Annotated in this window: 41 protein-coding genes and 1 pseudogene (1 of these 42 running past the window's edge); 19 read left to right on the top strand and 23 right to left on the bottom strand. The window is 56.7% G+C overall.

Annotated elements, in window-relative coordinates:
* Positions 1–973 carry the 5' portion of a heavy metal sensor histidine kinase gene (locus tag B6S09_RS15915; protein ID WP_094279479.1) on the bottom strand. Its footprint begins 419 nt before the window's first position, so 973 of the gene's 1,392 nt are visible here — the first part of the coding sequence; its start codon is at positions 971–973; its stop codon lies off the left edge, out of view.
* A 222-nt stretch (positions 974–1,195) separates the two neighbouring features.
* Between B6S09_RS15915 and B6S09_RS15910 the strand changes: the two genes are divergently transcribed.
* From B6S09_RS15910 to B6S09_RS15895, 3 genes are all read left to right on the top strand, one after another.
* Positions 1,196–1,540, top strand: a complete 345-nt coding sequence (locus B6S09_RS15910; RefSeq protein WP_208321782.1) for a LysE family translocator — start codon at positions 1,196–1,198, stop codon at positions 1,538–1,540.
* 242 nt (positions 1,541–1,782) lie between these two features.
* Complete coding sequence (locus tag B6S09_RS15900) at positions 1,783–3,270, top strand: sensor histidine kinase (RefSeq protein WP_094279478.1); 1,488 nt, start codon at positions 1,783–1,785, stop codon at positions 3,268–3,270.
* A complete protein-coding gene (locus B6S09_RS15895) occupies positions 3,237–3,884 on the top strand; it encodes a response regulator (protein ID WP_166670342.1) in 648 nt (215 codons plus the stop codon). Before B6S09_RS15900 ends, B6S09_RS15895 begins: the two co-directional genes overlap by 34 nt.
* Here B6S09_RS15895 and B6S09_RS15890 read toward each other — a convergent pair.
* Both B6S09_RS15890 and B6S09_RS15885 read right to left on the bottom strand, forming a co-directional pair.
* Entirely contained in the window at positions 3,881–5,785 is a 1,905-nt protein-coding gene (locus tag B6S09_RS15890; protein WP_094279476.1) for a hybrid sensor histidine kinase/response regulator, read from the bottom strand. The genes B6S09_RS15895 and B6S09_RS15890 overlap by 4 nt on opposite strands.
* Complete coding sequence (locus B6S09_RS15885; RefSeq protein WP_094279475.1) at positions 5,782–6,543, bottom strand: response regulator transcription factor; 762 nt, start codon at positions 6,541–6,543, stop codon at positions 5,782–5,784. Before B6S09_RS15885 ends, B6S09_RS15890 begins: the two co-directional genes overlap by 4 nt.
* A gap of 211 nt (positions 6,544–6,754) precedes the next feature.
* Between B6S09_RS15885 and B6S09_RS15880 the strand changes: the two genes are divergently transcribed.
* The 9 genes from B6S09_RS15880 to B6S09_RS15840 all read left to right on the top strand — a co-directional run bounded on the left by B6S09_RS15880 (position 6,755) and on the right by B6S09_RS15840 (position 29,682).
* The gene (locus B6S09_RS15880) at positions 6,755–7,951 is read left to right on the top strand and encodes an ABC transporter substrate-binding protein (RefSeq protein WP_166670343.1); all 1,197 of its coding nucleotides are present in this window, start codon (positions 6,755–6,757) and stop codon (positions 7,949–7,951) included.
* 217 nt (positions 7,952–8,168) lie between these two features.
* Entirely contained in the window at positions 8,169–9,566 is a 1,398-nt protein-coding gene (locus B6S09_RS15875; protein WP_166670344.1) for a TolC family outer membrane protein, read from the top strand.
* 7 nt (positions 9,567–9,573) lie between these two features.
* Positions 9,574–11,694 (top strand): type I secretion system permease/ATPase, encoded by a 2,121-nt coding sequence (locus tag B6S09_RS15870; protein ID WP_094279472.1) that lies wholly within the window; start codon positions 9,574–9,576, stop codon positions 11,692–11,694.
* The gene (locus tag B6S09_RS15865) at positions 11,691–13,112 is read left to right on the top strand and encodes an HlyD family type I secretion periplasmic adaptor subunit (RefSeq protein ID WP_094279471.1); all 1,422 of its coding nucleotides are present in this window, start codon (positions 11,691–11,693) and stop codon (positions 13,110–13,112) included. Before B6S09_RS15870 ends, B6S09_RS15865 begins: the two co-directional genes overlap by 4 nt.
* A 49-nt stretch (positions 13,113–13,161) precedes the next feature.
* The gene (locus B6S09_RS15860; protein WP_094279470.1) at positions 13,162–26,067 is read left to right on the top strand and encodes a cadherin-like domain-containing protein; all 12,906 of its coding nucleotides are present in this window, start codon (positions 13,162–13,164) and stop codon (positions 26,065–26,067) included.
* 116 nt (positions 26,068–26,183) lie between these two features.
* A complete protein-coding gene (locus tag B6S09_RS18680; protein ID WP_243832870.1) occupies positions 26,184–26,990 on the top strand; it encodes a GNAT family N-acetyltransferase in 807 nt (268 codons plus the stop codon).
* A 20-nt stretch (positions 26,991–27,010) separates the two neighbouring features.
* Positions 27,011–27,664, top strand: a complete 654-nt coding sequence (gene catB, locus B6S09_RS15850) for a type B chloramphenicol O-acetyltransferase (RefSeq protein WP_094279515.1) — start codon at positions 27,011–27,013, stop codon at positions 27,662–27,664.
* 109 nt (positions 27,665–27,773) lie between these two features.
* A complete protein-coding gene (locus B6S09_RS15845) occupies positions 27,774–28,850 on the top strand; it encodes an NAD(P)H-dependent flavin oxidoreductase (RefSeq protein ID WP_094279469.1) in 1,077 nt (358 codons plus the stop codon).
* Positions 28,813–29,682, top strand: a complete 870-nt coding sequence (locus tag B6S09_RS15840; protein ID WP_243832871.1) for an AraC family transcriptional regulator — start codon at positions 28,813–28,815, stop codon at positions 29,680–29,682. Before B6S09_RS15845 ends, B6S09_RS15840 begins: the two co-directional genes overlap by 38 nt.
* Here the strand turns inward: B6S09_RS15840 and B6S09_RS15835 are convergent.
* From B6S09_RS15835 to B6S09_RS15810, 6 genes are all read right to left on the bottom strand, one after another.
* Entirely contained in the window at positions 29,664–30,254 is a 591-nt protein-coding gene (locus B6S09_RS15835) for a LysE family translocator (RefSeq protein WP_094279468.1), read from the bottom strand. The two genes, B6S09_RS15840 and B6S09_RS15835, sit on opposite strands and share 19 nt — an antisense overlap.
* A gap of 99 nt (positions 30,255–30,353) precedes the next feature.
* Positions 30,354–30,833, bottom strand: coding sequence for a DUF3299 domain-containing protein (locus tag B6S09_RS15830; protein ID WP_094279467.1), 480 nt, complete (start codon positions 30,831–30,833; stop codon positions 30,354–30,356).
* Positions 30,830–32,077 carry an ABC transporter permease gene (locus B6S09_RS15825; protein ID WP_094279466.1) on the bottom strand — a complete coding sequence of 416 codons (1,248 nt, stop codon included), beginning with the start codon at positions 32,075–32,077 and terminating at the stop codon, positions 30,830–30,832. The genes B6S09_RS15830 and B6S09_RS15825 overlap by 4 nt, the downstream gene beginning before the upstream one ends.
* The gene (locus tag B6S09_RS15820; protein ID WP_094279513.1) at positions 32,058–32,756 is read right to left on the bottom strand and encodes an ABC transporter ATP-binding protein; all 699 of its coding nucleotides are present in this window, start codon (positions 32,754–32,756) and stop codon (positions 32,058–32,060) included. The genes B6S09_RS15825 and B6S09_RS15820 overlap by 20 nt, the downstream gene beginning before the upstream one ends.
* Positions 32,756–33,322: a DUF2796 domain-containing protein gene (locus B6S09_RS15815; RefSeq protein WP_094279465.1), complete on the bottom strand. Its 567-nt coding sequence runs from the start codon at positions 33,320–33,322 to the stop codon at positions 32,756–32,758. The genes B6S09_RS15820 and B6S09_RS15815 overlap by 1 nt, the downstream gene beginning before the upstream one ends.
* Before the next feature lie 39 nt (positions 33,323–33,361).
* The gene (locus B6S09_RS15810; RefSeq protein ID WP_094279464.1) at positions 33,362–34,258 is read right to left on the bottom strand and encodes a LysR family transcriptional regulator; all 897 of its coding nucleotides are present in this window, start codon (positions 34,256–34,258) and stop codon (positions 33,362–33,364) included.
* Positions 34,259–34,353: 95 nt separating this feature from the next.
* Here B6S09_RS15810 and B6S09_RS15805 point away from each other — a divergent pair, with 95 nt between their 5' ends.
* On the top strand, positions 34,354–35,562 hold the full coding sequence (locus B6S09_RS15805) for an MFS transporter (protein ID WP_094279463.1): 1,209 nt from the start codon (positions 34,354–34,356) through the stop codon (positions 35,560–35,562).
* A 168-nt stretch (positions 35,563–35,730) separates the two neighbouring features.
* Here the strand turns inward: B6S09_RS15805 and B6S09_RS15800 are convergent, their stop codons facing one another.
* Together B6S09_RS15800 and B6S09_RS15795 are read right to left on the bottom strand one after the other, a co-directional pair.
* Positions 35,731–36,258, bottom strand: coding sequence for a VOC family protein (locus B6S09_RS15800; protein ID WP_341802693.1), 528 nt, complete (start codon positions 36,256–36,258; stop codon positions 35,731–35,733).
* A gap of 5 nt (positions 36,259–36,263) precedes the next feature.
* Complete coding sequence (locus B6S09_RS15795) at positions 36,264–37,022, bottom strand: DNA repair ATPase (protein ID WP_094279461.1); 759 nt, start codon at positions 37,020–37,022, stop codon at positions 36,264–36,266.
* A gap of 201 nt (positions 37,023–37,223) precedes the next feature.
* Between B6S09_RS15795 and cysB the strand changes: the two genes are divergently transcribed.
* Positions 37,224–38,198 (top strand): HTH-type transcriptional regulator CysB, encoded by a 975-nt coding sequence (gene cysB / locus B6S09_RS15790; RefSeq protein WP_094279460.1) that lies wholly within the window; start codon positions 37,224–37,226, stop codon positions 38,196–38,198.
* Between the two features lie 205 nt (positions 38,199–38,403).
* Here the strand turns inward: cysB and gloA are convergent, their stop codons facing one another.
* The 12 genes from gloA to elyC form a co-directional block, all read right to left on the bottom strand.
* A complete protein-coding gene (gene gloA, locus B6S09_RS15785) occupies positions 38,404–38,811 on the bottom strand; it encodes a lactoylglutathione lyase (RefSeq protein WP_094279459.1) in 408 nt (135 codons plus the stop codon).
* 31 nt (positions 38,812–38,842) lie between these two features.
* On the bottom strand, positions 38,843–39,487 hold the full coding sequence (gene nth, locus B6S09_RS15780; RefSeq protein WP_094279458.1) for an endonuclease III: 645 nt from the start codon (positions 39,485–39,487) through the stop codon (positions 38,843–38,845).
* A complete protein-coding gene (locus B6S09_RS15775; protein WP_094279457.1) occupies positions 39,484–40,179 on the bottom strand; it encodes an electron transport complex subunit E in 696 nt (231 codons plus the stop codon). Before B6S09_RS15775 ends, nth begins: the two co-directional genes overlap by 4 nt.
* Positions 40,176–40,808, bottom strand: coding sequence for an electron transport complex subunit RsxG (rsxG, locus tag B6S09_RS15770; RefSeq protein WP_094279456.1), 633 nt, complete (start codon positions 40,806–40,808; stop codon positions 40,176–40,178). The genes B6S09_RS15775 and rsxG overlap by 4 nt, the downstream gene beginning before the upstream one ends.
* Positions 40,808–41,857 (bottom strand): electron transport complex subunit RsxD, encoded by a 1,050-nt coding sequence (rsxD, locus tag B6S09_RS15765; RefSeq protein WP_094279455.1) that lies wholly within the window; start codon positions 41,855–41,857, stop codon positions 40,808–40,810. The genes rsxG and rsxD overlap by 1 nt, the downstream gene beginning before the upstream one ends.
* Positions 41,857–44,034 carry an electron transport complex subunit RsxC gene (gene rsxC / locus B6S09_RS15760; RefSeq protein ID WP_094279454.1) on the bottom strand — a complete coding sequence of 726 codons (2,178 nt, stop codon included), beginning with the start codon at positions 44,032–44,034 and terminating at the stop codon, positions 41,857–41,859. Before rsxC ends, rsxD begins: the two co-directional genes overlap by 1 nt.
* Entirely contained in the window at positions 44,035–44,589 is a 555-nt protein-coding gene (rsxB, locus tag B6S09_RS15755; protein ID WP_094279453.1) for an electron transport complex subunit RsxB, read from the bottom strand.
* A 1-nt stretch (position 44,590) separates the two neighbouring features.
* The gene (gene rsxA / locus B6S09_RS15750) at positions 44,591–45,172 is read right to left on the bottom strand and encodes an electron transport complex subunit RsxA (RefSeq protein ID WP_094279452.1); all 582 of its coding nucleotides are present in this window, start codon (positions 45,170–45,172) and stop codon (positions 44,591–44,593) included.
* Positions 45,173–45,251: 79 nt separating this feature from the next.
* Complete coding sequence (locus tag B6S09_RS15745) at positions 45,252–45,977, bottom strand: sulfite exporter TauE/SafE family protein (RefSeq protein ID WP_094279451.1); 726 nt, start codon at positions 45,975–45,977, stop codon at positions 45,252–45,254.
* A 320-nt stretch (positions 45,978–46,297) separates the two neighbouring features.
* Positions 46,298–47,260 carry a 6-phosphofructokinase gene (gene pfkA / locus B6S09_RS15740; RefSeq protein ID WP_094279450.1) on the bottom strand — a complete coding sequence of 321 codons (963 nt, stop codon included), beginning with the start codon at positions 47,258–47,260 and terminating at the stop codon, positions 46,298–46,300.
* Positions 47,261–47,624: 364 nt separating this feature from the next.
* Positions 47,625–48,377 (bottom strand): triose-phosphate isomerase, encoded by a 753-nt coding sequence (tpiA, locus tag B6S09_RS15735; protein WP_094279449.1) that lies wholly within the window; start codon positions 48,375–48,377, stop codon positions 47,625–47,627.
* A gap of 69 nt (positions 48,378–48,446) precedes the next feature.
* Complete coding sequence (gene elyC, locus B6S09_RS15730; protein ID WP_094279448.1) at positions 48,447–49,214, bottom strand: envelope biogenesis factor ElyC; 768 nt, start codon at positions 49,212–49,214, stop codon at positions 48,447–48,449.
* Positions 49,215–49,286: 72 nt separating this feature from the next.
* Between elyC and B6S09_RS15725 the strand changes: the two genes are divergently transcribed.
* From B6S09_RS15725 to B6S09_RS15705, 5 genes and pseudogenes are all read left to right on the top strand, one after another.
* A complete protein-coding gene (locus tag B6S09_RS15725; protein WP_094279447.1) occupies positions 49,287–50,093 on the top strand; it encodes a methyltransferase domain-containing protein in 807 nt (268 codons plus the stop codon).
* Between the two features lie 167 nt (positions 50,094–50,260).
* Positions 50,261–51,586, top strand: a complete 1,326-nt coding sequence (gene mukF, locus B6S09_RS15720; protein WP_094279446.1) for a chromosome partition protein MukF — start codon at positions 50,261–50,263, stop codon at positions 51,584–51,586.
* A complete protein-coding gene (mukE, locus tag B6S09_RS15715; RefSeq protein WP_094279445.1) occupies positions 51,567–52,238 on the top strand; it encodes a chromosome partition protein MukE in 672 nt (223 codons plus the stop codon). The genes mukF and mukE overlap by 20 nt, the downstream gene beginning before the upstream one ends.
* On the top strand, positions 52,235–56,650 hold the full coding sequence (gene mukB / locus B6S09_RS15710; RefSeq protein ID WP_094279444.1) for a chromosome partition protein MukB: 4,416 nt from the start codon (positions 52,235–52,237) through the stop codon (positions 56,648–56,650). Before mukE ends, mukB begins: the two co-directional genes overlap by 4 nt.
* Positions 56,651–57,520: 870 nt before the next feature.
* Positions 57,521–57,671, top strand: a pseudogene (locus tag B6S09_RS15705) (DDE-type integrase/transposase/recombinase); the annotation flags it as partial.

Raw genomic sequence — 57,671 nt, 5'->3', positions numbered from 1 at the left:
CATCCACTTCTTCCGCCAGATCCAGCGACTGGCCCTGTATGGCTAATTGTCCCTGCTCCGATTTGGCCAGAAACAGCATTTCATTGATCATTCTTCTCAATCGCTCGGCGGTCTCCAGGTTGGCATAGAGGGCTTCCCGGTAATCGTGGTCCGAGCGGGTCTGGCTCAGGGCAACCTGGGTTTGCAGCAGCAGGCTGTTTACCGGGGTGCGCAGCTCGTGGGCGATATCCGAGGAAAAGGTAGTCAGCCGTTGAAAGGAGTCTTCCAGCCGGTCCAGCATGTTGTTAAAGGCATGGATAGGTGCATGCAGCTCGGCCGGCGCATTGCTGAGCGGCAGCCGGTGATTAAGCTGACTGGCGGTTACCCGGGTGGACAGCCGGGCCAGGGTGCGGAGGGGTTTTAGTCCGGCGCGGGAGGCCATCCAGCCCAGCAGTACCGATATCAGGGCAATGCCGCCGGTCAGCCAGAGCAGGGCGGTGTGTATTTCATCCAGAAAATGCTGATGGTAACGGGTATCCAGCACCAGGCGGATCAGCACCGGTTCGGGCAGGGTGGAATCAGAGGGTAAAAACGGCTCGGTAAGGCTGCGATAACGTACGCCATCTGCCACCCAGCTGTTGGAGGGAACGCTATTTCCGAACTGTTCAGTTGGCAAGGGGGGCTGCTTAACCCGGGTGTCCAGCAGCGAGGTTCCCTGCAGATTTTGAATTTGCAGAAAATAATCACCATAGCCGGACAAGTCCTGTTGCAGTCGCGACTCCAGTAAAGGCCAGTCGGACTGCCCCTCGGTCAGCCGGGCCGAGAGCAGGTTTTTTACCAGCACCATTTTACCACGAAGCGCATCCTCGTCCTGACGTGCAAAGTGCTGTTCCAATGACTGCATCAGTACCAGGCTTACCAGTCCCCAGATGGCCAGCATGGTCAGGCTGAATATCAGACTGAGGCGTGTGGTAAGGGAAAGATAACCAGCCATGGCGGGTATTGCGCTCCTGTGGGTAATAACAGCCTCTACTGTATCGTTAACCCTTCGCTGCGACCAGCGGAGGTATTGGCACTGATGTCGCCAAGTTCTTCAGGCACTGTGTTATATGCTTGATACGGGCTTTCATTTATCCAGAACCTACTGTCTAAATAGTACGTATGCTGATGAGCCCTGACTGGCTAACGCTCGTCTTTTGGCGTATCCATTACCACCATGGTTGTGATCGATTTAACGTACAGAATTGCTACCAGCGACAAGGCCGAAGCAACACGCGATTTTCGCCCGATGTCTTTTACCGGTGCGGTCGCATTTCAATGGGTTAATCCCAAAGGTTGGTCGATGGCATTAACGGCCATTACGGTGTACAGCAGTGGTGATGCCTGGCTGGAGCTCACCGTGATTGCGGGTATCTTTTGTTTGGCAAACCTGCCATCCGTCACATTCTGGACCGCAGCCGGAATGCAACTGCAACGCTGGTTAACTACCGATAAGCGCGTGAAAGGGTTTAACTATGGCATGGCCGGGCTACTGCTGCTGTCCACGATTCCAATGATATAGCCTGCTCTCAGCTCAGAAAGTCGCTCTCTTATCGTGTGCACCTGTACAATCCGGTGTCTCTACCCGGAAACGAGTTCGATCGCAGTGGATTTCGTCCGTCACGTCATGCAAGCTCTGCAATGCGGGTTTGCGGCACCTTGGGTGATGGCCGCGGAAAAGGCGATATGTTCTGATTCTGGAGCGTTGGCCCGGGGAGCCTCTCCAGCTTAAACATTGGTGCGAAAAGCAAGGAGCGCATTAACTTGATTGCCAGGTGGTTCAGTAATTTGTCTCTGACCAGCAAAATTATGCTGATGGTCGGGTTGCTGAGTGTGATGGCGGTAATGATCACACTCTACTCGTTACGCACATTGCAGCAGGTAGATAACGATTATCGTTTTTTGCTCAATAATGATGCCCAGGCTGCCATTTTATTCGGTGACGCGGCGCTTGAGCTGAGCCTGGCAAGCCGTGTTGTTTTGTCGGTGCTCACCGAAGAAGAATCTGAGCAAATGAAGGCTGCTCAGACGCAGTTAAGCCGTCACCAGGCCCGGCTGATTGGCCTGGTGGAAGAGCTTAAACCGCTGCTTCCGGCCAAAACACAGGCACTTAATGATATATTGCAACGCCAACATACGGTGTTTTCTTTGTCGGCAGAAATCGTGAACTGGGCAGCCCGTTGGCGTGGTGATAAGGCGCTGAATCTGATCCGCCAGCATTATGATCCTGCATTCAGCTCGTTAAAAGCGGATCTGCTTGTACTGCATCACGATGTTGTCGCTGATTACCAGAAAAAATCTGACGAGCTGAATACCGCAACGCGGGCAACCCTGGTTAACACAGCGCTGGCATTTGCCATGATGTTAATCACCGGAATTGGCCTTACGGGGCGTTTCTCCCTTTATCATTTTTCTTACCCGGTGAGCGAGCTGACCCGGGTTATGCGGCGGCTGGCCCGCCGGGATTATCCGCAGAGGATTGATTACACACAGCGGCAGGATGAAATCGGACAGATGGCCCAGGCGCTCGAAGTGTTTAGCGATACCATGCAAAAGGCTGAGCGGCTGGAGCGTGACGAAGCCATTACCAAGGCCAAAGCGGCGTTTCTGGCTAACATCAGCCATGAAATCCGGACCCCGATGAATGCCATTCTTGGTATGACCCGTCAGGTACTGAAACATCCGCTGGAGGCTGCACAGAAGCAGCGGCTGGAGCGAATTGAACAGGCCGGCAAACACTTACACGGCATTATCAGTGACCTGCTCGATTTTTCCAGGCTGGACAGTGATCGCATGACCATACAGAAGGTGCCGTTCACTCCGTCTGCGCTGGTTAATGAATTGCAGATCATGGTTGAACAGAGGGCACAGCAAAAAGGCCTGTCACTGTATTTTTCCTCCTGTGAGGCGTTGCCGGTGTTATCGGGTGATCCGCTGCGGATAAAACAAATTTTGCTGAACTATCTCAGCAATGCCATAAAATTCAGCGAACAGGGTGAAATCAGCGTGTCGTTAAGGCTGGAATACGCCCATGCTCAGGAGGGCTGGCTGTATGCTGAGGTCACCGACCAGGGGCAGGGGATTGCACCTGAGTATCAGGAAAGTATTTTTTCTCCCTTTGAACAATTACATAGCCTGTCGCAATATCACCATGAAGGTACCGGACTTGGGCTGGCTATTTGCCGGCGGCGGAACTGTTGCAGGAGAGTGGTATTCGGGTGGACACGGCTGGCAGCGGGGAAGCGGCATTAGCCTTGCTTGAGCAAAAGGAATGTGATGGTTACGACGGCGTTTTGCTCGACCTGATGATGCCCGGGCTCGATGGCCTGGAAACCTGCCGTCGTATTCGCCGTCTGGCTGGATATGAACGGGTGCCGGTTATCGCGCTGTCGGCCAGTGACAGCCCTGCAGACAGGTTGCAATGCTACAAGGCGGGGATGAACGGGCATATTGCCAAGCCTATAGATGAGCAGCAACTGTGGCAGGTACTGGCCGATTGCCTGCATCCCCAACCGGTGGTGAATGCCGAGTTCCTCAGCCGGTTACAGCAGCGGCTGCCTGAAGATCGTTTTGCGGCGTTAATGCAGATGACCCTCAGCAGTTGTGAAGAATGGCAGCAGCATTTTGCTGTTTTGGCGGAGAGCGGGAAGGGGCAGGCCCTTCGTGAGCTGGCGCACAACATGGCCGGCACGGCCGGGCAAGCCGGGCTGGAGGGGTTGTCCGAGCAGGCACGGCTGATCAGTGCTGCCTTAAAGGAGCAGGATGAACAGCGCGCACTGAAACTGGCAAGTCAGGTGCCGGTGCTGGTGAAGGCAACGGCTGCCCGGTTGAAAGCCGAGTTTGGCGTCCAAGGTCAGACAGATTAAAGCCGCTGATACTGTGTACACAGATGCTGGACGCAGTGAAGAAACTCATCACTGCCGGCGGGTTTCAGCAAGGTGTCATTAAAGTGCAGGTGAGTGTGATGACTATCGGGCATGGGGGGGAGGGCTGAATAAAGCAATACCGGCAAATGACTGTGTTTTTCCCGCAGTTGGGCCAATAATTCCCAGCCATTCATATCGGGCATCAGTTGATCCGTGATAACCAGATCCACCTGCCCATCCTCAAGGCAGTGCAGCGCTTCCCGGGCACTGTGGGCAATGAGGGTATCAAATCCGTAGCCTCCCAGCAGCTCACTCAGATAGGTACAGGTCAGTGCAATGTCATCCACCAGCAGGATCTGATAACCGGTACCGTCCAGATCCTGCACCCGGTTATCAATAAACACCTGATCAACGTCGTATTCCCGTCCTTTGTCCAGTTTCAGTTCAAAGCTGAACCGGCTGCCGCCCTGGGCGGGCTGCTCGGTTTTCAGCTGGCTGTTCATCTGTGCCAGCAGCTCTGTCACAATGGCGAGGCCCAGCCCGTAACCCTGCTTGTTATGCTCGCCGCGCAAAAAAGGCTGGTCCAGCCGCTGCTGAAGTGACGGCGACAAACCGGGGCCAGTATCGCTCACCACTACGTTCAGTGTTATCTGCTCTCCGGGCAGTGCCGTAGCGGTCAGTGACAGTGAAATATCACCGTTATGCGTAAATTTGGCGGCATTATCGAGCAGGTTCACAATAATACGTCTGAGTCTGCGAAAGTCGGCCTGTATCAGTACCGGCAGCTGCTCTCCAATATGCAGCCGGAAACGATTGTGATGCTGCCGGGCAAGCAGCCGGCCTTCTTCTTCTATTTCTTTGATAAATGCATATAGGTATTGGGACTCCAGCGTCAGTTCCTGCTGCTGCAGTTCGCCCCTGGCATAGGCAATCAGATCATCAAGCAGTTCCAGCTGCCGGTTGGCGGTGCGCATAATATAGCCGCTTTCTTTTTTGTAATTGTGCGCATCTGTCTGCCCGGCCCGGGTAATAATATGTCCCAGAGGCGCGCGCAGATCGTGACTGATACGGGCCAGCATCTGATTACGGGCTGCCAGAGAGCGGGTGAGCTGACGGGTGCGCATGGCCACTGTGCGTTCGAGGTGATCCAGGCTGTTCTGCTGTTTTTCTGTTAACTGTTGTTCCAGCGTCTGCTGGCTTCGCCGCTGTCGGTGAACGTTGGTCAGCAGGGCGGCAATAAACAGCAGGCTGAATGCTGGCCCATAGTCCGGGAACAGTTGCCCGGCAGGCCATAATGTCTGGTCAGACAGTAACAGGGCGGTCGTTACACCGCCAAAGAGCCAGAACAGCGGACCTGGACGTACACCGTGAAAAAATGAAAGTGTGACTAACAGCAAAAGTACAATGCCGAACATATTGTGGTAGTGAGTAAACCACTGCAGGTCAGCTTGAGTCTCTTGCCAGAGCAATAACAGGATACCGGCCAGACAATAGCTCCATGCCAGCAACGGTAAATAACGAGGCTGTCGCCCCAGTGATAACAGCAGATGTATACACCCGAAGAGCAGAAAAAAAACAAGGGAAGTCAGCTGAGGCTGCCAGTGAACCAAACCATGATGCCAGGTGGTTAGTTGCTGCCATTCATGGCGGTACAGTGTACTGAGTAAAAACTGCACCCAGATGCCAGTCCCGCTGAGCAGGAGCAGCATACTGCGATATGCCCATGCCGCCAGCGGAGTAAAGAGAAGCAGCAATACCATGATGCCGAGTTCGACCCCGGCCCAGAGCTGAGTAAGCGGGTTGTCCGTTTGTAAGGTAAGTGTGGGCTCCGATGCCAGGGCAGTAGCTGGTACCAGCAGCGAGGCAGAACGCAGCCAAAAGAGAAATTGTTTGTAAATCATGGTGTCTGATGCTGGTTGCGGTATTCCCGGGGGCTGACGCCTTCCTGTTTTTTAAAGGCCGTTGAAAAGTTGGCCGCACTGCTGAAGCCAACCACACCGGCAATGTCTTCAATGGTCATCTGGTGATTAACCAGTAACTCTCTGGCTCTTTTAAGTCTGGCTTCTCGAATAAAGGCGAACACGGTGGTGCCCAGCCGTTCCCGGAAAATTTTTAACAGACGCTTCTCATAGGTACCAATGGCTTTGGCCAGTTCTTCCAGGGAAGGTGGCGTGGCCAGGTTTTCTTGCAGCAGACGTACCGCTGCTCTGAGGGTCAGCTCGTCTGCATCGGTCTCTGGGGCTGTATCCCCGGTAAGGATGGACGGGGAATGAAGCCGGGAAAGTTTCAGGTGAATGTGAATGCGGGCCAGCACTTCTTCGGCGGAATAGGGTTTACTGATGAAATCAACACCGCCCAGTTTCAGCGCGGTCAGCCGTTCTTCCAGAGTATTGGCTGCCGATAAAAACAAAATAGGAGTGTGTTGCAGAGCTGGCGCCTCCTGCAATAACCGGCACAGAGCAAAGCCGTCCAGGCTGGGCATATGCAGATCCAGCATGATCAAGTCCGGTTTCAGTGCCAATGCCCGGTGATAGCCCTGGCGAGGGGTGTCGGAGACTGACAAACGCATATTGCTGGAAGACAGCAGACTGAGCAGCGGGGTCAGTTCGTCAGGCTTGTCATCAATTAACAAGATGTGGGGGCGGGCACTGGAGTCCATGTAGAAATACCTTAAATCTTGCAAAATGAAAATGCTCAGAGCAGGATTCGGAGCAGCCTATCATGCTAACAGAAAAAGGGTTTTAAATCTGGTAATTACCCGGGCTTACTGCCTTGTATCAAGGCGCTGTGTTAGCATGGTGACGTGCATTTTGCAATTGATCTTAAGGTGGTGAGTGTCCCCGATGAGAGCTAAACGAATCTTTTTTTGTATGACCATGCTTTTTTGCTCCCGTTTGTCCGGCACAGAGATCGACTTGATGCACTGGTGGGCATCACCGGCGGAGCAGAAGCTGGTGTCATTGATGGCAAAAGAGCTAAAACATCAGGGGGTGGAGCTGAGCGCATCAGGCGTGGCTGGTGTGGGCTTCCAGTCCTATTTCAGCCAGCTCACGGAACGCTTGCAGCAAGGCAGACCGCCCGATTTTGCGCAGTTGTCCGGACATCGCGTACAGCCCGCGCATCTCAGGGACATTGTCTATCCTGATGCCGCACCCGGCTGGGACGACTGGATCCCTCTGGCGGTTCAGCAAACGGCCAAGCAGGGAGAGCGGTGGTTTGCGGTGCCGGTGTCGGTGCACGCCATTAACTGGCTATGGGTGAATACATCGTTATGGCGGCAACTGGAAAGCCGCCCTCCCGATAACTGGCAGGAATTGCTGGTGGTGTTGCAGAAAGCACAGGACAAAGGCTGGATCCCACTGGCCGTCAGTGGCAGCAACTGGAATATCTCCGTGTTGTTCAGTGTTGTTGCCATTGATGTATTGGGAGTAGATCACTATCGCCGCATTCTGATAGAGCGGAAGTTACACGAGGGGGATGACAGGCGGCTGCGGCGTATTTTCAGCCGGATGAACACGCTACGGTCATTTGCTCCCGACAATTATCAGAGCCTGACGCCGCAGGATGCCATGGCGCTGATGCAAAATGGCCAGGCATTGATGCATTTACAGGGTACCTGGGCCAATGCAGCCTTAACCGGAGCAGGTTGGCAACCAGGGCGGGATTTTGAGTGTTTTCACTTTCCCGGCACTCAGGCCATGCCTATTTTTATCAGTGATTTGATGGTCAGTTATCAGGGTTCACCGGCCAGCCTGCAAGACAAACAACGCTTTATCAACACCATCATGGGCCGCGATTTCCAAAAGCGCTGGAGTCTGCTCAGCGGAGGACTTCCGGCCAGAGTCGATATTTCGCTGGATGGTTTCAACGATTGCTCGCGCAAGGTGATCAACAACATGAGAATGTCGCACATGCATGGCACTGTGGTGTCATTCAGATATGAACATCGCGAGCAGATTGAACAGGTCATCATGCATCACTTTAATCAGCAGCTTTCAGATGATGATGCGGTGGCTCGCCTGATTGAGATTTTGTCTCCCCCTCCAGTGACTGACTTCCCGGCATAACCACTCTCCAGGCATTACTTCTTTAGCGGCGGACTCTCCAGCAGGGAGAGCTCCGTCGCACCATTTTATTTCCCCTGAAGGAAAAGAAATTTCCGCTGCAGCAAAAGACAGCGACATTTCTCGGCATACCATGGGCACCAGAAAACCCATGGCAGCCAGGCTGTCTTCTCAGAAAATTTTGAATTCTCTGCCAGAGAGCACATTAAGGGGAAGCACGTTGATAAAGTTCAAAGGAAAACGCACTGCACTGGCCGTAAGCATGATGCTGCTGATGGGCAGCGCACAGGCGGAAGATTTAAAGGCAGTATTGACCGAAGCGCTGGAGCATAACCCGGAAGTTCGCTTTGAGGCTGAGGCGTTGCGGGTGCAGCAAGCTGAACAACGCAAGGAAAAAGGCGCTTATCTGCCGTCGGTGGATCTGGATGCCTCGCTGGGACTGGCGCGCCGCGATTTTGATGGCAGAGATAACTTTGATCGTGATTATGCCGAGCTGTCGGTGACGCAGTTGCTGTTTGACGGCTTTGGCGTACAGGGCCGGGTAGCAGAAGCAGGTCATCAAGTGACGGAGCAGTATTTCCGGTTGCGGGAAGAGGCCGAAAACAAGGCACTGGAAGTGACCCAGGTTTACCTGGATGTGCAGCGTTACCGTTATCTGACCGAGCTTGCACAGCGTAACGTAGACAGCCATCTTGCCGTGCGTGATCAGGTTATTCAGCGGGCTGATAAAGGAGTGGCGAACAAAGCTGACTTGTATCAGACCGAAGGGCGGCTGGCACTGGCGCAGTCTAACCTGCGCACGGAGCTAAGTAACCTGCAAAGTGTAACCGCTCGTTTCCAGCGTCTGGTAGGTCGTGCCCCGGGAGCCCAGCTCGATAAATCCCAGGAACTGTCGGCAGGGTTGCCCGCTGAACTGGAAACCATTCTCGGCAAGGTATACCGGAACAATCCGGCGTTATATGCCGCTTTTTCCAATATCGATGCCGCCGAGTCGGCCATGACCATTGCGGAATCCAACTATTACCCGACGCTGGAACTGGGTCTGAGTCACGGTATTTATCAGAACAACAACGGCTTTGATAATCGAACCGATCCCAGCCGCCGTGGGGATGAGAGCCTGATTGAGCTGCGTGCCCGTTATAACCTGTTCCGGGGAGGCAGTGATCGGGCTGCCCAGCAGGCGGCATATCACCGTATCTCCCAGGCTGAGAGCCTGCGTGACAAGACCTGTGTTGATTTGCGCCAGAGCGCCACCATTGCCTGGTCTGAACTGCAGAACCTGAAGCAAAAAATTGATCTGCTGCTGTCACACAAAGAATCATCTGTCCGGGTAGTTGAAGCATACCGCCAGCAATTTGGCATTGGCCGTCGTTCCTTGCTGGATGTGCTCGACTCTGAAAACGAAGCCTATCAGGCCGAGCGTAATTACATTCAGGGTCACTACGATCTGTTGCTGACGCGTGCCCAGGTCCTTAACAGCACGGGTGAACTGCTTTCCACCATGAAACTGTCGCCGCTTCCTGATGAATTCAGCCATTTGGGTGATGATCAGCAGCAGCGTGAGCTGCCGGCGCGTTACTGTGCGGCTCTCGCCGATGCTTATGTAACCATTAAGTGACCGGCTTATGCATGATGATGCTCTGACCCTGTGTCTGCTGCAGCTGGCGCAATATGCCGGCAATCCTCATACCAGAGACAGTCTGGTAGACGGGCTGCCACTGGAACAAGGACGGCTGACGCCGTCCTTACTGCCCAGGGCCGCTGCCAGGGCTGGGTTAAAGGCGAGTTTGTTGCGGCAGCCGCTGGCACGTATTAATACCGGTCTGTTGCCCTGTATTGTGCTGCTGAAAGATAACCGCGCCTGTGTACTTGAACAGCTGGACCGGAGTACCGGCCGGGTGGTGACGCGCCGCCCGGAGCTTGACATGGCACAGACTGAGGACTCGCTCAGTGAGCTCGAGCAGCACTATGGTGGTGTGGTTATCTATTGCCGGCCAGAGCTGTCGTTGCCTCAGGGAGATGCCGAAACTGCCGCCAGTGCCGATAACGGTCACTGGTTCTGGTCGGTTATCCGGCGTCACCGGCGCATCTACCGTGATGTGTTGCTGGCTTCTTTCTGCATTAATATCTTCGCCTTGGCAATGCCACTGTTCGTGATGAACGTCTATGACCGGGTGGTGCCGAATCAGAGCACCGCCACCCTGTGGGTGCTGGCAGCGGGTGTCATGATCGTGGTGTTTTCGGATCTGGCCTTGCGGCTGTTGCGCAGTTGGTTTGTGGAGCTGGCGGCAGGACGGGCCGATGGTGTGCTCTCTTCACGCATTATGGAACGGGTGATGGGCATGCGGCTGGAATCCATGCCTGCCTCGGCGGGGGTGCTCGCCGGTAATATTCAGGGGTTTGAGAGTGTGCGAGCGTTTTGTGGCTCCATGGTCGTCACGGCCCTGATCGACTTGCCTTTTTTCCTGCTGTTTCTGCTGATTATTACCATTATTGCTCCTCTGATGGCTGTGCCTGTACTGGCAGGGGCCATGTTGCTTTTACTTTATGCCTTGTCGGTGCAAAGCCAGATGAAACGGCTTGCCGATGTGTCGGGGCAGGTTTCTTCTCAGCGCAGTGCGGGTCTGATTGAGAGCCTGCATTTACTGCCGGTGTTTAAAATTTTCAATGCCACCGGCCGGGCGCAGGGCCGCTGGGAGCAGCAGAGCCGGTTTTTATCGGGCAGCAGCAGCCGGCAACGTTTGCTGGGGGCGTCGGTCAGTGTCGGGGCGGCCTGGGTTCAGCAGACCGTCTCCGTCGCCATGATTATTATTGGTGTTTACCTGGTTATCGACGGTCAAATGACGCAAGGGGCGCTGATAGCAGCCTACATGCTCAGCTCCCGGGCCATGGCCCCGGTCTCACAAACGGCGGCGCTGATGACCCAATATCATCAGGCTGCAGCGGCCCTGCATTCACTGGATGAACTGATGCATTCCCCTCAGGAGCGCAGCAGTACTGCACAGAACGGTCAAACAGCCGTGCGGGGAGACATTGAGTTTAGCAAGGTCAGTTTTACTTATCCCGGGTCAGAACGACCAGCATTAAATCAGGTATCCCTGAAAATCAGTGCCGGTGAAAAAGTCGGCATTCTTGGTGCGGCTGGCTCCGGCAAAAGCACACTGGAAAAGCTGATTCTGGGTTTGTACCAGCCGACAGAAGGGACGGTGTTTGTTGACGGACTGCACGGACAGCAGCTGGACGTGGCTACTTTACGCCGGCACGTCGGTCATTTGCCACAGGATCTGATGCTGGTAAACGGCACCATTTATGACAATGTCACCCTGGGTCAGACTCAGCCTTGCGCCACGGCATTGCAGCAGGCAGCCCGTATTGCCGGGCTGGAAACACTTATCGGCCGTCAGGCCGAGGGCTGGTCACTACCAGTCGGTGAGAATGGCCAGGCGCTGTCGGGAGGGCAGCGTCAGGCGGTGGCATTGGCGCGGGCACTGGCGGGAGAAGCACCGGTGCTGTTGCTTGATGAGCCAACCAGTGCCATGGACAGCCTGATGGAACAGCGGGTAACCAAAGGACTGGGGGAATATTGCCGTGCGCGTACTCTGCTGCTGATCACGCATCGTACGAGCCTGCTGTCGCTGGTGGATCGCCTTATTGTGATGGATCACGGTCAGATAATCGCCGATGGTCCCAAGGATCGGGTACTGGACGCGCTTTCCAAAGGCAGCTTACGCAGGGCAGCGGCATGAGTAAACCGAACCAATTGCCTGAACAACGGGGTTTTAACAGCCTGGAGCGGGTCACGGAGACGGGACGAGGCCGGCTGGCCGGTCTGTTAAGTCCCCTGCTTGACCGCTTTGATAAAAAAGATGGTGACTGGGTGCGCGATGCCGAATTCAGCATTCTTGAATCCCGCGAGCCGGGAGCCCGTGGTTTGCTCTACACCATTGTTATTGCTTTTTTGGCATTGCTTGTCTGGTCTGCGTTTGCACCCATTGATGAAATTACCCGGGGTGAAGGAAAGGTGATCCCGGCCAGTCAGTTGCAGATTGTGCAATCTACAGATGGTGGTGTGGTACGAGAGCTGTTTGTCAGGGAAGGTGACAAAGTGAGTGCCGGTGACTTGCTGGTGCGCATTGATCCCACCCGTTTTCAGGCCAGCTTTCAGGAAAGCGAAGTGCGTATTTTTGCGCTGCAGGCGAAGGTGGAGCGTTTGCTGGCGTTGATCAATAACAAGCCCTGGCAGCCCGAGAGCAGTGATGCGCTCAGTGCTCAGGAGCTGGGGGTGCTGGCCCGGGAGCAGGCATTTTATAACGAAAGCCGCAATGAGTATCGCCAGCGGGTTAATGTAGCGCGGGAGCAGTTAAGTCAGCAACAGCGCACCCTGGAGCAAGTAAACGCGAAAAAGCGGGCGGCCCGTCAGGCGGTCGGACTGTCATCCCGGGAACTGAGCGCCACCCGGCCGCTGCTTGACACCGGTGCGGTCTCTCCGGTGGAAATTTTGCATCTTGAGCGGGATCTGGCCGCAGCGTCGGGCGAACTTCGCCAGGCAGAAGCAGAGGTCGGCCGTCAGCAGGCAGCCATTGAAGAAGCCGAAGCCCGCATTGCGGAAATTGAGCATGCAGCCCGTAATCGCTGGCGTTCTGAGCTGAGCGATGCATCGGCAGAGCTGGCCAGTTTGCGTGAAGGAGCGGTTGCGCTGGCTGATCGGGTGAAGTCGTCGGAACTGTATTCACCGGTGAATGGTACCGTGCAACGGGTCCTTTATAAAACGCCTGGTGGTGTGGTGGCTCAGGGGGATCCTGTGATCGAGATTGTGCCTGCAGATGATCGCCTGCTGGTTGAGGCCAAAATTGCCCCCCGTGATATTGCCTTTTTGCGTCCGGGACTGCCGGCCATGATCAAGCTGCATGCCTACGACTTCTCCATTTACGGCGGCATTCCGGCCCGTGTGGAGCTTATCAGCCCCGATACCATTACCGATCAACGTGATAACACGTATTACCTGGTTCGGGCCATTACCGATGAAAAAGCGCTGTCGGATGCTCTTGAGGTGATTCCTGGCATGACGGCGCAGCTCGACATTATTACCGGAGAGCGCACCGTGCTTTCCTACCTTCTTAAACCAATATTACGTGCCAAAGCCAATGCACTGGGAGAGCGCTGAGCGGGAAACTGACTCAGCCTGGCGATAAAATTTAATAACGAGGCAGCATATGAACACCGTAGCAACTGTAATTTCACTGAGTGGTCTGGCCTGGGCGGTGGGACCGGATGGCACAAGTCGTTTGCTGGCACCGGGTGAGAGTATCGCGCCGGAAGAAACCCTGGTTACGGCATCGACTACCCGAGTAGAGCTTGACTTTGGTGATGGTCGTTTACTGGCATTTACCGGCGGTCGTGCACAGAACAACGCTGGTGAGGTGACAGAAGGCATTCCCGTGATTGTGCTGCCTGAGGCCACCCAGGGTACAAATACGTTGTTACCACAGCAACAGGGTTTATTCGGCGATGGTCATGCCTTTGTGCAAACGGTACGAATTGCTGAAATTATTGAGGCTGATGGCATTACGCCGCTGACGATTGCTGCGATTAAGGAGATATTAACGCCGCTGGCCATGAGCTGGGACAGGGATCCTGAAGAGCCGGAAGAGGAACGGTTGAATCAGGGGTTTATTCACGCTCGGAACACCGATGCTCGTTCAGGGGATGATGACGAGTCTCCGGGTGACGTTGGTGGCGGAGACCCTGGCGATGGTGATCCGGACGGAGGGAATGGAAATCCTGGCGATGGAGACGGTGATCCGGATGGGGGCGACGGTAATCCTGACGGAGGAGACGGAGAGGATCAAACCCCGCCCTCTGTCAGCGTTGAGCTGACCGGCACCGGCGACGATGGTGTCTACAACGAAGACGAAATCGGCGAAGACGGCACCGTCACCGCCGAGGTGACCCTGAACCCGGGCACCGAAGTGGGTGACACCCTGGTGGTCACCGACAAGGACGGCAATGTGCTGCTGGAGCGGCCGGTGACCGAGGATGATCTGACCAGTGGCATCAAGGTGGAAGTCCCGGTGCAACCGGGCGACAAAGACGTGACCGTGAACGCCACCATTACCGATCCGTCCGGTAACCGCGATGACGATTCTGACAACAAGCCCATCGACAACGTACCGCCGTCCGTCACTGTTGAGCTGACCGGCACCGGCGACGATGGTGTGTACAACGAAGACGAAATCGGCGAAGACGGCACCGTGACCGCCGAGGTGACCCTGAACCCGGGCACCGAAGTGGGTGACACCCTGGTGGTCACCGACAAGGACGGCAATGTGCTGCTGGAGCGGCCGGTGACCGAGGATGATCTGACCAGTGGCATCACGGTGGAAGTCCCGGTGCAACCGGGTGATAAAGACGTGACCGTGAACGCTACCATTACCGATCCGTCCGGTAACCGCGATGACGATTCTGACAACAAGCCCATCGATAACGTCCCGCCGTCCGTCACCGTTGAGCTGACCGGCACCGGCGACGATGGTGTGTACAACGAAGACGAAATCGGCGAAGACGGCACCGTCACCGCCGAGGTGACCCTGAACCCGGGCACCGAAGTGGGTGACAACCTGACAGTGACCGACAAGGACGGCAACGTGCTGCTGGAGCGGCCGGTGACCGAAGACGATCTGAGCAACGGCATCAAGGTGGAAGTCCCGGTGCAGCCGGGCGACAAAGACGTGACCGTGAACGCCACCATTACCGATCCGTCCGGTAACCGCGATGACGATTCTGACAACAAGCCCATCGACTGGCCCGTGACCGTGGACGTGCCCAACAACAACGACGCCATCACCCCGGATGCGGATAACACCGACCAGGTGGTGTTTGAAAGCGGTTTGAGCGATGGCTCCCAGCCCAACGAGACCGACACTCAGGTCAGCAGCCAGTTCACCCTGAAAGCCTTGGACGGCCTGGCCGAGACGGATGCGGTGACCATCAGCTATACCGATGTGAACGGCCTGCCAGCAACGCTGACCCTGAGCAAGGCCCAGGTGGAAGAGCTGGGCACCAGCAGCCAGAGTATCACCACTGAGTACGGTGAGCTGGTACTGAAGGGTTACAGCGAGAGTGAAAATGGCACCATCACTCTGGATTATGACTATACCCTGACCACAGCCCCGGGAATTGCAGGTGATGACACCCTTGACAGTTTCACCATCACTGCCAGCGACCGCGATGGCGACAGCCACAGCGACGATCTGACCATCAAGATTGTGGACGATGCGCCGGTGGCGAAGGATGATACTAACAGCGTCACCGAAGAGATGGGGCTGACGGCAACTGGTAACGTCATTAATAATGGCTCCGCCGGCGATGTTGCTGACACCACGGGGGCTGACGGCGCCACCGTGAGCGGCGTAACCAGCACCAATGTGTCCGGCAATACGGCCACTGAAACCGATGGCACCCTGGTCATCGACGGCCAGTACGGCACCCTGACCATCAATGCCGATGGCAGCTACACCTATGAGCTTGACAACGGCAACCTGGAGGTACAGGGGCTGACTGAGGGTGAATCCCTCGACGAGGTGTTCAATTACACCCTGAGCGACGGCGATACCGACGTCAGTAACGCCAACCTGACCATCACCATCAATGGCAGCAACGATGGCGTCAGCGTGGACGTGCCCGATCCAACCGACCCGGCCGATCCCAACTATCCGACTGAAAACCCGGACAACCCAACCAGCCCGACCTGGGGCAGCATTAACGATCATGTGGTGTTTGAAAGTGGTCTGAGCACCGGCTCTGCGCCCAACGGTAACGATATTCTGGTGGATTCCAGCTTTACCCTGAGTGCGCTGGATGGCCTGGATAGCATCACCTTTACTGTGAATGGCACCGAGACCACCCTTAGCAGCACTGTGATTGAAGCGCTGGATGGTAACAACCCCCAGACTATCCCCACCGAGTTTGGTGAGCTGGTGCTTAATGGCTATACGTTGAACGGCGATGGCACCATTACCATTGACTATGAATACACCCTGACCAGCGCGCCGGAGAACGGCACTCTGGGTGATGCCGGTACCTTCACCGATGACACCATTAACATCACGGTGAACGACACGGATACCGATGCTGACAGCCAGGATCTGGTGATCCGCATTGTGGACGATGCGCCGGTGGCGAAGGATGATACTAACAGCGTCACCGAAGAGATGGGGCTGACGGCAACTGGTAACGTCATTAATAATGGCTCCGCCGGCGATGTTGCTGACACCACGGGGGCTGATGGCGCCACCGTGAGCGGCGTAACCAGCACCAATGTGTCCGGCAATACTGCCACTGAAACCGAGGGCACCCTGGTCATCGACGGCCAGTACGGGACCCTGACCATCAATGCCGATGGCAGCTACACCTATAAGCTTGACAACGGCAACCTGAAGGTACAGGGGCTGACTGAGGGTGAATCCCTCGACGAGGTGTTCAATTACACCCTGAGCGACGGCGATACCGACGTCAGTAACGCCAGCCTGACCATCACCATCAATGGCAGCAACGATGGCGTCAGCGTAGATGTACCCGATCCAACCGACCCGGCCGATCCCAACTATCCGGCTGAAAACCCGGACAACCCAACCAGCCCGACCTGGGGCAGCATTAACGATCATGTGGTGTTTGAAAGTGGGCTGAGCACCGGCTCTGCACCCAACGATAACGATATTCTGGTGGATTCCAGCTTTATCCTGAGCGCGCTGGATGGCCTGGATAGCATCACCTTTACCGTGAATGGCACCGAGACCACCCTTAGCAGCACTGTGATTGAAGCGCTGAATGGTAACCCCCAGACTATCCCCACCGAGTTTGGTGAGCTGGTGCTTAATGGCTATACGTTGAACAGCGATGGCACCATTACCCTTGACTATGAATACACTCTGACCAGCGCGCCGGAGAACGGCACTCTGGGTGATGCCGGTACCTTCACTGATGACACCATTAACATCACGGTGAACGACACGGATACCGATGCTGACAGCCAGGATCTGGTGATCCGCATTGTGGACGATGCGCCGGTGGCAAAGGATGACACCAACAGCATTGCCGAGGATGTGGTGTCGGTGACCGGTAACGTGATTGCCAATGGGGCAGCGACCGATGTAGCCGACACCACGGGGGCTGACGGCGCCACCGTGACCGGCGTGGTCACGGGCACCGTGGCTGAAGGCGCGCACGTGCCTGACAGCAGCCTGACCATCACCGGCAAATACGGCACCCTGACGCTGAACCCGGACGGTGGCTACACCTACACACTGGATAACGACAACCAGATCGTACAAGGGCTGACAGACGGTGAAGCACTGAATGATGAAGTGTTCAGCTACACCATTACCGATCAGGATGGTGACAAGTCGACGGCGACCGTGACTATTACCATTAACGGTGCCGATGATAGTGTCACCGTGGACGTGCCCCACAACAACGAGGCCACCACGCCTGATGGCAATATCACCGATCAGGTGGTGTTTGAAAGCGGCCTGAGCAACGGCTCGTCGCCTAAGGCACTGGATACCCAGGTGAGCAATCAGTTCACTCTGGTGGCGCTGGACGGCCTGGCGGACGTGACCATCAGTTACACCGATGTTAACGGCCAGCCGGCCACCCTGACTCTGAGCAAAGCGCAGGTGGAAGGGCTGGCTGGTACCGATCAAACCATCACTACCCAGTACGGTGAACTGGTGCTGAACGGGTTCAGTCAGGGCACCGATGGCACCATTACCATCGACTATGACTACACCCTGACCACGGCACCGGAGGTGACCGGCGAGGATACCAACGACCGCTTCACCATTGCCGCCACTGACCGTGACGGTGACACCAACAGCGGCGATCTGACCATCAAGATCGTGGATGATGTGCCCGTGGCCGTGGCCGACACAGACAACGTAACCGAAGGGAACACCCTGACGGTGGACGCCAGCAATGGCGTGCTTGGCAACGATAAATCCGGTGCCGATGGCTGGGCCCACAGCGGTAATGCCGTGGTGGGCGTGGAGGCCGGTAACAGCGGCGTAGCCGCCGAGAACACCAGTGTTGGCCAGGAAATCGTCGGTCAGTACGGCACCCTGACGCTGAATGCCGATGGCAGCTACACCTATGTGGCCAATGCCAATAGCATCACTGCCGAAGCCCAGGACGTATTTACTTATACCGTTAAAGACAGTGATGGTGATCTGGTGGAAACCACCCTGACCATCGATGTGGCCGATGTCACCGGCTCGCCAGTTGATACCGCTGGCCAGGTGAATGAAGCCGGGCTGGCGGACGGCACTGCCCCCGACTCGAACGGCGAGAAAATCACTAATGGCAGCCTTGATCTGCAGCCGGGCTGGAATGTTGATGGCCCACAAAGCGGTTCGGCCAGCTTTGGTGACTGGACGGTAAATGCTGATGGTACTTTTAGCTACACCCTGACTCAGCGTACTGAAGACGTAAATGGCCAACCAGAGACCGACAGCTTCACCTACATAGTGGTGGATGAGTTTGGTAATACTGTGGAAAACACCGTGACCATCACCATTGTGGACGATGCGCCCGTGGCCGTGGCCGACACAGACAAGGTAACCGAAGGGGAGACCCTGACGGTGGACGCCAACAATGGCGTGCTGGGCAACGATAAATCTGGTGCCGATGGCTGGGCCAACAACGGCCATGCCGTGGTGGGCGTGGTGGCCGGTAACAGCGGGGTGGCCGCCGAGAATACCAGTGTTGGTCAGGAAATCGTCGGTCAGTACGGCACCCTGACGCTGAATGCCGATGGCAGCTACACCTATGTGGCCAATGCCAATAGCATCACTGCCGATGCCCAGGACGTATTTACTTATACCGTTAAAGACAGCGACGGCGATCTGGTAGAAACCACCCTGACCATCGATGTGGCGGATGTCACCGGCTCGCCAGTGGATACCGCTGGCCAGGTGGATGAAGCCGGGCTGGCGAACGGCACTGCCCCCGACTCGAACGGCGAGAAAATCACTAATGGCAGCCTTGATCTGCAGCCGGGCTGGAATGTTGATGGCCCACAAAGCGGTTCGGCCAGCTTTGGTGACTGGACGGTGAACGCCGACGGCACCTTCAACTATACCCTGACCGGCACCACCACAGACTTGGCTGGCGACGAGACTGACAGCTTTACCTACACCGCAGTCGATCAGTTCGGCAACACCGTTACCAACACCGTTACCATCACCATTGTGGATGATGCGCCGGTAGTATCTGCTACTGGCACATTGCCAGATAACCTGATCGTCGATGAAACCACGCTGGGAACCGAGGCAAAAAACAGTTTTGCCGGAGCCTTTGATTATCAGTTTGGTGCCGATGGCGCAGCAGCTACAGACAGCGTCGTATACACCTTGGAAGTAAACAACAGTGCAGCAGGCTTGGCTGATCTGAAAGACACCGCTACCGGTGACTCCATCAAGCTGGTGCTTGAAAACGGAACGGTAAAAGGTGTGGTTGATGGTGGCACTGCCGATGGTGAAACCGTGTTTACCGTGACTGTAGATGCTGACGGTAATGTCACCCTGACTCAGCAGCGCCCTATGATCCATGGTGATCCCAAGAATCCGGATGATGCATTTACCCTGCCATCAGACAGCATCAAGTTGACGGCTACAGCGACAGATAAAGATGGTGACAGTGACTCGGCCTCCATCGAGCTTGGTGGCCAGCTTGAGTTTAAGGATGACGGCCCTGCCATTACTGCCGCCCCTGCCGGTGGTACTGTGGATGAAGCATACCTTGCCAAAGGCAGTATTGGCACTGAAGACCCTGCTCAAATTACGGTGAGCAACAGCCTGAATGTGGACTTTGGTACCGATGGCGCCGGTGATGTGCAATTTACTGCTGGCACTGCTGCTGCTCTTAAAGATCTCGGGCTCACGTCTGCCGATAAGGCGCTGGCATATGAAGTCAGCACCGATGGCCATACCCTGATTGCCTACAAGGAAGGTGAGAGCAGCCAAACGCCTGTGTTTACGGTTGTTATTACCGATCCCACCGGCACGCCCGGTTACCAGTTTATCCTGAACGGCGCACTGGACCATGTTGATGACATTGGCAATACAGTTGACGAGCTGGGCCTGGTATTTGACAACATTCAGGTCACCGATAAAGACGGTGATTCAGTTGATACCGGTTTCACCATTACGGTGAAAGATGATGCGGTTGATCCGTCAGAGCCTCAGCTCGTTACTGTGATTGAAGACAGCGTGAGTGAAGGCGCGGGCAATACCTTTAATACCAACGCGGATGCGACCGGTGATAACACCAGCATTAACGATGGTACGCCTGATACAGAAGGCTGGGTTACAACGTCCCATGGTAGGGTCAAGGTGAATGCCGACGGTACCATCTCCTACGAGCCTGCTCCCAACTACAGTGGCAAGGACTCCTTTACCTACACCACCATTACCGATAACGACACCAAGACGTATACCGTTGAAGTGACGGTGAAACCGGTTTCCGATGCGCCGGATATTCCGCATGGCACGCAGACCGGTGATGTTGATGCGGTTGTCGTTCAAACGAAGGAAGACACTTCAGTTGCACTGGGCCTGAAAGTACCGGTGATTACCGATAATACGGACGAGAACGGGGCTGCTGAAGACAGCGGTGATGATCCCGAGCGTTTGGGTGAAATTACGCTCAGCCTTGGCTCCAGTGCACCGGCAGGAACAGTGCTGACCAAAGGAGATGGCTCAGCCCTGGTAAGCTCTGATGGTGTTTATAAGTTTGTGATTACTGATGTGGCTGACTTGCATCTGAATGGCTTAACAACGGCTAATGATGGTTCGGTTAACTACGTGACTCAAGCCGAATACGAAGCCATCAAGGCCCAGCCGGCAGACGATCGCCATGAAAACTTCGATGTGGTGGTCAGCGTTGACAGTTATGAGGTGAATAGCACCGGCAACAAGCTGCCGGATAGCCAGGTCAGCGGTACCAACGGCTCCAACAGCCAGCAAACCATTACCGTGGATGTGCAGGCGGTGACTGACGCGCCTGGGATTTCACTGACTGAGGCCGGAAATACCGGGGCGACCAGCATCGCAGTGACTGAAGCATCTGGCGGAAATAACGGCAAAATCACCGTATCCATGGAAGAAGACGGCACCCTGAACTTGCAGGACGTGCTGGGAGAAACCCTCAAGGATACCGACGGCTCCGAGTCTTATTGGTACGACATTTCCGGACTGCCGGCAGGCACGGTTGTCACTATTAATGGCAAAAAATATACCGCTGACTCTGAAGGTAACATCAGTATGCCGGAAGCGGATTACATGAACACCAATAACGGCGGCAACCCGGGCTTCAGCATCAAGCTGCCGACGGATTACTCCAACAGCACTGCGGATAAGGTCACCATCACGCTGAACACCAAAGACAGTGATGGTGACAGCTCTGTGACAACCACAACCGAGTCGGTGAGTGTGGATCTGGAGCTGCGTGTTTATGCCAAGCCGGATGACGTTAAACTCGAGAACCCTGATGCAACGCCGGAAGATACGGCGGTCGCTTTCCTCGACAAACTTGGGCTGAACGATACCGACGGCAGCGAGAGCATTACGCAGGTACGTATTACCGATTTTCCCACTGAGGGTGGCACCTGGATTTTGTACGACCACAGTGGGGATCCGGTAACCGTACCGGACGGTGGGGATGCGTCTGGCGGCGGCCTGATACTGACTGTAGGTACTGGTGTGGGTGAGTACACGCTGGATCAAATCAAGGAATTCACCCTGCAACCTCCGGCGCACAGCTCTTCTGATGGCACCATCAAGGTGTATATCACCACCGAAGAGGATGGAGCCAATACCGCGTCCGGTAACCCGGAAAGCCAGGAGTGGGCACATGACTTGAACATAACGGTGACTCCGGTTGCCGAGGATGCGAACACCGATTCTGATGGCAGTCATGGTGTTGATGTCACCATTAACCCGAGTCATGAATATACCACCGCAGGCAACGAAGATGAGTTTATGTTGCTTGGCAAGGATGCGGGTTTCAGTCTCGAAACTGGCTGGAGCAACGAAGATGGAAAAGCTCCGAACGGAGAGGGGACCGGTGTCACCGGTGGTGACGGCAGCGAAGAGACCTTTGCGCTGTTAACGCCTTATGATGTGGTTGGCAACAATGCCCAGATCAACGAAACCGGCAACCCGCTGGATGGCTCTGTCTTCAGATACAAGGATGCTTCTGGCGAGTTTAAGGGAGGTATCTTCAATGGCGAGCCGGTGAAAATTCCGGTGGAATATCTGGATAGCCTTGAGTTTAAAGGGCCGGCTAACTTCAGCGGCGTGGTCAAAATCAAGGTTGAGGCAGGTACTGTCGATTACGACGAGGATACCGGTGCAGCAACGAACATGGCCGTATCCGGTGAGTCCTGGCTGACCAACGTGATTGTGCACCCTGTAGCGGATCAGGTCACTCTGAAGGTAAATGCCCGTATCACCACTGATGAAGATGTGCCGGTTGCGCTGAATATCAACCCCACCAGTAGTGACAGTGATGAAACTTTTAATGTCACTATCAGTGGTATTCCTGCCGGTGCCACCATCACTTATAACGGGGTGGAATATAGTGAGGCCAACGGCAATATCACCGGTGGTTCCCTGATCATTGAGGACTTTGACGCCAGCAAGCAGCCTACGCTGACACCGCCCAAAGACAGCAACGAGTCGATCGACCTGAAGGTCGAAGCGGTTTCCGTGGATACATTGACTTACATTGATAAAAATGGAGTTGAGGTCCACAGCCCGGTTGATGAATCACTCTCTCAGGAGCTGGATATCAATATCACGGTGCAGGGGGTACCCGATGAGCCGAAGTTGGAACTTGTTCAAGATAAGGTTTATGTCGAACAGGATCTCGACGATGCCGCCGGGGCCAACCAGGTTGCTCTGAGTGACTTGATCACCTCCTTTGGCAGCGGTGAAACAAGCGGTGATGGCTCTGAAGCCGTTACCCTGCGCCTCAGCGGTCTGCCGGATGGGTTTAATCTGGTCGGGGCCGGCAGTGTGCTGGGGGGCAGCGGCCCAGACCGGGTGTGGGTAATTGATGAAAACCAGCTGAGTAAGGTAAAAATTACCCTGCCGCCCAACTACAGCGGCAGCGTGAGCTTTACCGCTCAGCCGGTGGTCACCGAAAACGATAATGACTCGGAAACCTTCTTTGATCCGGAAAACATTGGTTTTACCGTTACGCCTTCGCCTGAGGCGGATCTTAGTGTCAGCTCCAATCTGACAGAAGACACCATCGGCAAGTTGGATCTGAGTGCTGTGCATCAGAACGGTGATACCGACGAGTTTATTACCGAAGTTAAAATCAAGGCGGTGGATGGCTTTACCTTCTACAGCGATGCTGATGGTACGACCGAGCTGATTCCCGGTGCAGATGGTTACTATGTGTTCTCTGGCGCGGATGTGAACAGCGTGTATGTCAAGGCTGATGCCAACTTCAGCGGAACTCAACGACTTGAGGTTGAGTATTACAAGGTGACCGATCCGTCCACTGATGGCAATGTTGATGAAGTAACGGTGCAAAAGGGTACAGCGACTCATGATCTGATTGTCGGCGCGGTTACCGATAATATTGGAGCTGAGCTAAATACCATTACCGCGGTAGTAAGTGGTGAAGACAGTTTCAATTTTGATGACACAACCGGTACTGCCACTGTTAACGGCACCGGCAAGGTCACGGTTAAAGTGGATATCAGCCAGCAGGCCGATGCCAATGCCGGTAACAAGACCGATACCGACGGCAGTGAGCAGCTCACTCATATTGTCATTGATGGCGTGCCGCAGGGGGTGAATGTGGAAGGTGCGGTGCAAACCGCTCCGGGTCAGTGGCTGATAAATACCAGTGACAGCTTTAATGCCGATACGCTCACCAAGGATCTGGTGTTTAACGTGACCGGCCTGGCGGGTACTGGCACCAGTGCCATTACAGTGACCGGTTACAGCAAGGATACCGGTGCCAGCAGCCAGAAACAGGCGGAAATCAGCTTTAACCTCGATATTAATCAAGGACCTGGTCCGGATACCGAACTGCCTGATGTTGAGCTGAGTGATAAAAACACGGTGCAAACAGAGGACTCAGGGTTCTCACTGGCTGAGCAGGTGGTTGGTACCATCACCGGCGGAAATGTGGATAGTTATCAGATAACGGTGACCCTGCGTACCAGCCCGGATGATGATACCGTCTTCACGGATGCCTCTGGTGTTCTGCTGACGCGTACAGAAGTCACTGAAAACGGTGAAACCGTGGTGCTCTGGACCAAGTCTGTGGATGTGGCATCCGGTGACAATGCTGACACCAAATTGGCTGGTTTGCTGGATGAGATCAAGGTACTGGCACCGGAACATGCCAACAACAATAACCTGCCCGGTGGCCTGCCGCTGGATGTCACCGTATCGGTGCATGCCGATGGCCTGAGCAAGCAGGACGAGCTGAAACCCAGTGTCAACCTGACGCCGGCAACCGACGAAACAACGGTTACGGTGGCAGCGGCTCCGGCAGGCGAAGGTGAAGATATCAGCCTGAATATCAGCCTGGAAAACCTGCCTGATGGCGGTTTCTCCAACGTTGAGGGGGATATTCTGTATGTGCAGCTGGGTGATACCGGCCTTGCCGGTGAGTTACTGGATGCCGATGGCAACACGCTGGAACCGAATGATGTTACCGGTGTGTATGAAATCCCGCTGGAGGCCAACGGCCAGCCGCCGGCGCTGACGTTCCGTCCGGACTCTAATCAGCCTCATCAGACCGGCAGCCTGACAGTCAATGCCTGGGTAAATAACCAGGAAACCGGTGCCAGTAATATCATCAAGTCAGAAGGTAATGGCACCCTCATTATTGAAAAGAGTAACAGTGGTTTTGAAGCGACCATTACCGCTGAAGGTGATGAACAGACCCAGGATCTGACAACGCCTGCACCCATTGAGCTCAATCTGGCAGGTCAGGGGCTGGTGGATACCGATGAAGTCATTGATGCCGCCTTTATTAACGGTCTGCCCCCGGGTTTTGTGGTGTATGTGGGTGCCGATGCAGCCACTGCCGGTCTTGCCAATAACGCCGGTAAAGACGCAAATGGCAATAACATCTGGTCGCTGCCCATTACCGACCCAAGTGGCCTGCCCGGTTACATTGCCGTGGTGCCGCCCAAAAACTGGAGCGGTACACTGGATGGTTTGAAGCTGACGGTGATGAGCGGTGAAACCGGTCTTGCTCCCACCGGCACAGAAATCGGGTTCGATCTGGTGGTGAATCCGCTTGCGGATGGCATTACCATTAACCCGACCCTGAGCTTTGGTGATGCAGGGGATGTGATCAAGCTGAACCTGAACGCGGCCATGAAGGATCCGGTAGCCAATGACTTTACCGGCGCTACCGACGGCCATACCGAGCGCACAACCCTGGAGCTTGAAGGCTTTACCGATGGTGAAAAAACCCTGTTCTATGTGGAGGGTGTGGAAATTGCTGCCGAGCGGGTAAGCTTTGCTGATGGCAAGCACACCATTACCGGCCTCACGCAAGAGGAGCTGGACGGGCTGGGCTTCGTTCACTCTGGCATGACAGGCGACATTACAGTTACCGCGACAACTCAGGAGGTGGATGCCAATGGCAATGCAGTCGGCGCTCCCTCCGCATCGGCAACAGGTTCCGTGGCGGTTAATGTGTCAGACAAGCTGCCTACCACCGGCGACGATAACCTGCTCTGGACCGGAGATGCCATTAACGGCCGTGATGGTGAAGACACCATTCAGCTGCGTTTTGGTGAAGAGCTGACCGGCAGTGAGCTGGCAGCCAATCTGGATAATATTGAAGTGCTTGATATGACCAGTAACGGTGCCAGCAAGATCGATATGCTCAGTGCCAGTGATGTGCTGGATATGACTGATACCGGAAAGAATCTTCGGATTGAGGGTAATACTGATGAAGACAGTCTGACTCTTGGTGACGGCTGGGATGCCGGTACTTCGCTGAAAGAGGGTTATACCACCTATACCTCTACCGATGGCAATAACATCACTCTGGAGGTTTCCAACAATCTGATTGTCGACTAATTGAAATCAGGTAAACAGGAAATAAAAAATGCCGGGCGTTCAGCCCGGCATTTTTTTGTGGTCAGTCTGCCTGGCTTGTTACTATGCCGGCTACGTTAGCTGCACTGAACGACGATATGAATAATCTGCTTTCCTCTTTGCCGGCAAACCTTGCCGAAGAGCAATTTGATGCCTTGCTTACGACACCTGGCGTACGCATTGAACGCATTGTGTCCCTTGGCCACACCTCACCAGCCGAAGGCTGGTACGATCAGGACGAAGATGAGTGGGTACTGGTGCTCACCGGCAGTGGCACCCTGGAGTTTGCCGATGGCCGCCGGCAGGCACTGGCTCCCGGTGACTATCTTTATATTCCTGCGCATCAAAAGCACAGGGTATGTCATACCCATCAGACGCAGCCAACGGTCTGGCTGGCGGTGTTCTTTCCACCACAAAACCGGTATGCCATTACGCCCATCACGGCGGAAGATGACGCCGCTATTTGCCGGATTATTCAGCATGTGGGGGCAGAGTTTGGTGCCGTGGGGGAGGGCTTTGGCCCCGGTGATGAAGAGGTGCTGTGCATGAGCCGTCATTATTGTCTTGAGCATCACAGCCGTTATTTTGTTGCCCGGCTGAACGGCGAGATAGTGGGCGGTGCCGGTCTGGCACCGTTGAATGGCATGCCTGGAGTGTGCGAGCTGAAAAAACTGTTTCTGCTGCCTGCTGCCCGGGGGCATGGTATCGGGCGGCAACTTGCCGACGCCTGCCTTGACTTTGCTGCCGGGCAGGGGTTTGCGTCCTGCTACCTGGACACCCTGGGCAATATGAGCGCCGCCATTTGTTTGTATGAACAATTGGGTTTTCGCCATCTGAAGGCACCGCTTGCGGGGTCGGTGCATGGCGGGTGTGATGTGTGGATGCTGAAAGATTTCGGTCGATGAATGTCATGGAGTATGAAGGTATGAGTGCGTTTTTTGACAGTCCTTTTTCCGGGAAGTCGCTGCGTGAGCAGGTGAGCAACCCCAATATCCGGGTGGGCCGGCACAGTTATTACTCCGGTTATTACCATGGTCACGGTTTTGATGACTGCGCCCGTTACCTGGCTCCCGATCGGGATGATGTGGACAAGCTGATTATCGGTAATTTCTGCTCTATCGGCTCTGGCGCTGTTTTTATGATGGCGGGCAATCAGGGACACCGCACCGACTGGATCAGTACGTTTCCGTTTTTTTATCAGACGGAGCCCTGTTTTAAGGGGGCAAGCGACGGCTTTGTGCGAGCGGGAGATACGCAAATAGGGCACGATGTATGGATTGGCTCGGAAGCCATGATTATGCCCGGTGTCTGTATTGGCAATGGCGCCGTGATTGCCAGCAGGGCCCTTGTTACCAAAGATGTCGCACCGTTCTCCGTGGTAGGAGGGAGCCCGGCCAGACATCTGCGTTTCCGTTTTGAACCGGCACAGATTGAGCAGCTACAGCAGATGCAATGGTGGCATTGGCGTGATGAACAATTGCAGGGTGTCATGCATTTGCTGTGCTCAGCCGATATCAACGGACTGTATGATTACTGGCAAAAGGCGGTACCGGAAAGCCCTGCTACAGACCCCGCTTGATACGCTTTTCTGGCCAGAGTCTGGCGCTCGTTGTTTTACCGAGGATAGCGCTATAGGCTAAGGGAGCACCAGAAAATGGTTATTTCTGTCGGTTCAACAAGGAGTCCCAATGTCGTCACACAGTGAGTTGCTAGCCCTTCTGGGAATACGTTATCCCCTTATCCAGGCGCCCATGGCGGGGTTGTCTACGCCAACACTCGCTGCGGCAGTGTCCAATGCCGGGGGGCTGGGCTCTTTGGGATTGGGGGCCAGCTCGGTGGCGGATGCCCGCCGGCAGATAGAACAAACCCGACAACTCACCGACAAGCCCTTTAATACTAATGTGTTCTGTCATGCGCCGGCCCGGCGTGATGCCAGGGTAGAAGCGGCCTGGCTGCAACACCTGCAGCCATTCTTTGACGGACAGGGAGAACCGGTACCGGCGCAGCTGGAAGAAATTTATACCAGCTTTAATCACAACGACGCCATGCAGGAGTTACTGCTGGAGCTGCGTCCTGCCGTGGTCAGCTTTCATTTTGGTCTGCCACCGGCACCGTTTGTTGAACGTCTGCACCGTGCCGGTGTGACCACCCTCGCCAGTGCCACCAGTCTGGAAGAGGCCCGTGCCATTGAAACGGCCGGTATTCACGGGGTGGTGGCACAGGGCATTGAAGCCGGCGGACACCGGGGCATGTTTGATCCCGGTGCGCACGACAACCAGCTGAGTACCGCCGGGCTGGTATCATTGCTGGTCAAGGAATGCCGGCTGCCGGTGATAGCCGCCGGAGGCATTATGGATGGTGAAGATATACAGGCCATGCTGGCGTTGGGTGCTGCAGCGGTACAGTTGGGTACCGCCTTTGTGGCCTGTCCGGAATCGGCCGCCAACGAAGCCTACCGCCAGCGGCTGATGAATGCCGGTGAGACCCGGTTAACCCGCACCTTGTCGGGCCGGCCCGCTCGGGGGCTGCTGAACCGCTTGATTGAACACGGCGAGGCTGAAGGTGCCCCGGTGGTACCGGATTATCCGGTGGCCTATGATGCCGCCAAACGACTGCACGGAGCGGCTGCCCGGCAGGGTTGTGATGATTTTGCCGCTCACTGGGCAGGTACCGGTGTACAGCGCACCCGGGCATTACCGGCTGATGAACTGGTGAAACGGCTGCTGAATGAAGCCGGTGTCCGGGTGGTTAATGGTGCCTGTTAATAAAAGCAGCGCCCGCGCCGCTGCCCGGCCGGTATTCTGGCGTGATCCGCGGATGCCCCAGGTCGAGCTGCGCTATATCGATGATGGCCGTGAGGTGGGTTATGCCCCTCACAGTCATATGCAGTGGTCGTTAGGGGCCATTACGTCTGGCGAGAGCACTTTTTGCTATCGCCAGGAGCGGCATGATGTGCAGGCAGGGGATCTGGTGCTGATGAACCCGGACTGGGTACACGCCTGCAATCCGCTCGAGAACAGTCCCTGGGCCTACTTTATGATGTACGTGGACACTGCCTGGCTGACCCGGCTGCGTGCTGATGCCGGTCTGTTGCCTGATGAACAGTGGCAGGATATTAGCACTGCCGTTATCCGTGACCTGCGCTGGTTTGACGGTTACCGCCGGCTGGCCGCTTGCCTGCTGTCTACAGCGACTCCCTTGCTGCAGAAACAATCATCCCTGGTTGAATATTTGTCGGCACTGATGCATCACCTGGCCGCTCAGCCGGCGGCGTGCCCGTCACCGGTTCCGGCACGGTGTCAGCAGCTGGCGGGCTATCTGGACGAACATTGCCTGGAAGAGGTGTCGCTGGATGATTTATGTGCGCTGAGCGGTTACAGCGCAGGTCATCTGGTGCGTCTGTTCAAGCAACATTTCGGCATTACTCCCCATGCCTATCTGATTAACCGGCGTATCCGGCAAGGCCAGCAGCAGCTGAAGACGGGGACCGGCATCGCTGATGTTGCACTGAACATGGGTTTTGCGGATCAGGCCCACTTTCAGCGGGCCTTTAAGCGGCTGGTAGCGGCGACTCCCGCTCAGTATCGCAGCAAGTAAAGGCAGCTGGCAGCCAGCAGCAGAGCAAGCAGCCGGTTCAGCCAGCGCAGCCAGTGGCCGGAGCCCAGCCGGTGGCGCAGTGCCTTGCCCAGCCATACCCAGCAGGCAAGCGAACACCAGCATACCGGCAGGTAGACCAGGGCAAACCAGCCGACCTGCTCCATGCCGCCATTGGTATAGGCTGCAATGCCTGCCGCTGACGCCAGCCAGGCCTTGGGGTTGAGCCACTGCATCAAGGCACCGGTCAGCAGACCAGGAGACTTGTCTGAGCCCGATACGGCAAGGGAGCCTGAAGCAGTAGCCAGCCGGAAGCTCATATAAAGCAGAAAGGCGATACCGCCCCAGTGCAGCATGTTCAGCAACGGGGGGTAAGCCTGTAACAGGCCGTACAGACCCAGCCCGACCGCCAGAAACAATACGATAAACCCGAGCGTGGCACCGGTAACGAAGCGTAGTCCGTGGTGCAGCGGATGATGCAGTCCGCTGCCCAGACATACCTGGTTGACAGGACCGGGGGAAATGGAGGCGGCCAGTGCAAACATCGCCATGGGCAGGATCAGTGAGAAGGTCATGGTTGCTCCCGTAAAGACCAGTAAAACAGAAGGTCAGTCTGCCGGGAGCAGGGTGTAAAAGATTGAACGAAATTGATATTTGCCGGTGAGCTGAAACGGCTATAAGTCGTAGGGCTCCACTGACACACCTTCCAGTGAGTAGGCCGCATCGGCGATGTCGTTACTGGCGGATACCGTGCTGAGGGTGCCGGCCACCCAGACCGCATCCCAGAGATCGTCTACCCTGGCTCCTTTGGGGTAGTTAACGTACACAATCTGGTTGGTGGGCGGTGGCGGTACATGGATGCAGGCACCGAAATAAGGCACCAGAAAGAAACGGGTGATGTGTTCACTGTCGCCTTCCAGCGGCACCACAAATCCGGGCAGCCTTATTTTTTTGCCATTCATGGCCGGGACCACCTTGCCCACCGGCTGACCGGGAATGGCGAACTCGTCGTTATGGTCCACCTCGGGAAAGGGGGGCGGATTGAGTTGCTCTTCCAGCGGGATCAGATCGTTCCAGTCGGTAAGCTGAAAGTCATCGGCCAGTGCCGGCGTTGCGAGCAGCGCCAGCCCCAGCAGGGTGTGGGTCAGTTTCACTGTTTGATACTCATACCGTCGTTAAGGGAATAGCGAAATGCCTGTGCGGCCGGCAGCAGACCGGTAAGAATGCCCGCCAGCCAGATATAACCGAGCAGACGCCATTCGGCTATATCTGGCAGCCCAGGCTGCAGTTGCAGACCATAGCCAGCCTGTAATGCCGGTGCTGCCGCCAGTAACATACCATAAAGCAGCGTCATGCCCAGGATCAGCCCAAGTAGGGTCAGCAAGGCCGCCTCCAGTGTCAGCAGCATAAACAGATGCCGTGGGCCAGCGCCCAGTGAGCGTAATATGGCCAGCTCTCTGCGCCGTGCTGTAAGGCCGGCCAGCAAGGTGGTCAGCATGCCCAGCAGACCGGCCACCACCACAAACAACGCAATCAGCGCAATGGCCTGCTCCGCCAGACTCATCATGCTCCACAGCTCATGCAGGGCGGTACCGGGCAGAATGGCCGACAGCGGCTCGCCACGATAGTTATTGATGCTGCGCTGCAGCCCGAAGGCCTGTACGGGATTACTCAGCCCCACCAGAAATGCAGTGATGGCAGTGGGGGTCAGATCCTGCTGCCTCGCCTGTTCGTGGGTCAGGGTGTGAGTTTGCCGGCCACTTTGCCAGCCCAGATGAATGGCTTCCAGTCCGTCGAGACGAACGTGTACGGTTTTGTCCACCGGCGTACCGGTGGCAGCCAGAATGCCGGTGAGGGTAAAGGGCAGATCGTCGTGTAGGCTGAACGAAGTGTTACCGGCGCCGTGGGCGATGACCAGCTGATCGCCGGGCTGGTAACCCAGCTGTCTGGCCACTTCTGCTCCGATTACAACGTCAAAGGTGTCGCTAAAAGGGCGGCCACTGGCAAATTCAAGCGGTTGTTGGCGGCCATAGGCATAGTGGCGGAAATACTCCTCACTGGTGCCGAGCACACGGAAACCCTGGTGCGAGTCGCCCAGCGACAGAGGAATGGTCCAGGCAACACCGGGCTGGTTTTTGATACGCTGATAAGACGTCCAGCTGATGTTGTTGGTAGGGTTACCGAGCCGGAATACCGAATACAGCAGCAGGTTAATCTGCCCCGAGCGGGCACCCACGATCAGATCGGTGCCGGAAATAGTGCGGGAAAAACTGTGTTTCAGCTCGCTCTGCACCTTGTTGACGCCCACTAGCAGCAGCACACTGATGGCAATGGCCAGCACCGTCAGACCGGCGGTCAGCCGCCGGGCCCATAAACTTTTAAAGGCCAGGCTCAGCATGCTTGGCTCCGTTCAGTTGGTTCAGGGAAATCACCCGGGAAAACAGCGGCTCCAGCCCGGCATCGTGGCTGACAAAGATGAGGCCGCTGCCGGCGTGTTCGCACTCGGCAAACAGCAGCTGCATAAAGGCGGAGCGGCTGCCGGCATCCAGTGCCGAAGTGGGTTCGTCGGCAATCACCAGCGGCGGCCGGCCAATCAATGCCCGGGCGGCGGCCACCCGCTGTTGCTGGCCGATGCTGAGCTTGTGCACCGGCTGTTGCCACAACACCTCGGGCAGTTGCAGGGCGCTCAGCAGGCGCGCGGCTTCCTGGCTGGCAGGACGGTTGAGTCGTTTGCGCTTATGGGCGGAAAAGATGAGGGCAGCGGTGACATTTTCCATTACCGACAAATACGGCAACAGATTAAATTGCTGAAAGATATAGCCCATCTGATCGGCACGAACACGGTCCCGCTGATGACCGGAAAGCCGGGTAAAGTCCTGCCCTAGGATCATCAGGCTGCCCTGGTCCGGCTGCAGAATGCCTGCCAGCAGACCCAGCAGGGTGCTTTTGCCGCTGCCGCTGGGACCCCTGATAAACAGCCGCTCACCTGGGGTGAGGGTGAGATTGTTAATCTTCAGCAGTGTCGCCTGGCCGGGCCAGGCGAACGACAGGGCATTAATGGAGACGAGCGCAGACATTACCAGTTTGCCTGTGGCTGTTCCGGTGTCAGGGTGGCGGCTATCTGGGTGTCCGGTGCTATGCCTTGCAGGCTGATGCGGTTAAAGCTCGGGAACTGCTGAAACAGGCCAGCGGCGTTAAGCTGGTTTAGCGCGTCGGGCTGACTGCACTGCCAGGAATAACTCAGCTTGATATCTTTATGGGCATGTTCATCATGGTGCTCATGCTCATGCTCATGCTCATGCTCATGCTCATCGTGTGCATTGTGCCCGTGTTCTGCATGTTCATTATTTTCAATATGCTGAGCCTGCTGTAGCACGCAACCGGCGGAGGCGGGCAGGGTAAACAGGGCATCGGCATCCTGCGCTTTTTGCAGGGCATCGGCAAAGGTCGCCCGCTCTTCGCTGGTCACCGGATTATGTTCAAAACCTACAATGTCAGCGGCAGGGGAAAACAGCTCCAGCGCCAGCTGCTGTCCGCTGATGGCCAGGTTCAGCTGGCCAAAACCATGCTCGTGCACGCCGTGCTGAGTATGGGCCAGCAGACTAAAAGGCAGCAGGGTAAGGACAAGAGGTTTCAGGTTCATTTGGTGCTCCGATGGTTTGTTTTGTAACGTTATAACAATTTAATTGTTCTCTTGTAAAGCATCCCTGGGGTGCTGCTGGATGAAATCGATAAAGGCCTGCTCGGCCCGGGAAAGCCGGCGATCTTTGGGCCAGGCCAGGCACAGGTCAAGAAAATAGGGGGTTTCAAAGGAGATAGGCACCAGATCAGCGTCGTTTTCCACTACCATGCGTAAAAAGCTAGCCACTGCAAAGCCCTGCCGGACTACCGCCTTAAGCAAAGGGATCAGATTGCTCTCAAAGCCTATTCGTGGCTGTATGCCCAGTTTGCGGGCCATGTCATCAATGTATTCCCGGTGATAGAAACCATGGCGAAACACTGCTAACTCTTCGTTGAGAAAATCCTGAAGGCGAATACGGGGCTGGCCGGCGCGCGGATGATCTCGGGCTACCACGGCCACCATTTCTTCCCGCAACAGCGGCAAACCGCACAGACCGGCGGGCAGATCCGAGGTGAGCACAATGCCCAGCCCCAGCCGGCCGCTCAGCAAATGATCCAGCACAATCTGGGTACCGGCTTCTTCCACCCGAATGCTTAAGCCCCCGTAGCGGTGTTTAAATGCCATCAGTAAGGGCGGAAAGTAAAAGGAGCCCAGCATGCTGGGAATGCCAATGGTGATCTCGCCGGCCTCCAGGTTGTGGAGGGCGTTCATGTCCTGCTCGGCCAGGGTGAGTGCCGCCAGGATCCGCGCACTGTGTTCAGACAAGCGCTTACCTTCGGCGGTCAGATGCAGCCGGCCTTGGTGGCGTTCAAACAGCACCAGCCCCAGTTGCTGCTCCAGCTTTTTAATGGTCATGGTTACGGCAGGTTGCGCCAGGTGAAGTTGCTCGGCGGCCCGGGTGATATTGCCGGTGTGGGCCACGGCCATAAACTGCCGTAACCAGCGAGGATCGATCATAATCAGTTCTTATAAAATCAATAATTTTAATATATTTAACTTATTCTCTTTGTCAGCGTAAGGTCAACCTATTCTCTCCTGCATTCAGGCTTGCCATGCACGATATCAAAACTCCCGTCTGGTGGCGGGCCACTCTGGCTCTTGGCCTCGGCTCGGTACTGGTGTTTGTTAATCTTTATGTTGCCCAGCCGCTGTTGCCGCTGCTGGCACAGGACTTTGCACTGTCGGCACTGGGTGCCGGCTGGGCCTTGTCGGCGTCGACCCTGGGGCTGGCTGCGGGACTGTTGTTCTGGGCTCGTCTGGCAGATCGGGTGGGACGCAAACGAGTCATGCTGGGAACCTTGCTGGCGGCCATTCTGGTGGGGCTTGTCGTCGCTTGGGCACCGGATTACACCGTGCTGGTCGCGTTGCGGGGGCTGCAGGGTTTTTTTCTGGCTGGCTTGCCGGCAACGGCGGTGGCCTATATGGGAGAGGAATTTACTCCCAAGGCGCTGATGACCAGCATTGGTATTTATATTGCGGCCAATTCCCTGGGCGGCATTAGTGGACGGGTGCTGGGTGGTTTGATTGCTGGCTGGTTTGGTGAGTGGCAGGCTGCCTTTGTGGTGTTAAGCGCAATCAGCCTGCTGCTATGGGCTCTGCTGCCCAAGTGGCTGCCTGACTCGCGTTGCTTTGTGCCTGCAGGTAAAGGGGCCGGTACCCGGGCGTTACTGGAGCATGTGCGCAATCCCTTATTGTGGCCGGTGTACCTGGTGGGCGGGCTAAACTTTATGGTGTTTCTTAATCAGTACACCTACGTGGCTTTTTATTTGTCGGCACCACCGGTGTCGCTGGCACCGGCGGCCATTGGTTTGCTGTTTTTAACTTACCTGACCGGCACAGTCGCTTCCGGCGTGAGCGGTGTTCTGATCAGCCGGTTTGGGCTGGCCAATACCCTGCTGGCGGCCATTGTCCTGATGGCCGTGGGCAGCCTGGGGTTATTCAGTGAGCGGCTGCCGGTGATAATCACGACACTGTTTATCGACAGTTTTGCGTTTTTCCTGGCCCATGCCTGTGCCAGCAGCTGGGTGGGACGTAGCGTCAGTCACAACCGGGCCCTGGCGTCTTCTCTTTATCTGGTGTTTTATTATGTCGGAGCGAGCCTGGGCGGGTTATACCTCTATCCCTTCTGGCAGGCCGCCGGTCTGCCTGGAGTGGCGGTGGGCATGATAGCGGTGATGGGTGTGACTGCCGCGCTAACGGTGCGCCTGGGGCGGGCGCAATGCCGGCATGCTGACGAGCCTGAAAACGTCACCCCCTTATAGGCGGGGGCCAGTCGCCCGCTGTGTATTGCAGCGTTTCGTCCTTATGTCACCCCCCGCTCAGGCGTTGTATGTGAGATGGATTCTCGCCTTCTCGGGAATGACAAAGAACAGGGCGTAAATGACAGAAAGAGTCGAATGAAAAAGTAGGTTGGGACGAGTCCCAACCTGTCAGCGACAGTTTTGCAAAAAATAATTGTCCGGCACCGGTACGACTGCGCCTTCGGCAATTTCCCGGGCAATGGTGTCGGCCAGGCTTTGACAATGAAACTTTACCTGTAACGGAGGCAGGGCGAGGGTAACTTCTTCCGGCATGCCTTTCTGGCTGAAGGGGATATGAGGGTAGCGTTCAAGCAGGGTGTTGAGGCAGGGCACGACTATCTCGCCATGCTCCAGGCCAGCGTAGTGTGTTTTTCCTGGTTTTGGGGCTGCCAGCTCAAGGCAGGGAACAGGGCCAAAGGGGCCGGACAACGGCTGCTGGAGAACATAGGTGATAATGGGTCGTCCGCCGATCATCCCTTCCACCAGGACACGGCCGTGCCGGGCAAGTGTCTTTTTCAGGGACAGGTATTCTTCGTTGGTTGCAGCCCGGTAGCAAACATGATCCATCGGGCCCAGGTTCAGGGGCAGCCCGGATTCCGTCATGGCACTGGCCAGTTGTGTAAAAAAGGCGTCTGTCTGGGTACAAAAAGTGGACACGGCGCTCACCATTTGCGTTTCGGCTCAAACAGGACATCAAGCTCGGACTTTTCGTTTTCTTGTTCTTCCTGCTGCTGTTCGGCCTGCTGTTGTTTATTGTCTAGCTCGTCTATCCACTCCAGAAGGGTTTCCTCAATGTTCAGCAGCTGTTCATCCTTGTCCGGCAGCGGGGCAAGAATTTTTTTGCCTTTTTCCAGCATCTGGCGTGCCGCGGCAGTTTCCCGATTGTTGATGGACATCCGAACCCGCTTAAGCAGATTGGACAGATTAATTTTTAACTGTACCAGCTCCAGGCGGCGATCTTCCGCCACAAAAGCCTGGGCACCCAGCTTGCCACTGTGGTGCTCCTGACGCACCACATGGCGCAAACGCTTCACCAGTTTAAGCATATGCAGGGCCTGCTGATCCGACTCCGGCCGGCGGAAACTGCCCTGAACTGGCGGAAAATTGTCTTTGGCATCCTGAACTTGCAGGCGCACATTATTCAGGCGGGCACCGAGCTGGCTGTTGCCCGGATCGGTTTCCAGCATGGTTTTCAGACTGTGCTGCACGCGCTGATACAGGGTCAGTACCAGGGTCCGGCTGTAGGGTAACTGGCCCGCATTCAGCAATAGCTCTTCGGTTTCATTCACGATCTGGTTATGCCGTATCAGAATACTGCGTTTTTCCGCTACCTGCTTTTGCCGGTATTGCTGCAGCATGTTGTAAACGATAACAAGAAACAGCAGGGCACCTATGGTTATCAGTACCAGGGTCAGGATCATCGGCAAAGGCTCGCTAGAGTTGGTCACGCATGAGTTGAAATGTTAACTCACAGAGCGGTCTTTGGCTAACGAACTGAATCAATAAACGGTGAAGTTTCAGGCCGTTAGCCGACTATTAATCAGGTATAACGACCGCAATACAGAGGATCTTTTGCGAAGGTCTGGTAGTATTTACATAAGTCATCATGGAACCGGAGCATCATGAAGCTTCAACAGTTGCGCTATATCGTCGAAGTTGCCAACCACAATCTTAATGTTTCTGCTACCGCAGAGAGCCTTTACACCTCTCAACCCGGCATCAGCAAGCAGGTGCGTATGCTTGAAGACGAGCTCGGTGTGCAGGTGTTTGAGCGCAGTGGCAAGCACCTTACCCAAATCACTCCTGCCGGTCGTGATATTATTCGTATTTCAAGCGAAATTCTGGGTAAAGTGGAGAGCATTAAGGCGGTTGCCAGCCAGCACACCCACCCCGATCAGGGCACGCTGAATATTTCCACGACTCACACCCAGGCGCGCTATGCCTTGCCGGGGGTAATTAAAGGCTTTATTCACCGTTATCCCAAAGTGTCGTTGCATATGCATCAGGGCACACCGGTGCAGATCAGTGAGTCGGTATCTAAAGGCTTGTCTGACTTTGCGATTGCTACCGAGGCCATGCATTTGTATCAGGATCTGATCATGTTGCCCTGTTATCACTGGAACCGCTGTATTCTGGTACCGAAAGATCATCCCTTGGCATCGGTCAGTAAACCGTCCATTGCCGATATTGCCGGTTACTCTCTGGTGACCTATGTCTTTGGTTTTACTGGCCGATCCGAGCTGGATGTGGCTTTTAATCGCGCGGGCTATGAACCGAAAGTGGTGTTTACCGCTACCGACGCCGATGTCATCAAAACCTATGTGCGTCTGGGCATTGGCATTGGTGTACTGGCGAGCATGGCGGTTAATCCGGACGAAGACAGCGACCTGGTGGCGATTGATGCCGGTCATTTGTTTGAGCCCAGCACCACCAAAATCGGTTTTCGCAAGGGTACCTTCCTGCGCAGTTATATGTATGACTTTATGGAGCGGTTTGCTCCGCATCTTACTCGTGACCGGGTTGACAAAGCCATTGCGCTCAGATCACCGGATGAAATTGACAAGCTGTTTGAGGACGTGGCGTTGCCAATGCGTTGACCGGCCACCCTTCGGATGGAGCTGGAAGCAGTCAGCTATCAGCTGTAAGTCGCGGGGAATTGTGCATTCACTGCTGTGTTTGCAGAAGCAATCTGGTCTTTAAAATGGATTCCGGCTCTAGGCCGGAATGACTGCCAGGGGGCCTGCAGGCACGGTGTTGTGCTTACAGACCCCTCGTTAGGCTGTAGCTGACAGCTTATGGCTTTTAGTTACCGAGTCCTTTGCCTGCATCGTCTTTGGCGATCAGCTCAATTTTGTAGCCATCCGGATCTTCAACAAAAGCAATGACAGTAGTGCCGCCTTTTACCGGGCCCGGCTCACGGATGATCTTGCCACCGGCGGCACGGATCTGCTCGCACATGCCGTAGATATCTTCGGCTTCAATGGCGATGTGGCCATAAGCATTGCCCTGATCGTAGCTGTCGGTACCCCAGTTGTAAGTCAGCTCCAGCACCGCCTCATCTTTTTCTTCGCCGTAGCCGACAAAAGCCAGGGTGTATTCATATTCGGCATTCTCGCTGGTACGCAGCAGTTTCATGCCCATGATGTCGGTGTAAAAGGCGATGGACGTGTCCAGGTTACCCACTCGCAGCATGGTGTGCAGGATTCGCATAGATTGCTCCCATTGTTGTGTGTTGGCGCGGTTACTCACCGGCCGGATATTGTTTGTCTTTAAACTCGCACAAATCCTCAATCACACAAGCGCCACAGCGGGGCTTGCGTGCCGTGCAGACATAGCGTCCGTGCAGAATAAACCAGTGGTGCACATCAAGTTTGAACTCGGCAGGTACCCATTTCAGCAGTTTGTGCTCCACTTCGTCCACGTTCTTGCCCGGCGCAAACCGGGTGCGGTTGGACAGCCGGAAAATATGTGTGTCTACGGCAATGGTCGGCCAGCCAAAGGCGGTGTTCAGTACCACGTTGGCGGTTTTGCGGCCTACTCCGGGCAGGGCTTCCAGCGCCTCCCGGTTTTCCGGCACTTCGCCTGCGTGTTTTTCCAGCAGAATGGCACAGGTTTTGATGACGTTTTCGGCCTTGGAATTGAACAGACCAATAGTTTTGATGTGTTCTTTTACCCCGTCCACGCCCAGGGCCAGCATTGCGGCGGGGGTGGGGCCGTCGGTAAACAGGCCCTTGGTGGCCTTGTTGACGCTGACGTCCGTGGCCTGAGCCGACAGCAGCACCGCAATCAGCAACTCAAAGGGGTTGTTAAAGTTCAGCTCGGTAGTGGGGTGCGGGTTTTCTGCCCGCAGCCGCTCCAGAATGAGACGGCGTTTTTCCATATTCATAAAGAGGTTACTCGTGCTCGGGTGACTTCCGTTTTAGGGGCAGGAGCCCGACGGGCGGCCAGCCGGCCGTCTATCCAGTTTTTGGCCGCGACCATCAGACCCAGACCAATAAAGGCCCCCGGAGGCAGAATGGCCAGCAGAAATCCATTGTCCAGATGCAACACATCCATCCGCAGCCCGGCGGCCCAGTCACCCAGCAGCAGCTCGGCACCATCGAACAGCGTGCCCATGCCCAGCAATTCGCGCAGCCCGCCCAGCACCAGCAGAACGGCAGTAAAGCCGAGGCCCATCATCAGGCCGTCGAGTGCTGCCAGCGGAGCACTGTTTTTGGAGGCAAAGGCTTCGGCCCGGCCGATGATCACACAGTTGGTGACGATCAGCGGAATAAAAATCCCCAGCGACTGATAAAGCCCGTAGGTATAGGCATTCATCAGCAGCTGTACGCAGGTTACCAGGCTGGCAATAATCATCACATAGATGGGAATGCGCACTTCGTTGGGTACCCAGCGGCGAACCAGCGAAACAGACAGGTTGGAGCCTACCAGCACCAGCAGGGTGGCAATGCCCAGCCCCATGGCGTTGGTCAGGGTGTTGGTCACGGCCAGCACCGGACACAACCCGAGGATCTGCACCAGGGCCGGGTTGTTGCTCCACAAGCCCTGGCGAACAATCTCTTTGTGTTGATCGGTCATAGCATTTCTCCGCAGCGGGGGGCTTCTGTCAGTAACCGGGGGTGTTCATTGACCAGCAGTAATACTTTACGCACCGCACCCACCACGGCCCGGGGCGTGATGGTGGCGCCGGTAAAGGCATCGAACTGGCCGCCGTCGTTGCGCACTGCCCAGCGCGGGTCATCGGCACCATTCAGCTGCTTGCCGTTAAAGTCGAGTAACCAGCGGGATTTTTTGAGCTCTATTTTATCACCCAGACCCGGGGTTTCGTTGTGGTTGAGCACCCGCACCCCGGACAGGGTACCGTCGGCATTGACGCCCACCACCAGTTTGATGGCGCCGCTGTAGCCATCCGGAGCGATGGCTTCAATGGCATATCCCTGCACCTCACCTTGCTTGACGGCTGTAAATACCGGCAGGGGATCCCGGCTGCCCAGATACTGGAGGTTCTGCAGTTTGACACAGTGCTCAAACAGCGGCTCGTCGTGGGTGTCGCCGGGCAGCAGTTCGTCCAGTACCTGAAGTAATTGCGCCTGCTCCTGCTCGACAATGGTACTGCGGGTCAGCTTGTTGGTGAAGGCGATAAGCGCCGTGCACACCAGGGCAAACGCCGCCAGTACCAGTCCGTTTTTGCGCATTGTTTCCAGCATCAGCGGCGCTCTCCGTAGGTGGCGGGTTTGGTCAGGCTGTCGATCATCGGCACGGTCAGGTTAGCCAGCAACACGGCAAAGGCAATGGCATCGGGGTAGCCGCCAAAGGTACGGATCAGGTATATCAGCAGGCCGATAAGGGCCCCGTAAATCAGCCGGCCTCTGAATGTGGTGGAGGCTGATACCGGATCGGTGGCAATAAAGAAAGCACCTATCATGGTGGCACCGGAGAACAGCTGGATCAGCGGCCCTGCGGTATTGTCGGGGGAGATCATAAAGCCGAGAAAACTCAGCACCGCCAGGCTGGTCAGGAGGGAAACCGGAATGGCCCAGTTGATCAGCCGCAGCCGTAACAGCGCAATACCACCGGCAAGGTAGGCCAGGTTGACCCACTGCCAGCCAATCCCGGCCAGACCGCCAAACACCGGTTCGTTCAGCACTTCACTGGCGGTAAGCCCCTGGGTAAAGCCGGTTTTCAGGGTGTCGAGCGGTGTGGCCATGGTGGTGCCGTCTGACAGCTCGCGCAGCTGGTGCGGGCTGAAGCCATCCAGGGTATAACCGGTGAAAATGGCAGACAGGCTATCGGCCAGCCCCGGCGGATATTGCTGCAGCTCCAGGGGAGGCAGCCAGCTGGTCATGTGCAGCGGAAACGACACCAGTAGCAGTACATAGGCCACCATGGCAGGGTTAAAAATATTCTGGCCCAGACCGCCATACAACTGCTTGGCAATGATAATGGCAAAGGCGGTGCCAATGACCACCATCCACCAGGGAGCCAGCGGTGGCATGGCAACGCCGATCAGCAGGGCGGTAAGCAGGGCGGAATTGTCTTGCAGCACCGTCAGCGAGCGGTGGCGGAGTTTTAGCACCAGGCCCTCGGCGGCATAAGCGGTGAGTACCGCCAGAGCTATTTGCACCAGGCTGCCCCAGCCAAAGAACCACCATTGCATGGCGATGCCTGGCAGCAGGCAATAGCAAACCCGCCGCATCAGCACCGGGGTGCTGAGGGGCGCATGATCATGAGGTGAGCTGCTGATAGTAAACGCCATTAGGAGTCGTCTTCCGATTTTGTTGTTGAACTGGCGGCGGCCTTGCGCGCCTTGGCGCGGGCCACGGCGGCGCGAATGGCGGCCTTTTTATCGTCGCCGGCATTTTCCGCTGGGGCGGAGTCGGGCTCACCTTGCTCTGCGGCCTGCGCGGCTTTGCGGGCCTTGGCGCGGGCCACGGCGGCAGCGATGGCGGCCTTTTTATCGTCGCCGGCATTTTCCGCTGGTGCGGAGTCGGGCTCGCCTTGCTCTGCGGCCTGCGCGGCTTTGCGGGTCTTGGCGCGGGCCACGGCGGCGCGAATGGCGGCCTTTTTATCGTCGCCGGCATTTTCCGCTGGGGCGGAGTCGGGCTCGCTTTGCTCTGCGGCCTGCGCGGCCTTGCGGGCCTTGGCGCGGGCCACAGCGGCAGCGATGGCGGCCTTTTTATTGTCGCCGGCATTTTCCGCTGGTGCGGAGGCGGGCTCGCTTTGCCCTGCGGCCTGCGCGGCCTTGCGGGCCTTGGCGCGGGCCACAGCGGCAGCCACGGCCGACTGTTTATCATCACCGGCGACAGCGGGTGCCTCGGTTGCCTTGCGTTCGCGGTTGCGGCGGGCTTCTTCCTTGCGGGCGGCGCGAGCGGCGGCCATGTCGTCGGTACCTTCTGCCTGCTTGCGGGCTTTCACCCGGGCGAGGGCCGCGGCTACCGGATCTTCGCCCCCGGCATCGACCTGCTCTTTCATGCGTGCCTTGCGCTCGGCGGCCGCTTTTTGCTGACGCACCTGGCGTTCGTTTTTCTCCCGCTCCAGCCGGGCCTGACGGGCTTCAAAGCGCTGCTTTGCCCGTTCGGCCTGCTCGGCTTCACGCTGGGCCTGGCGGATGTCCGATTTGGCTATCCGGTAATACTGTACTAGCGGTATCTGACTGGGACAGACCCAGGCGCAGGCACCGCATTCAATGCAGTCGAACAGGTTATGGCTGTTCAGTTTGTCGTGTTCATTGGCGCGGGCATACCAGTACAACTGCTGGGGTAACAGGCTGGCCGGACAGGCATCGGCACACTGGCTGCAACGAATACAGGGCTGCTCTTCCACTGGTGGCGACAACTCGTGGCTGCCCGGTGCCAGTATGCAGTTGCTGCCTTTGATCACGGGCGCGGCGGCGGTGTGCAGGGTAAAGCCCATCATGGGGCCACCCATAATGATCCGTGGCTCGGGGCCGGGCACAAAGTCAAAACGTGTCAGCAAATGGCGTACCGGCGTGCCAATACGGACCCAGGCATTACACTTTTCGCCAAAGCCTTCACCGGCCAGCGTCACTACCCGTTGAATAAGGGGCTCGTCGTCGAGCACGGCACGCTTTACCGCAAAGGCGGTGCCCACATTCTGCACTACAATGCCTATGTCGGCGGGCAGACCATTGCGGGGTACCTGCTGGCCGGTGATAATTTCAATCAGCTGTTTTTCACCACCGGACGGGTACTTGGTGGGCACTGCCACGACCAGCACGTTTTCGTCGCGGTTCACTTCCCGCAAGGCGGTCAGGGCATCCGGTTTGTTGTCTTCCACTGCGATCACGGTGAGTGCAGGCCTGACAATGTGTCGCAAAATACCCACGCCGGCGAGCACCTCATCGGCGTGTTCACGCATCAGTCGATCATCGGCACTGATATAAGGCTCGCATTCCACCCCGTTAATAATCAGGGTCTCAATGGCCTTTTTGCGTGGGCGCAGTTTAACGTGCGAGGGAAAACCGGCGCCGCCCAGACCGGTGATGCCGGCATCATGAATGCGTTGTAGCAACACGTCGGCGTCCATGGTTTCTATATTGCTCATGGGGTAGCGCGCGCGCCATTCATCCCGGCCGTCGGGCACCAGAATAATGCAGTCGCCTTCCAGTCCGGACGGATGAGACAGGGGGCGGCGCTCTATGGCGCTGATGGTGCCGGAAGTGGGGGCATGCACCGGTATCATCATGGGGTTGTCGGGATCGGTCAGGCGTTCACCTTTCAGTACTGTGTCGCCTACTTCTACCCGCAAGCGGGCGGGCTGGCCGATATGCTGACGAATTTGCAGCACCAGTTCGCCGGGCAGTCCGGCGTCGGCAATGGGGGTCTGGTTGGCCGGCGTTTTACGTTCGGGCGGATGAATGCCGCCATGAAAGTCGTGCAGTTTGCCTGCTTTAAGATCCTGTAACAGCGACATTTACTTCACCTGCTTGATGGCAATGGGCTCAAGCTGCCATTTCCAGTTGTCGGGGGTAGTCTTGACCGGCATCATTTCTATGCAGTCGGTGGGGCAGGGATCCACACACAAATCACACCCCGTGCATTCATCGGCAATCACGGTGTGCAGTGCCTTGGTGGAGCCAACAATGGCATCGACCGGGCAGGCCTGAATACACTTGGTACAGCCTATGCACATGTCTTCGTGAATAAACGCGATCTTTTTCTCGGGTTCGGCGGCTTCCTCACCCATGGCCTGAGGCTCCACTCCCATCAGATCGGCAATTTTGCGCATGGTGGCGTCGCCACCGGGCACGCATTTATTAATGTCGTCTCCGTTGGCCACCGCCTCGGCATAAGGCCGGCAACCCGGATAGCCGCACTGGCCGCACTGGGTTTGCGGTAACAGCTCGTCCAGCTGTTCCACAATGGGATCCGATTCCACCCGGAACCGCACGGCGGCAAATCCCAGTATCAGTCCGAAAATAAGCGCCAGCAGCGCCAGCACGCCAATGGCGATAAGAATGTGTGTCATATTACAACTTGACCAGTCCGGTAAAGCCCATAAAGGCCAGCGACATCAGCCCGGCAGTAACCAGTGCCAGTGCCGGGCCACGAAATGGTGCTGGCACATCGGCACCGGCCAGCCGTTCCCGCATGGCGGCAAACAGCACCAGTACCAGCGAAAACCCTATGGCGGCCCCAAAACCATAAATCAGGCTTTGCATAAAATTATGCTGCTCGTTGATGTTGAGCAGGGCGACCCCCAGCACGGCGCAATTGGTGGTGATAAGGGGCAGAAAAATGCCCAGCAGACGATAAAGTGCCGGGCTGGTTTTGTGCACCACCATCTCGGTGAACTGCACCACCACAGCGATCACCAGAATAAAGGACAGGGTGCGCAGATAGAGCAAATCCAGCGGCAGCAGTATGTATTGGTTCACCAGATAGGAACAGGCGGCGGCCAGGGTCAGCACGAAGGTGGTGGCCAGACCCATACCAATGGCGGTTTCCAGCTTGCCCGACACGCCCATAAAGGGGCACAGGCCAAGAAATTTCACCAGCACGAAGTTGTTGACCAGCACGGTGCCGACAAACAGCAGCAGGTATTCAGACATGAGCACTCGGTAATCGACAATAAACGGCGACTATTATCGGACTTTATGACCTGTTTAACAATGGCAGTGAGACGTCTTCTCAGCTCAAGGTATTGATAAGCATGCCGATCACGGCAAGTGTGCACAGTGATAAAGAGCCATAGTGCATAATGGGCCTGGATACCAGGTGCAGGGTGTGTACCGCCAGCCAGTTGCCGAGCAGTGCCGCCGGTGCCAGTGGCAGTGCCAGTTCCAGATGAGTTTGGGTTAAAAAGCCACCGGTAGCCAGCGCACCAACCGACATCAGTGTCGATACCACAAAAAAACCGGCCAGGTTGGCACGAATACGGTGCATGTCGGCACCGTGCATCACCAGCACCATGGGGGGGCCGCCGATGGTGGTACTGGTGCCCATGACTCCTGAAAGGAACCCGCCCAGTGCCATGTTGGCTCTGGTCATGGGCAGAGCGATGTCTTTCAGCCGGACCAGTACTCCCAGCATAATGGTGATGGCTATCAGGACCGCCAGCCACTTGATGGGGAGCACCACCAGCAGCCAGACGCCTACGGCACTGCCGGGAATACGTGCCAGCAGTGCCGGTGCCAGCAGGTTCAATTCAATGCCTTTGCGAAAACGCCAGCCGTTGACCAGGCACATGACCAGCAGTACCACCATCAGCGGCCCGGGTACCAGCGTAGGATCCAGATAAAACAGAATGGGAGCGGCCACTACTGCCATGCCAAAACCGATGGCAGTCTGCACATAGGCACCGGTAAAGCAGGCCAGAGCGGCCAGCAGCAGAGTAAAGGTATCGATGTGATCCATGGCAAACCCGAAGCAGAGAACAAAAAGATATTATGGCGACAAGCTGGCAGAAGAAGAAGGCCAAATGGCACTGGCCTGATCAATTATGTGGGCTGGCACCACATACGGCGTTCAGCGCTCTTTGGCCGTCATGCTCGTGCAGGCGGGCATCCGGTGGCAGGCGGCTCAGGAGTCTATGTCTCTGATGCCGGTTTGAAAGCCCGGCAGTACCGCCGGAATGGACTCCCGCCTTCGCGGGAGTGACATAAATTAAGACGAAGTGAAAAAGTAAACAGAAAAGTAAGCAGGGGAGCGTCAAACCTTCGCTGCGGCAATCTCCCCTAGAACAAGGTATTCGACAGCTGATACATCTCTTCGTTGAACGGGCGGCGTAAATGTTTGATGCAGTCGATGATATCGTGGTGCACGATATGATTGTTCTGCAGGCCGATACAACGGCCGCCAAAGCCTTCCAGCAGCAGCTCAACGGCACGGGCACCCATGCGGCTGGCCATAATGCGGTCTTGCGCGGTGGGTGTTCCGCCCCGCTGAATATGACCCAGAATAGTGGCGCGGGTGTCGCGGCCGGTGGCATCCTGGATATCTCTGGCCAGCTGGTTTACATCACACACATTCTCGCAAATGGCCACAATGGCGTGCTTTTTGCCCTTGGCCACCCCTTCGTGGATTTGCTGAATAAGCTCATCCTTGTCAAACGCAACTTCGGGCACAATCACATATTCGGCACCACCGGCGACGGCGGCGGATGAGGTGAGATCACCACAGTGTCGGCCCATGATCTCCACCACTGAAATACGGTTGTGGGAGCTGCAGGTGTCCCGCAACCGGTCAATGGCTTCCACTGCCACATTCAGGGCCGTGTCGAACCCGATGGTAAAATCGGTGCCGGCAATGTCGTTGTCGATGGTGCCGGGAATCCCAATGCAGGGAAAGCCCATCTCGGTCAGGCACATTGCCCCCATGTAAGAGCCGTCACCGCCCACCACCACCAGACCGTCGATACCGTGCTTGTTCAGATTGGCCACCGCTTCCTTGCGCACCTGCTCTTCCTTGAATTCAGGAAAACGAGCTGAGCCGAGAAAGGTGCCGCCCCGGGTGATTACATCCGACACGCTGTGGCGGTCAAGGGGAATGATCTGATCCTGATGCAGACCCAGATAGCCGCTTTGAATGCCACAGACTTCAAGGCCATGATGCAGTCCGGTACGTACCACGGCGCGAATGGCCGCGTTCATGCCGGGCGCATCGCCGCCACTGGTGAGTACCCCAATGCGTTTGATCATGAAATTCCTCTTTTCATTCCTTTGTGCAGACATGACCCCGGTAAATTGGAGCATGTGATGCTTCACCACCGCCATCCCCGCGAAAGCGGAGATCCATGACATACTGCACTGGGCTCCCGCCTGCGCGGGAGTGACAACAAATTGAACGGACTCCCACCTTTGCGGCGGGAGTGACAACAAATTGAACTGGACTCCTACCTTTGTGGCGGGAGTGACAACAATTGAACTGGACTCCTACCTTTGTGGCGGGAGTGACAACAATTGAACTGGACTCGCCTGCGCTGGGGATGATGTTCCTTCGCCGTCACAACAGAAAAAAACGACGTTCGTCAGCCGCCTGCAGCGCTCAGGGGCGCTTCGGCATTTATGCGCCAGCCTTGATAATGGCAGCGAATTCATCGGCGTTCAGTGCCGCGCCACCCACCAGGGCGCCGTCGATGTCTGCCATGGCAAACAGGCCGGCGGCACTGTCACCTTTAACCGAACCGCCATAGAGAATCTGCACGCCGGCGGCCACATCAGCGTCCTGTTTGGCCAGAAAAGCACGAATGGCGCTGTGCACACTCTGCGCAATCTCTGGGGTGGCGGTCTTGCCGGTGCCAATGGCCCATACCGGCTCGTAGGCGATCACGGCTTTACCCAGTGCTGCAATGCCGCACTGTTCGATAACGGCCTGCAGCTGGCGCTCTACCACACTTTGGGTGTCGCCAGCTTCAAACTGCTCAAGGGTTTCACCAATGCACAGCACCGGTACCAGCTGTTGTTCCTGGACGGCGGCAAACTTGGCAGCGACCATGGCATCGGACTCACCGTGCAGCGTGCGGCGTTCGCTATGACCTACCAGCACATATTTCACGCCAAATTCCCGGTACATGGCCGGGGAGTTTTCACCGGTGAAGGCACCGCTGGTATTGACGTCTGCATCCTGAGCACCCAGGGCAATGTTGCTGCCGGCAAGCTCGGTTTCGGCCTGTGCCAGAAACAGCACCGGCGGGCAGACGGTCACGGCCACATTGGCGGCCTCGGCGGCAGGGGCTTTGAGGGCGCTGATCAGCTCGCTGACCATCACCTTGCTGCCATTGAGCTTCCAGTTACCCATAACCAGAGTCTGTCGCATCAGAAATTTCCTTACCAGTTGAATAATGTGGGGGGATTATAGGGATTTGCCGGGAATTGTGCACTTCGTTCATTCATTGCGCCTGAGGCGTATCCACAGCCGCCCCAGGTACTCGTGCCAGGCCCGTTCGCTGCGCTCCAGATAGCGGGCATTGGGCAGGTAGGTATAAAGCGGCAAGGTACTGGTACTTTCCTTGGCCTGATGATCTACCGGGGCGGGCAGAGGGCTGACTCCTTCGGTGGCAAACAGCGCCATGGCCCGGGGCAGGTGGCTGGCAGAGCTGATCAGCACCGCCTGTCGGTGTTTGATCAGCGGAGCAATGGCAGCGGCCTCTTCGGCGGTGTCTCTGGGCCGTGGCAGCATGGTGATCCTGGCGGCTTCAATGCCAAGGGCCTGGGCTACCTCGACATACAATTCGGCACTGGAGCGGCCTTCGCCGCCGGCATAACCGCTTACAATCAGCCGGGCTTGTGGGTGAGCATGAGCCAGACGCACCCCCTCGCTGATACGCGCCAGCGCCGCATTACCCAGCTGACTGAGCAGCGGCAGGCGCGGATCGGCGACCTGAGCGGCACCCAGCACAATAATGTCGTCTACCAATTGTTCATCTGTTTCAAAAGGGGCATAAGTATTTTCGAGCGGCGCGAGAAGTAAATTGGCCACCGGCCGGGTGCTGAGCAGAGCAAGTGCCAGCAGCGACGCTAAAATCAGGGTCATTCCGCTGCGTGTATGGCGCTTCCACAGCAGAATGCTCCCCAGAAATGCGATCAAAAGCAGCAGGGGCAGAGGTAAAAGCAGGCTACCCAGCCATTTTTTCGCCAAAAAGAGAAAGGGCATGCACTCTCGCATTTGTTAAGCGTACGGGTTGTGCCAGAATAACTGTCTTCGTAACAGCAAGAAACTCCGGGTTTGGCGCGCAATACCAATTTTGACGGCAAAAGCCGCACTTTTTCCCGCAATATTTATGGCACCACCAAGGGGCAAATACGCCTGCGGGTGCTGGCGCGGGATCTGGCCGAATGGCTGCCTTCAGGCAACCAGCCGCTGCGTATTCTGGATGCCGGTGGTGGTTTCGGCCCTGTCTCTCAGCGGCTCGCCGCCGAGGGTCACAGCGTAGTGCTGTGTGATCTGTCGGCAGAAATGCTGGATGAAGCCCGCACGCAGGTGGCTGAAAAGGACCTGACTGAACAATTCGACTTTATTCATGGTCCCATACAGTCGTTAACCGAGGCTGACATCGGCCGGTTTGACCTGATCCTGTGTCATGCGGTGCTGGAATGGGTGGAAGATCAGGCCGGTCTGCTGGCCACGTTAAACGCGCTGCTGCGGCCCGGCGGGCACTTGTCGCTGATGTATTATAACCGCGATGGTCTGCTTTATCACAGCCTGGTAAAAGGCAACTTCGATTATGTGCACGCCAATCTGGTCAGAAAACGACGCCAGAAACTGACGCCAGGCTGGCCTTGCCGGCCCGCTGATGTGGACGACTGGCTGCATAAGCTCGGCTTTGTTATAAACGGACGCAGTGGCGTGCGGGTGTTTCACGACTACATGTCGAACGTGCATGGGCCCTTTCCCACCGAGGAAGCGCTGATCGAGATGGAGTTGACCCATTCCCGTATTGAGCCATTTATGCACCTGGGCCGCTATATGCACGTATTGGCTCAGAAAAATGACCAGACTGTCATGCCCGCGCAGGCGGGCACCCAGGGCTAGCGGCTCCGGAGTTTGCGGCCCTGGTATTGGTTTGAAAGTCCGGCGGTGTCGGTGGGATGGACTCCCGCCTACGCGGGAGTGACGACATGCCTGCGCCAGGCCCGACAAAAAGAACATGCGCCGCCGGGCCTTAGCCGGGCGGCATTTAAAGTGAAGAGAGCAACACCATGACGGAAATGTCCCGCACCCTGCCGGACTGGATCGGTTGGGTCAGAGAGGAAAATTTAGGCGTGAGCTTGCCCCCTGACCGGCTGGCCTTTTTGCTGGCGGTGCATATCTTTGGCCGGGGCGGCGAACAGCCGCAACTGTCCGAGGCCGAGCTGCACCATGCGTTCGGCTATGTGAGCAAGGGCTTTGACCAGGCCGGCGACACCCAGACCAGCCGTGCCAACAATGCCATTAACGATCTGGTGCGCCAGAGGATGCTAAGCCGCTTTCAGGGCGACGGCGGTGAAGGCGAAAGCCTCTATCGTTTAACCCGGCTGGGGCTCGCCATCGTGGAGTTTTTCTCTGCCCAGCGGGAAGTGAGCCAGATAAAACTGTCGCTGTTGCTGGAGCACATTGCCCAGGAGCTGGACAATGTGGCCGAAGCCATTGCCGGCAACCCCGATGAGCAGGGTTGGGCCCAGAATGTGGAGGGGCGGCTCAAGTATTCGGTTGCCGAGCAGCTGGCGCGTATCGACGATACCCAGCGCACCATGGACGAGCAGCAAAACGCGGTGAAGGCCAATATCGCGTCATTGCTCAACAAGAACTGGCACGAGGCCATTCACGCCTGCGAGCAACTGCTGCGCGAAACCGGCGTGACCCTGCGAGAGTTGCAGGACACCCTCGATCAGGCCGGCCATGGCCTGCAGCAAAGCCTGCTTAATATTGAAGAGCAGCTGCAACAGACCCCGCGGGGCGAGGCGGTGGCAGTATTGTGCCAGCAACTGCAGGCCCGGCTGGATGCCATTATTCACTGGGGCAGCCAGTGCATCGAGCTCTGGTCCCGCTACGATCGCCACGTGCATCGCTTTATTCGTACCGCCATCGACATGGACAAGAACCGCGCCTTCAGCCAGCGGCTGCGTGATTCCATTCGCCACTTTGACAGCCACAACTGGCGGCTGCGGGTCAGTCAGACCCTGCCGTTGCTGGAACTGCGCGACGAGACCATGGCCGCCTACGCTGAGGAAGTGACCGGCGAGCTGCCGGTGGAACTGGAATATCAGGACATGACCGACGTGTCGGCCGAGCTTTCAGGCCGTATTCGTGAGCATCTGGAACTGTTCTCCGCCACCGGCAAGCCATTGGATCTGGCCGGGGTGCTGCGCGATTACCTCAATGATTACCCTCATTACCAGCACTTTGACATTGCGCGCCTGCTGATCGACGAAGCGGTGAAGCTCGGCCATGCCGACGGCGAACTGGCCGGCGCGCCCATGCCCGACTGGCAACCCATTAATGCCCACGGGGCCAAGGTACAAGCACATGTTATCGACCAATACTGAACAGGCCCTGGACCCGCGTCTGGTTCAGGCTATTGCCAATCCGCTGTTTCCGGCTCTCGACAACCAGTTGCGTTCAGGCCGGCACATTACCGCCGACGAGCTGGAGCAGCATTCGCTGTTGCAGGAATATTACCCCGAGCTTGACGCCTTTTATCAGCGCTATCAGGCCGAACTGGTTCGGGCTCCCGAAGGTTTTTATTACCTGCGGCCACGCTCCACCAGCGAACTGGGCACCTCCATTTTGTCCGAGCTGGAAATGCTGGTGGGCAAGGTGCTGTGCTACCTCTACCTGAGCCCGGACCGGCTGATCAACGAAGGGGTGTTTTCCGTTGAGGACCTGCAGGAAGAGATTTTGACCTTGTCCAACGAGCAGGCGCTGCTGCGTATGGTAAACCAGCGTGCCGGCGGCAGTGATCTCGACAAGCGCAAGCTGGCTGACAAACTGAAAAGCGCCATTCGCCGGCTCAAGCGTATTGGCATGGTGAGCAGCGTGGGCAGCCAGGACAAATTCCGCATCACCGAAGCGGTATTCCGTTTTGCCGCCGATGTGCGCAGCGATGAAGATCCGCGCGAGCTGCAGCTGCGCATGATTAAAGAAGGCGAAGCCGTGGCCGGAGCCGAACAGCAAGACGAGCAGGAGAACGAGCAGTGAGTGTGACCCGAGGCAAGTTTCAATCCCTGACCATGGTTAACTGGAACGGCTTTTTCGCCCGCACCTTTGACCTGGATCAGCTGGTAACCACACTGTCCGGTGGCAATGGGGCCGGTAAGTCCACCACCATGGCGGCCTTTATTGCCGCATTGATCCCCGATCTCAGCCTGCTGCACTTTCGTAATACCACTGAAGCAGGCAGTCAGTCGGGCAGTCGTGATAAGGGTCTGTACGGCAAGCTGCAGCGGGGTCACTGCTACTCGCTGATTGAAGTTACCACCTCTCAGCAGGAGCGGATATGGTTTGGCGTGCATCTGGAGCAGGTGGCCAACCGCGACAACAAGGTCAACCTGATGCCCTTTGCCCTGCAGGACGTTGGCGAAGCAGCGGCTCCTGCCGAGCTGCTGCTGCAGCGTCTGGATGACGGCCGTGGCCAGGTGCGTTCCCTTAATGAGCTGAAAGGTGCTGCCACCGAGGCCGGCCTGCGTTTCAGCCGTTTCAACACGGTGAGCGAATACCATAACTTTTTGTTTGATATGGGCGTGACCCCACGCAAGCTGAAAGATCAGCGTGATCGGGTGAAGTTTTATCGCCTGATCGAAGCCTCGCTCTACGGTGGTATTTCCAGCACCATCAGCCGCAGCCTGAAAGATTATCTGTTGCCGGAAAACGCCGGTATCCGCAAGGCTTTTACCGACATGGAGGCGGCGATTTTTGAGAACCGCCGTACGCTGGAGTCCATTCGCGAGACTCAGCGCCAGCGGGATCTGTTCCGCCAGTTGATCACCGAAACGACCCATTACGCCGCCGCCGACTACGTGCGCAACAGCGCCGAAAAGCAGCGGCTGTCAGATCTCGCTCTGTCGGCCCGCAAGGCACTGGCGGAAGAGCGCCGCATTCTGGCCGAGGAAAAAGCCCGGCTGATTTATCTGGCCGATGAATATGAGCACCTGCAGGCCAGGGAGCGCATGCTGACCGAAGAGCTGGACATTGCCTCCGAGCATCTGGCCAAAGTGCTGAATGGGGTCAAGCTCAATGAAAAAATTCAGTCCTACCAGCTGGAGCTGGACGAGCTGGAAGAAAAACTCGCCATTCAGGAAGAGATGCTGGCCGAGCTGCAGGACGAACATCAGCAAGCGCAAGACACCCGCACCGAGGCCGACGCCGAAGTAGACAGCCTGAAGAGCCAGCTGGCGGATTATCAGCAGGCGCTCGATACCCAGCAGACCCGTGCCATTCAGTATCGTCAGGCCCGTCAGGCACTGGAAGATGTGCGTGCCCGCTGCGAACTGCCCGCACTTGAACCTGAACAGGCCAAAGAGCAGGAGCAGCAGCATCAGGCCCGCGAGCAAGCGCTGACCCAGGCTGTGCTGGAACAACGTCAGCAACTCTCTCTGGCCGAGGCCGCCCGGGCTCAGTATGACCAGGCGTTGGCCCTGCTTGAAGCCGTGGCCGGCCCGGTGGAGCGCGCCGCTGCTTTTAGCAAAGCCACGCAATTGATTGAACAGGGCCGGGAGCATCAGAGCCTGCTCGGCCGGGAAGAAGGCATTCGCCGTGCGCTTAACGATGCCAAACAGGCCGAAGCCCGGCTGCAAAAGGTACGTGAGCTGCAAGCCGAGCTGGCGCGTCACAACCGCAAGGTAGACAGCGAAGCATCACTGGAACTGCAGCTGGCCGAGCTTGACGAGCAGAAAGCCGAGGCTGAAGAGCAGCTGGCCGAATGCACCGAGGCCCTGCGTCAGCTGCAATCTGCGGAAGGCCAGCTGGCACCGCAGATCAAGGAGCTTAAGGCCCGGGCTCCGGCCTGGCATAAGGCTCAGCAGGCACTGGACCGGCTGCGTGAGCTGGCAGACAAGCCACTCACCGACAGCAGTGAAATTACCACCGCCATGCAGCAGGCCCTGCGCGACGAGCATCAGGCCGAGCAGACCAAACAACATGCTCTGGCCGCCAAGCAGCAGCTGGAGCAACATATTCGCGTGCTGAGCAGCGGAAGTGATGCCTCTCCCGAGCTGGTGTCATTGTGCGAGCACCTGGGCGGCACCTTGCTGTGCGAGGTGTACGACGACATTGCGGTGGAAGATGCTCCTTACTACGAGGCGCTGTACGGCCCGGCCCGTAACGCCATTGTAGTGGCTGACCCCGAAGCCGCGCTGGAAAAACTGCAGGCGCTGGAAACCTGTCCGCCCGATGTGTACCTCATTCAGGGTAATCCCGACGCTTTTGACGAAGATCTGCTGCAGGCCACCGAGCTGGAGCGGGCTGTATATGTGCAAAACGGTGAGCGTCAGCTGCGCTATTCCCGTTTCCCTGCCGTACCGCTGTTTGGCCGTGCCGCCCGGGAAGCTCAGGTGGAAAAGCGCCGAGAAGAGCTTGAAACCGAAAATGCCCGTTACGCCGAGGCGGCATTTGCTCAGCAAAAACACAGCCGGCTTTATCATCAGCTGAGCGATTTTGTCACTGATGGCTTGCAACAGGCCTTTACTCCCAGCCCGGAAGAGCAACTGGCTGAGCTGGCCGGACAACAGCAGGAGCTGGAGCAGGAGCGGGCCGTTCTCAGCGAGCAGCGTATGCAGTGGGGCAGCAAAGTGGACAGCCTGCGCGAGCAACAGGGCTTGCTGCACAAATTGCTGCCGTTGGCCTCGCTGCTTGCCGACGAGGGTGTGGCTGAACGGTTGCAAAGTGCCAGCGCGGAAGCAGAAAAACTTACCGAAGCACGCCACTTTATGGCCGCACACGGCCAGCGCCTGGGCCGGCTGGCCGAGCAGGTGCAGGTGCTGCGCCAGGATCCTGCCGGGGTTGATGCCCTTAAAGCGGCGGCCGAACAGGCTGAAAGCGCGCTGACGGAAGCCCGTGCCCGTACATATGCCCTGAACCAGCTGGTGGCTCGGGTGCCGCACCTGGCCTATGAAGATGCCGAGCAACTTCTGAGCCAGAGTTCGGCCATGAACGACAGCCTGAAGGCGAAACTGGCCCTGGCCGAGGAAGCCCGGCGCAAGGCCGGACTGCGTGCCGAGCAGTTGTCCGGCCGGGTAAGCGATGCGCTGCAGGCCCGCACTGCCCTGGTAACCGGCCGCGATGCCCGCAACCGCACTCTGAACGAGTTTCGCGAAGAGCTGGCGGCCCTGGGCATTGTGCTTGCCGAAGACATGGAGCAAAAAGCCCGGGACGCCAAGCGCGATCTGGAAAGCGAGCTGGTGCAAGCCCGTAACAAGCGCAGCCAGACCGAGGCTCAGCGTCAGGTGACCAAGCGCGAGATCGACTCCCTCAGTCAGCGTTTGTCCAAAGACGGCCAGGGTTACTTTGCCGCCCGCAAGGCGCTGGTGGCTCACAAAGCCAACTGGTCGAAGGTTGAACGGCTGGCGCGGGAGCATGATGTAGAGCGCCGGCTTAAACGCCCGGAGCTCGCCTACCTGGATGCCGACGAACTACGCTCCATGTCTGACAAGGCGCTGGGTACCCTGCGAGTGGCGGTAGAGCACGACGAAGAGCTGCGTGATGCCCTGCGTCTGTCCGAAGGTAATCGCAGCACCCTGCAAAAGGTACAGTTCTACATTCTGGTGTTCCGCCATCTCAAGGCGCGCATTCGTCACGACATTATCCGGGCGGATGATCCGGTGGAAGCGCTGGAAGAAATGGAAGTGGAGCTGGCACGGCTGGCCGATGAGCTGAGCCTGCGTGAAGGCCAGCTGTCGCTGTCTTCCGTGGAAGTGGCAGCCAAGATCAACACCATTATCCGCCGCGAGCAGACCCGTATTCGTCAGCTTAACCAGGGCCTGCAGAACATTCGCTTTGGTCTGGTGGCCGGGGTGAGGCTGAACGTGAATATTCGCGACACCTATCAGCGCCTGCTGGATGCGTTAAGTGACCCGGAAGGCCGCCATCAGGACTTGTTCAGCAGCAAGGAGCTCAGCTTCTCCGAGGCCATGGGCAAGCTGTATCAACGGCTTAACCCCGAGCTGGAGCGGGGGGATCGCAGTCCGCAGGTACTGGGCCAGGCCTTGCTCGACTACCGTAACTACCTGGAACTGGACATTGAAGTGCAGCGTGGTGCCGACGGCTGGTTGCGTGCCGAAAGCGGCGCGCTCTCTACCGGTGAGGCCATTGGTACCGGCCAGGCCATTTTGCTGATGGTGCTGCAAAGCTGGGAAGAAGAAGCCCGCCATCTGCGGGGCCGCGACGTGCTGCCTTGCCGCTTGCTGTTCCTCGACGAAGCGGCGCGCCTCGACGTCCGCTCTATTGCCACCCTGTTCGAGCTGTGCGAACGACAGGATATGCAGTTGCTGATTGCAGCGCCGGAAAACATCAGCCCGGAAAAAGGCACCACTTACAAGCTGATCCGCAAGGTGCACGGCAACCAGGAGCATGTGCACGTAGTGGGCCTGCGCGGCTTTGCGGGGGAGGCGGCGTAACTTCTTTTCGTCACTCTCGCCTTCGTCATTTTGCGTCATTCCGGCGAAGGCCGGAATCCAGACCAGACGGCACCGAGCCAACTCAAAACGCCCGCCATCGCGGGCGTTTTTATATTCAGTTATTCCCGGAACCCCGTCATTCCAGCCCATAGCTCCGTCATTCCGGCCTCCGAGCCGGAATCTATCCCACTAATCACGCCACCTTCACCAAAACGCGACGCAAGACCACCATTGTGCAAAAGTCCCATTTAAATTCTTAACTCCTGCAGGCACAATAACGGCCCAAATTAGAGCCCACAGTCAGAGGCCCGTTCGCCCGTAAGATCCGGCGGTAGCCTGTCTGAAGCAAAAATACTGATGGTTTATACAGTACATCAGCCTGCTTGCCGGCACAGTGCGCACTATCACCCAGGCCATGCTCGTATACAACAAAACAGGCGGAAAAACACTCATATTATGAGTGGTTTACGGCAGGGAAATGTAGATAGTGAGCAGGCAGCCGTTGATAACGAGCATGCGCATTTTTACTCATGGCTGTGTGGGCTAAATTTATGAAAAAATTATTTTTATCAGTGGTTTATGAATAAAAACTGTATTGGTGTGTATGCAGAAAAATGAGCGTGCTCACTATCAAAATGTTATGCTCTGCGCGTAGTACAACCAAAGGCTCATTGATGAAGAGTGAAAAGCACGAATTTCTTTATACCTATGCTCGCGCTGCTTTTGATGATGAGCTTCAGCGTTTTAGAAATATTGAGGATAAATCAGCAAGATATTTGAGCTTACGTCGCCCGGGTGTATCGCAAAGTAGCTGGATTGCATCGTTTTTATCAGAAGTCGGTGAATCTACGTAAAGACCAGCCAAAGCCGACTGCTCCCAATCAACATTGGGCAGCGGATCTGACCTACATCCGGGTCGGTTCACGCTGGCTATACCTTGCCGCCGTCATCGACCTGTATTCTCGCCGTGTCGTGGGATGGTCACTGGGCAAGCGTAAAACGGTATCTCTGACGCAAGCAT

Source organism: Oceanimonas baumannii (assembly GCF_002245495.1).
GTDB classification, from domain to species: domain Bacteria; phylum Pseudomonadota; class Gammaproteobacteria; order Enterobacterales; family Aeromonadaceae; genus Oceanimonas; species Oceanimonas baumannii.
This window is presented reverse-complemented; position numbering and strand designations above follow the sequence as displayed.

Coding starts and splice junctions, on each gene's coding strand:
- B6S09_RS15865 (WP_094279471.1), top strand. CDS start 11,691: ATGAGTAAACCGAACCAATTGCCTGAACAACGGGGTTTTAACAGCCTG.
- B6S09_RS15745 (WP_094279451.1), bottom strand. CDS start 45,977: ATGGATCACATCGATACCTTTACTCTGCTGCTGGCCGCTCTGGCCTGC.
- rsxC (WP_094279454.1), bottom strand. CDS start 44,034: ATGTCGCTGTTACAGGATCTTAAAGCAGGCAAACTGCACGACTTTCAT.
- B6S09_RS18680 (WP_243832870.1), top strand. CDS start 26,184: ATGAATAATCTGCTTTCCTCTTTGCCGGCAAACCTTGCCGAAGAGCAA.
- rsxD (WP_094279455.1), bottom strand. CDS start 41,857: ATGGCGTTTACTATCAGCAGCTCACCTCATGATCATGCGCCCCTCAGC.
- gloA (WP_094279459.1), bottom strand. CDS start 38,811: ATGCGAATCCTGCACACCATGCTGCGAGTGGGTAACCTGGACACGTCC.
- B6S09_RS15810 (WP_094279464.1), bottom strand. CDS start 34,258: ATGATCGATCCTCGCTGGTTACGGCAGTTTATGGCCGTGGCCCACACC.
- B6S09_RS15885 (WP_094279475.1), bottom strand. CDS start 6,543: ATGGACTCCAGTGCCCGCCCCCACATCTTGTTAATTGATGACAAGCCT.
- B6S09_RS15870 (WP_094279472.1), top strand. CDS start 9,574: ATGCATGATGATGCTCTGACCCTGTGTCTGCTGCAGCTGGCGCAATAT.
- B6S09_RS15805 (WP_094279463.1), top strand. CDS start 34,354: ATGCACGATATCAAAACTCCCGTCTGGTGGCGGGCCACTCTGGCTCTT.
- rsxA (WP_094279452.1), bottom strand. CDS start 45,172: ATGTCTGAATACCTGCTGCTGTTTGTCGGCACCGTGCTGGTCAACAAC.
- rsxG (WP_094279456.1), bottom strand. CDS start 40,808: ATGCTGGAAACAATGCGCAAAAACGGACTGGTACTGGCGGCGTTTGCC.
- B6S09_RS15910 (WP_208321782.1), top strand. CDS start 1,196: ATGGTTGTGATCGATTTAACGTACAGAATTGCTACCAGCGACAAGGCC.
- B6S09_RS15880 (WP_166670343.1), top strand. CDS start 6,755: ATGACCATGCTTTTTTGCTCCCGTTTGTCCGGCACAGAGATCGACTTG.
- B6S09_RS15860 (WP_094279470.1), top strand. CDS start 13,162: ATGAACACCGTAGCAACTGTAATTTCACTGAGTGGTCTGGCCTGGGCG.
- B6S09_RS15845 (WP_094279469.1), top strand. CDS start 27,774: ATGTCGTCACACAGTGAGTTGCTAGCCCTTCTGGGAATACGTTATCCC.
- nth (WP_094279458.1), bottom strand. CDS start 39,487: ATGAATATGGAAAAACGCCGTCTCATTCTGGAGCGGCTGCGGGCAGAA.
- B6S09_RS15825 (WP_094279466.1), bottom strand. CDS start 32,077: ATGCTGAGCCTGGCCTTTAAAAGTTTATGGGCCCGGCGGCTGACCGCC.
- B6S09_RS15835 (WP_094279468.1), bottom strand. CDS start 30,254: ATGACCTTCTCACTGATCCTGCCCATGGCGATGTTTGCACTGGCCGCC.
- cysB (WP_094279460.1), top strand. CDS start 37,224: ATGAAGCTTCAACAGTTGCGCTATATCGTCGAAGTTGCCAACCACAAT.
- B6S09_RS15820 (WP_094279513.1), bottom strand. CDS start 32,756: ATGTCTGCGCTCGTCTCCATTAATGCCCTGTCGTTCGCCTGGCCCGGC.
- catB (WP_094279515.1), top strand. CDS start 27,011: ATGAGTGCGTTTTTTGACAGTCCTTTTTCCGGGAAGTCGCTGCGTGAG.
- B6S09_RS15890 (WP_094279476.1), bottom strand. CDS start 5,785: ATGATTTACAAACAATTTCTCTTTTGGCTGCGTTCTGCCTCGCTGCTG.
- B6S09_RS15840 (WP_243832871.1), top strand. CDS start 28,813: ATGAAGCCGGTGTCCGGGTGGTTAATGGTGCCTGTTAATAAAAGCAGC.
- B6S09_RS15775 (WP_094279457.1), bottom strand. CDS start 40,179: ATGACCGATCAACACAAAGAGATTGTTCGCCAGGGCTTGTGGAGCAAC.
- mukF (WP_094279446.1), top strand. CDS start 50,261: ATGACGGAAATGTCCCGCACCCTGCCGGACTGGATCGGTTGGGTCAGA.
- mukE (WP_094279445.1), top strand. CDS start 51,567: ATGTTATCGACCAATACTGAACAGGCCCTGGACCCGCGTCTGGTTCAG.
- B6S09_RS15795 (WP_094279461.1), bottom strand. CDS start 37,022: ATGATCCTGACCCTGGTACTGATAACCATAGGTGCCCTGCTGTTTCTT.
- rsxB (WP_094279453.1), bottom strand. CDS start 44,589: ATGACACACATTCTTATCGCCATTGGCGTGCTGGCGCTGCTGGCGCTT.
- B6S09_RS15815 (WP_094279465.1), bottom strand. CDS start 33,322: ATGAACCTGAAACCTCTTGTCCTTACCCTGCTGCCTTTTAGTCTGCTG.
- tpiA (WP_094279449.1), bottom strand. CDS start 48,377: ATGCGACAGACTCTGGTTATGGGTAACTGGAAGCTCAATGGCAGCAAG.
- pfkA (WP_094279450.1), bottom strand. CDS start 47,260: ATGATCAAACGCATTGGGGTACTCACCAGTGGCGGCGATGCGCCCGGC.
- elyC (WP_094279448.1), bottom strand. CDS start 49,214: ATGCCCTTTCTCTTTTTGGCGAAAAAATGGCTGGGTAGCCTGCTTTTA.